10 protein-coding genes (2 of these 10 running past the window's edge) are annotated in these 57671 nt (G+C 74.7%); 1 reads left to right on the top strand and 9 read right to left on the bottom strand.

Annotation, left to right across the window (positions count from 1 at the left end; genetic code table 11):
- The 3 genes from AB0M80_RS25750 to AB0M80_RS25740 form a co-directional block, all read right to left on the bottom strand.
- Positions 1 to 23395 carry the 5' portion of a type I polyketide synthase gene (locus tag AB0M80_RS25750; protein WP_364569714.1) on the bottom strand. Its footprint begins 1895 nt before the window's first position, so only the first 23395 of its 25290 coding nucleotides appear in the window; the start codon lies at positions 23393 to 23395; the stop codon falls past the left edge of the window.
- Between the two features lie 26 nt (positions 23396 to 23421).
- Complete coding sequence (locus tag AB0M80_RS25745) at positions 23422 to 50232, bottom strand: type I polyketide synthase (RefSeq protein WP_364569711.1); 26811 nt, start codon at positions 50230 to 50232, stop codon at positions 23422 to 23424.
- Between the two features lie 138 nt (positions 50233 to 50370).
- Positions 50371 to 51402, bottom strand: coding sequence for a GDP-mannose 4,6-dehydratase (locus AB0M80_RS25740; RefSeq protein ID WP_364569709.1), 1032 nt, complete (start codon positions 51400 to 51402; stop codon positions 50371 to 50373).
- Positions 51403 to 51596: 194 nt separating this feature from the next.
- On the opposite strand from AB0M80_RS25740, the gene AB0M80_RS25735 reads away from it, so the two are divergent.
- A complete protein-coding gene (locus AB0M80_RS25735) occupies positions 51597 to 52652 on the top strand; it encodes a DegT/DnrJ/EryC1/StrS family aminotransferase (protein WP_364569706.1) in 1056 nt (351 codons plus the stop codon).
- A 110-nt stretch (positions 52653 to 52762) separates the two neighbouring features.
- On the opposite strand, the gene AB0M80_RS25730 is transcribed toward AB0M80_RS25735, so the two are convergent.
- The 6 genes in view from AB0M80_RS25730 to AB0M80_RS25705 are tightly spaced (at most 34 nt apart) and all read right to left on the bottom strand, a layout consistent with a single transcriptional unit that may run on beyond the window.
- Positions 52763 to 53047: an HPr family phosphocarrier protein gene (locus AB0M80_RS25730; RefSeq protein ID WP_364569703.1), complete on the bottom strand. Its 285-nt coding sequence runs from the start codon at positions 53045 to 53047 to the stop codon at positions 52763 to 52765.
- A 24-nt stretch (positions 53048 to 53071) separates the two neighbouring features.
- Positions 53072 to 54739 (bottom strand): phosphoenolpyruvate--protein phosphotransferase, encoded by a 1668-nt coding sequence (gene ptsP, locus AB0M80_RS25725; RefSeq protein WP_364569701.1) that lies wholly within the window; start codon positions 54737 to 54739, stop codon positions 53072 to 53074.
- A gap of 34 nt (positions 54740 to 54773) precedes the next feature.
- Complete coding sequence (locus AB0M80_RS25720) at positions 54774 to 55829, bottom strand: zinc-dependent dehydrogenase (protein ID WP_364569698.1); 1056 nt, start codon at positions 55827 to 55829, stop codon at positions 54774 to 54776.
- Complete coding sequence (locus tag AB0M80_RS25715; protein ID WP_364569696.1) at positions 55826 to 56281, bottom strand: PTS sugar transporter subunit IIA; 456 nt, start codon at positions 56279 to 56281, stop codon at positions 55826 to 55828. The genes AB0M80_RS25720 and AB0M80_RS25715 overlap by 4 nt, the downstream gene beginning before the upstream one ends.
- Positions 56271 to 56579 (bottom strand): PTS lactose transporter subunit IIB, encoded by a 309-nt coding sequence (locus AB0M80_RS25710; protein WP_103355917.1) that lies wholly within the window; start codon positions 56577 to 56579, stop codon positions 56271 to 56273. The genes AB0M80_RS25715 and AB0M80_RS25710 overlap by 11 nt, the downstream gene beginning before the upstream one ends.
- A gap of 34 nt (positions 56580 to 56613) precedes the next feature.
- Positions 56614 to 57671, bottom strand: the 3' portion of a protein-coding gene (locus AB0M80_RS25705; protein WP_364569693.1) for a PTS mannitol transporter subunit IICB. It continues 58 nt past the right edge of the window; only the last 1058 of its 1116 coding nucleotides appear in the window; its start codon lies off the right edge, out of view — the gene reads right to left on this strand; the stop codon is at positions 56614 to 56616.

Below are 57671 nucleotides of genomic sequence, written 5' to 3'. Positions count from 1 at the left end.
TCACGGAGTCACCGCCCGCGGGGGTGATCCGGACGCGGGCGCGGCGCGCGCCGGACGCGTGCAGGGTCACGCCGGTCCAGGCGAACGGCAGCCCGGCCGGGGCGCCCTCGCCGAAGCCGATGGCCTGCAGGGCCGCGTCGAGCAGCGCGGGGTGCAAGCCGAACCGGCCGGCTTCCACGCCGTCGGGCAGGGCCAGTTCGGCGTAGACCTCGGCGCCGGAGCGCCAGACGCGGTGCAGGCCCTGGAACGCGGGCCCGTAGGCGAACCCGGCTTCGGCAGCCTGAGCGTAGAAGTCCGCGAGGTCCGCTTCGACGGCCCCTGCCGGCGGCCAGGCTTCGGGCAGTGGCTCGGCGGCCACGGCGCGCGGGGCCAGGGTGCCGGTCGCGTGCCGGGTCCAGGCGTCGTCGGCCCGCGAGGAGATCGTCAGCTCGCGACGGCCGGCCTCGTCCGGCTCCCCCACGGCCAGCTGCAGCACGACGGCGCCGTCCGGGTCGAGGACCAGCGGCACGGCCAGGGTCAGGTCTTCGACCGCGGCGCAGCCGACCTCGTCGGCCGCGCGGACCGCCAGTTCGAGGAAAGCCGCCCCGGGGAACAGGATCGTGCCGCCGACGACGTGGTCGCGCAGCCACGGCTGAGTGGCCGCGGACAGGCGTCCGGAGAAGACCACCCCCGGCGAGTCGGCCAGGGCGAGGGTCGCGCCGAGCAGCGGGTGCCCGGCCGGGGCGAGGCCGAGGCCGGTGGCGTCGCCGCCGGCGGCCGGCAGCGGCCAGAACCACTCGTGCTGGAAGGCGTACGTCGGCAGCGCCACCCGCTGGGCCTTCGGGAAGCGGGCGGCCCAATCGACGGCGACCCCGGCGACGTGCAGCCGGGCGAGGGCTTCGGCGACCGCGGCGGCTTCGTCGCGGTCCTTGCGCTGCACCGGGATCACGTGCGCGGCCGGCTCGTCGACGACCGCGGTGAGCGTGGCGTCCGGGCCCAGTTCGGCGAACACCGTCACGCCGGACGCGGTGAGCCGCCCGATCGCGTCGCCGAAGCGGACGGTGTCGCGGATCTGGCTGACCCAGTACGCCGGGGAGGTGACGTCGCCCGCCGACACGACCGGCACCCGCGGCTCGGCGAAGTCCAGCTTCGCGACGACCTCGCCGAACTCGGCGAGCATCGGTTCCATCAGCACGGAGTGGAAGGCGTGCGAGACGCGCAGGCGCCGCTGCTTGGAGAACTTCGCCGCGACCGCGACGACGGCCTCTTCGTGTCCCGAAAGGACGACCGAGCCCGGTCCGTTCACCGCCGCGACGTCGACCCCCTCACTGATGAACGGAAGAACGTCTTCTTCGGACGCCCGCACCGCGACCATGACGCCGCCGGTGGGCAGCGCACCCATCAGCCGGGCCCGCGCGGACACCAGCGCGCACGCGTCCGGCAGGGACAGCACCCCGGCGACGTGGGCGGCGGCGATCTCGCCGACCGAGTGGCCGGTGACGAAGTCCGGGTGCACGCCCCACGACTCCAGGAGGCGGAACAGCGCGACCTCGAAGGCGAACAGCGCGGGCTGCGCGAACTCGGTGCGGTCGATCCGGTCCTCATCGTCCAGCGCCGCGCGCACAGCCGGGTCCAGCAGGGCGAGGACCTCGTCGAACGCGGCCGCGAACACCGGGTGCGCGGCGGCGAGCCCACGGCCCATGCGAGTGCGTTGCGAACCTTGGCCGGCAAAGAGGAACGCGACCGGCGGAGCGACGCGGGCCTCGCCGCGCACGACCCCGGCCGGGGTGTCCCCGGCGGCGATCCCGCGCAGCCCGGCGACGACCTCGGCGAGGTCACCGGCGACGACGGCCGCGCGGTGGGTGAACGCCGCACGGGTCACCGCGGCCGCGTGGGCCAGGTCGGCCGGCGCCGGGCCGGCCGCCTCGAGGTGGTCGGCCAGGCGGGCGGCCTGGTCCCGCAGAGCTTCCGGCGTCCGGCCGGAGACCACGACCGGCACCGGACCGGGGTCGGCCGCGGCGGGCCGGGACGCGGGCCGGTCGGCCGGCTGTTCGAGGATGACGTGGGCGTTGGTGCCGCTGATCCCGAACGACGAGACCGCCGAGCGGCGGACGCGGCCGGTCTCGGGCCAGGCGGTGGTCTCCGGGACCAGGTCGACCGCGCCTTCGGTCCAGTCCACGTGCGACGACGGCTCGGCCGAGTAGCGGGACTTCGGGACGACGCCGTGGCGCATGGCCTGCACCATCTTGATCACCCCCGCGACCCCCGCGGCGGCCTGGGTGTGCCCGATGTTGGCCTTCACCGATCCCAGCAACAGCGGGGTTTCCCGGTCGCGGCCGTAGGTGGCCAGGAGGCTCTGCGCCTCGATCGGGTCGCCGAGCGGGGTGCCGGTGCCGTGGCCTTCGACGACGTCCACGTCGGACGTCGAGAGGCCCGAGACCGTCAGCGCCTGCCGGATCACCCGCTGCTGCGAGGGACCGTTGGGCGCGGTGAGACCGTTGGACGCGCCGTCCTGGTTGACCGCCGACCCGCGCACCACGGCGAGGATCTCGTGGCCGTTGCGACGGGCGTCGGAAAGCCGTTCGAGCAGGACCACGCCGACACCCTCGGCCCAGCCGACGCCGTCGGCGGAGTCGGAGAACGACTTGCACCGGCCGTCGGCGGCCAGGCCACCCTGCGCCGAGAAGTCCACGAAGGCCCCCGGGGTCGCCATGACGGTGACGCCACCGGCGATCGCGAGTTCGCAGTCGCCGGCGCGCAGGGCCTGGGCGGCCCAGTGCATCGCCACCAGCGACGACGAGCACGCCGTGTCGATCGTGACGGCCGGGCCTTCGAGGCCGAGCGCGTAGGCGACGCGGCCGGACATGACGCTGCCCGCGGTGCCGATGCCGAGGAAGCCGAGGGCCTCCTCCGGGAACTGCACGCCTTGGCCGTAGTCGTGGTACATGACGCCGGCGAAGACGCCGGTCCGGCTGCCGCGCAGGGAAAGCGGGTCGACGCCGGCGCGTTCGACGACCTCCCAGGAGACCTCGAGCAGCAGGCGCTGCTGCGGGTCCATCGCGAGGGCCTCGCGCGGCGAGATCCCGAACAGGCCGGGGTCGAACATCCCGGCCTCGCCGAGAAAACCGCCTTCCCGGACGTAGGAGCGGCCGCGGTCGGCGCCGAAGAGCCCGGCGAGGTCCCAGCCGCGGTCGGCCGGGAACGGCCCGACGCCGTCACCGCCGTCGAGGACCAGCTGCCACAACTGCTCGGGCGAGGTGACCCCGCCGGGGTAGCGGCAGGCCATCGACACGATGGCGACCGGGTCGTCGGACACCGGTGCCTTGACCGTGGTGCGCGCGACCGGGGCGTCCTCCCCGGCCAGCTCGCCGCGCAGGAACCCGGCCAGCACGACCGGGGTCGGGTGGTCGAACACGAGCGTGGCCGGCAGCCGCAGGCCGGTCGCGCCGGCGAGCTGGTTGCGGAACTCGACCGCGGTGAGGGAGTCGAAGCCGAGGCCGCGGAACTCGCGCTCGACGTCGACGCTCGCGGCGTCGAAGCCGAGCACGGCGGCGACCTGGGTGCGGATGACCTCCAGCAGCGCCTTGTGCTGCTCGCCCTCGCGCAGGCCGGAGAGCCGGTCACGCAGGGCGTTCGCGGCCGGGGTGGCGCGGCCCGCGCCGCGGCGGCCCTTGCGGCCGACCGGGCGCAGCAGCCACGGCGGCTCGGCCAGGGCGCGGATCCGCGGCAGGTCCATCAGCGCCGGGACGAGCACGGGTTCGGTGAGCGCGACGGCCCGGTCGAAGAGCGCGCAGCCCTGCTCGACCGGCAGCGGCGGCATGCCCGCGCGGGTCATCCGCTCGCGGTCGGCGTCGGTGAGGGTGCCGACCATGCCGGTCGCCCACGCGCCCCACGCCAGGGACGTCGCGGCGAGGCCGCGGGCGTGCCGGTGGGCGGCGAGCGCGTCGAGGAAGGCGTTGGCGGCGGCGTAGTTCGCCTGGCCCGGCGAGCCGATGGTGCCGGCGACCGAGGAGAACAGCACGAAGGCGGCGACGTCCCCGGCGAGCTCGTGCAGGTTCCAGGCGGCGTCGGCCTTCGGGCGCAGCACGGTTTCGAGGCGGCCGGCGTCGAGCGAGCCGATGACGCCGTCGTCGAGGACGCCGGCGGCGTGCAGGACGGCGGTCAGCGGGCGGTCGGCCGGGATGCTGCCGAGGAGCTTCGCGGCGGCGTCGCGGTCGGCGAGGTCGCAGGCGGCGACGGTGACTTCGGTGCCGTGCGCGGCGAGTTCGGCGACCAGTTCGACGATCCCGTCGGCGTCCCCGCCCCGGCGGCTGGCGAGCAGGACGTGCTTGACGCCGTACTCGGCGGCCAGGTGCCGGGCGAAGACGCGGCCGAGGCCCCCGGTGCCGCCGGTGATGAGGACGGTGCCGTCCGGGTTCCACCGTGGCCGATCGGAAGCCTTCGGAGCGCGGCCGAGCCGGGCGGCGCGGGCGGCGCCGTCGCGCAGGAGCAGCTGCGGTTCCCCGGTGGCGACGGCGGCGGGCAAGCCCGCGAGGGATGCGTCGTCGACGTCGGCGAGCACGAACCGGCCGGGGTTCTCGGTCTGCGCGGAGCGGACCAGTCCCCAGACGGCGGCCGCGGCGAGGTCTTCCCCGGCGACGGCGCCTTCGGTGACGAAGACGATGCGGGTGGTCTCGTTCGGGGTCTGGAGGATGGTGAGGACGTCGGTGGTGACGCGTCGCACGTCGGCGAGCACGTCGGTGCCGCCGTGCACCGGGACCAGCAGCACGTCCGGCTCCGCGGCCAGCGCCGCGGTGAGGTCCGGGTACTCCGTGCCCAGGTCCGCGAGCCGGGAGCCCAGCACCGCGTAGGTCCCCTCCGGTTCGGCGCCGGGCAGGGGCACCCAGTCGAGGCGGAACAGCGTCTCCGGACCGGACTCGACCGGCGTCGCCGCCCGGAGGGTCAGCGAGTCCACCGACAGCACCGGCGCACCCGTCTCATCGGCGAGGTCCAGGGTCACCGAGTCGTCGCCGGCGCGGGTGATCCGCGCGCGGACCCGGCTCGCGCCCGCCGCGTGCAGCTCCGCGCCCGCCCACGAGAAGGGCAGCCCGCCGGGTACTGAGCCAGCGAAAGAGATCGCGTGCAGCACGGAGTCGAGCAGGGCCGGGTGCAGGCCGTATTCTTCGGCGTCGTCGCCCGGGAGCTCGGCTTCGGCGAAGACCTCGCCGTCGCGCAGCCAGACCCGCCGCAGGCCGCGGAACTGCGGGCCGTAGGCGAAACCCGCTTCGGCGAAGTTGTCGTAGAACCCGGTCAGGTCCACTTCGGACGCTCCGGCGGGCGGCCACTCCCCGAAGGGCCCCGGGAGGCCGGTCGGGAGCGTGCCCGGGGCCAGGACGCCGGTGCCGTGCCGGACCCACCCGGCGTCGGCGCGTGAAGACACGCTCACCTCTCGTCGGCCGTCCGCGTCCGGGGCGCCGGCCACGACCTGCACGAGCGTCGTGCCGGACAGCACCAGCGGCGCCGCCACGGTGAAGTCCTCCACCCGGCCGCAGCCGACCTGGTCACCGGCTCGCACCACCAGTTCGAGGAACCCGGCGCCGGGGAACAGCACCTGGCCGCCGATCACGTGCTCGTCGACCCACGACGGCGACAGCCGGCCCGAGAAGACGACCTCGCCGGAGCCGGCCACCTCGGTGATCGCGCCGAGCAGCGGGTGCCCGGCCGCGGTGATGCCGAGCTGGTGCGCGTCCGGGACGAGCCGCGGCCAGTACCGCTGCCGTTGGAACGCGTACGTCGGCAGCGCGACACGCCGGGCGCCGGTGCCTTCGAACAACGCTTCCCAGCCGACCGGCACGCCGTTGACGTGCAGCGCGGCGAGTGCGGTGACGGCGGTGGTCTCCTCGTCGCGTCCGGCGCGCAGCACCGGGGCCAGGACTTCCCCGTCGACGAGCGCGGTGAGCACGGCGTCCGGGCCCAGTTCGGCGAACGCCGTGACACCGGCTTCGAGCAGGCGCGCGGTCGTGTCGGCGAACCGGACGGTGTCGCGGACCTGCCGCACCCAGTACTCGGGCGAGGTGAAGTCGCCGATCACCGGGATCTCCGGCTCGCTGAACGTCAACCCGGAGACGACCACGCGGAACTCGGCCAGCATCGGGTCCATCGCGGCCGAGTGGAACGCGTGGGACACCGTGAGCCGCTTGGTCTGCTCGAAGCCCGCGGCCGCGGTCAGCACCGCGTCCTCGGTGCCGGACAGCACCACCGACGACGGCCCGTTCACCGCGGCGAGGCAGACGTCGTCCGACAGCAGCGGCCGCACGTCGTCCTCGGTGGCGCGCACGGCGACCATCGCGCCGCCGGACGGCAGGGCCTGCATGAGCCGGGCGCGCGCCGCGACGAGCGTGCACGCGTCGGCCAGCGACAGCACTCCGGCGGAGTGCGCGGCGGCGATCTCGCCGACCGAGTGCCCGGCGAGGAACGCCGGCCGCACGCCCCAGGAGCGCAGCAGGCGGAAGAGGGCGACTTCGAGGGCGAAGAGCGCGGGTTGGGCCCAGCCGGTCTCGTCGAGCAACGCGGGGTCGTCGCCGAAGACGACTTCGCGCAGCGGACGCGGCAAGGCGGCGTCGAGGTGCGCGCAGACCGCGTCGAAGGCGTCGGCGAAGACTCCGAACCGCTCGTAGAGCCCGCGGCCCATGCCGAGCCGCTGCGAACCCTGGCCGGTGAACAGGAAGGCGACCGTCCGGTCCCGCGCGACCCCGCGGGCGACCGGTGAGCCGTCGACCAGCACGGCGCGGTGTTCGAACGCCGACCGCGTGGTGGCGAGCGAGAAGCCGGTGTCGACCGGGTCGAGGTCGTGGGGCAGGGTGGCGAGCTGGGCGTCGAGCGCGGCTTCGGACCGGCCGGAGACGACCCACGGCACCACACCCGGTGTGACGACACGCTCCGGCGAGACCGGCGTGGCCGCCGGAGCCTGCTCGATGATCACGTGCGCGTTGGTGCCGGACAGCCCGAACGACGAGACGCCGGCCCGGCGCGGGTGCCCGTTCTCCCGCCAGTCGACGGCTTCGGTGAGCAGCTCGACGCCACCCGAAGTCCAGTCGACGTGGGTGGAGGGCTCGGTCACGTGCAGGGACGCCGGGATCCGGTCCCGTTGCAGGGCCAGGATCATCTTGATCACCCCGGCGACGCCGGCCGCGGCTTGGGTGTGGCCGAGGTTGGACTTCACCGAACCCAGCAGCAGCGGCCGTTCGCGCTCGTGCCCGTAGGCGGCCAGCAGCGCCTGCGCCTCGATCGGGTCGCCGAGGGTCGTGCCGGTGCCGTGGCCTTCGACGACGTCCACTTCGGACGGCCGCAGCCCGGCACTGGCCAGGGCCTGCCGGATCACCCGCTGCTGCGAGGGCCCGTTGGGCGCGGTGAGGCCGTTGGACGCGCCGTCGGAGTTGATGGCCGAACCGGCCACCACCGCGAGGACGTCGTGGCCGTGGCGGCGCGCGTCGGACAGCCGCTCGACGACGAGGACGCCGGCCCCTTCGGACCAGCTCGTGCCGTCGGCCGAGTCGGAGTACGCCTTGCACAGCCCGTCCGGCGCGAGGCCGTTCTGCCGGCTGAAGCCGACGAAGCCGACCGGCGTGGCCATCACCGTGACGCCGCCGGCGAGCGCAAGATCGCACTCTCCCGCGCGCAGCGCCTGCGCCGCGAGGTGCAGGGCGACCAGCGAAGACGAACACGCGGTGTCGATCGTCATCGCCGGGCCTTCGAGCCCCAGGACGTACGACAGACGACCGGAGACGACGCTCGCCGCGACACCGGTGCCCGCGTGGGCCTCGACATCGGTGGCGGAGCGCACGATCACCCCGGCGTAGTCCTGGCCGTTGGTGCCGACGAAGACGCCGGTCCGGCTGCCGCGCAGGCCGGCCGGATCGATGCCGGTGCGCTCCACGGCCTCCCACGACGTCTCGAGCAGCACGCGCTGCTGCGGGTCCATCGCGAGGGCTTCGCGCGGGGAGATCCCGAAGAACTCGGGGTCGAACTCGGCGGCGTCGGACAGGAACCCGCCGCGGTCGACGTAGCTGCTGCCGCGCCCCTCACCGGCCAGCGCCGACATGTCCCAGCCGCGGTCGGCGGGGAATTCCGTGATCGCGTCGCGGCCCTCGGCCAGCAGCGTCCAGAGGTCCTCGGGCGTGCGGACGCCGCCGGGGAAGCGGCAGCTCATGCCGACCACGACGATCGGGTCGCTCGTGTCCCCGGCCGGGCCCGCCACGGCGGACACCGGCGCGTCGCCGCCGAGGACTTCAGCGAGGAGGAACTCGGCCAGTGCGAGGGGGTTCGGGTGGTCGAACACCAGTGTCGCGGGCAGGCCCAGCCCGGTCGCGGCGTCGAGCCGGTTGCGCAGCTCGATCGCGGTGAGCGAGTCGAACCCGAGGTCCGAGAACGCCCGCCTGGCCCCGATTTCCGCGGTGCCCGCGTGCCCGAGCACCGTGGCGACGTGTTCGCGGACCAGGTCCAGCAGCACACTCGCGCGTTCGGTGGCGGGCGTCGCGAGCAACCGCGTCGCCAGCGCCCCGACGGCCGCGGGTGCGGCGGCCAGCTCGGCGACGACCCGGCGGACGACCGGCAGGTCGGCCAGCAGCGGGCTGCGGCGGACGCTCAGCAGCGGCCGCAGGACGTCGGCGTTCTGGATGTCGGCGACCACGAGCTGCGCGGCCGGGCCGCCCGCGTCGGCGAGCACGGTGACGGCGAGGGCGGGGTCCAGCCCGCCGCCGAGGCCGGCGGCCATGCCGTCGCCCGCCCAAGCGCCCCAGGCGATCGCCGTCGCGGCCTGCCCGCGGGCGCGCCGCGCTTCGGCGAGCGCGTCGAGCACGGCGTTGGCGGCGGCGTAGTTGGCTTGGCCGGGGTTGCCGACGGCGCCGGCGACCGAGGAGAACAGGATGAACGCGTCGAGGTCGCCGGCCAGCTCGTCGAGCAACTGCGCCGACTCGACCTTCGCGCGGAAGACGGCGTCGAAGCGGTCCGGGGTGAGGCCGCCGAGGACGCAGTCGTCGAGGACGCCGGCCGCGTGCACCACGGCGTCGGGCCGGTGCGTGCTGAGCAACCCGGTGAGCTGGGCGCGGTCGGCGACGTCGCAGCGGGCGACGACGACCCGCTCGTCGGGGCCGGGTTCGCCGCCGGAGCGGCTCGCCAGCACGACCCGGCCGGCGCCCTGGTCGAGCAGCCACTTCGTGACGTGCCGGCCGAGCGCGCCGGTACCGCCGGTGACGAGGACGGTGCCGCGCGGCCGCCACGGCGTGCTCGCGGCGGTGGCCGGGGTGAGGCGGCGGCCGTAGACGCCCGAGGCCCGGACGGCGATCTGGTCGTCGTCCCCGGCGAGAGCACCGGCGAACCGGGCGAGCAGGCGTGCGTCGAGGTCGGCCGGGAGGTCGGCGAGGCCACCCCACCGGCGCGGGTACTCCAGCGCGGCGACGCGGCCGAGACCCCAGACGGCGGCCTGCGCGGTCGCGGTGAGCGGGTCGGCCGGGCCGGTGGACACGGCGCCGCGGGTGACGCACCACAACGCCGTGTCGGCGCCGAGGTCGTCCAGGGCCTGGATCAGCGCGGTGGTGCCGGTGAGGCCGGTGGTCTCGTCGAGCGCGAGGAGCGACACGACCGTCGGCTCCAGGTGGTCGCGCAGCAATTCGGCCAGTTCGGCGCGATCCACGGTGGACACGGTCAGCGACGTGCCGAGCGCATCGGTGACCTCGCGGGCCCACGGGTCGTCGGCGAGCGAGGCCGGGACGAGGACCAGCCGGCCGGCAGTGGTCGCGGTCGTGGTGGTCAGGGGCCGCCACTCGACGCGGTAGCGCCAGCCGTCCACGACGGACTGCCGCTGTCGCCGGGCGCGCAGGGCGGACAGCGCCGGGACGACCGATGCCAGGGCCGGGGCGTCGACCTGGAGGTCGGCGGCCAGCTCGGCGAGGTCGCCGTGCTCGACCACCGACCAGAAGGAGTCGTCCGCGGCGGTGCGCGCGGCCGGTTCCGGCCAGTAGCGGCGGTGCTGGAAGGCATAGGTGGGCAGGTCCGTGCCGCGGGCGCCGGTGCCGGCGAACCACGCGGCCCAGTCGATCCGGGTACCGGCGGTGTGCAGGGCGGCCACCGCGGCGGCCACGGCGGCGCGGTCGTCGCGGTCGCGGCGCAGCACCGGGACGACGGTCGCGCCCGGGACGTCGACCATTCCGGTGAGCACGGCGTCCGGGCCCACCTCGACGAACGACCGCACCCCGCGCTCGGCGAGCCCGGCGACGGCGTCGGCGAACCGGACGGTCCCGCGCACGTGCTGGACCCAGTACTCCGGGTCGGTGACGTCGCCGGAAGTGACCACCGGGATCTCCGGCTCGGCGAACGCCAGCCCGGTGACGACCGCCCGGAAGCCGTCGAGCATCGGGTCCATCAGGGGCGAGTGGAAGGCGTGGCTCACGGTGAGCCGCTTGGTCTTCCCGAAGTGCGCCGCCACTTCCAGCACGGCGTCCTCGGTGCCCGAGAGCACGACCGAGCGCGGGCCGTTCACCGCCGCGAGGGCGACTTCGCCGGTCAGCAGCGGGCGAACGTCCTCTTCGGACGCTTCGACCGCGACCATCGCGCCACCCGCGGGCAAGGCCTGCATCAAGCGGCCACGAGCCGACACGAGCGCGCACGCGTCGGCCAGGGACAGCACCCCGGCGACGTGGGCGGCCGCGATCTCACCGACGGAGTGCCCGGCGACGAAGTCCGGCCGCACGTCCCACGACTCGAGCAGCCGCACCAGGGCGACCTCGATCGCGAACAACGCGGGCTGCGCGTGGCCGGTCTGCGCCAGGGCGTCGGCGTCCACGCCCCAGATGACCTCTCGCAGCCCGGGTTCGAAGAAGGCGAGCACCTCGTCGAGCGCGGCGGAGAAGGCCGGGTAGGCCTCCGAGAGTTCGCGGCCCATGCCGAGCCGCTGCGCGCCCTGGCCGGTGAACAGGAACGCCTGCACGGGCGGGCGGCCGGCCTCGGTCGACCCGGTCAGCGCCCGCAGCTCACGGATCGCCGCTTCCGGTTCGCCGGCGACGACCGCGGCGCGGTGCGCGAAGCTCGCGCGGGTCGTGGCCGCGGCGAAGGCGACGTCGAGCAGCTCGCCGGACGCCTCCAGCCGGGCGGCGAGGCGGGCGGCCTGGTCGCGCAGCGCCTCGGCGGTCCGGCCGGAGACGACGAGCGGCACCGGCGTCGCGGCGATCTCTTCGCGCGGCTTTTCCGGGCGCGGCTCGGGGGCTTCGAGGATGACGTGGGCGTTGGTGCCGCTGATCCCGAACGACGAAACCCCGGCCCGGCGCGGCCGGTCCACCGCGGGCCACTCGACGGCTTCGGACACGACCTCGACCGCGCCGGCCTCCCAGTCCACATGGGACGACGGTTCGCCGACGTGGAGCGACTGCGGCACGATTCCGTGCCGCATCGCTTCGATCACCTTGATGATCCCGGCGACGCCGGCGGCGGCCTGGGTGTGCCCGATGTTGGACTTGATCGAGCCCAGCAGCAGCGGCTTCACCCGGTCCTGGCCGTAGGTGGCGAGCAGCGCCTGGGCTTCGATCGGGTCACCCAGCGTCGTCCCGGTCCCGTGCGCTTCGACGACGTCGACGTCCGAGGTGGACAGTCCGGCGTTGGCGAGCGCGGCGCGGATGACGCGTTGCTGCGAGGGCCCGTTGGGTGCGGTGAGGCCGTTCGACGCGCCGTCCTGGTTGACCGCGGAACCCCGGACCACGGCGAGGATCCGGTGGCCGTGGCGCAGCGCGTCGGACTGCCGCTCGACGACGAGCAGGCCCGCGCCTTCGGACCAGCCGGTGCCGTCGGCGTCGTCGGAGAAGGCCTTGCAGCGGCCGTCCGGCGCCAGGCCGCTCTGGCCGCTGAACCCGATGAACCCGCCCGGGGTGGCCATCACGGTCACGCCACCGGCCAGGGCGAGGTCGCACTCCCCCGCCCGCAGCGACTGCGCCGCCAGGTGCAGCGCCACCAGCGACGACGAGCACGCCGTGTCGATGGTCATCGCCGGGCCCTCCAGGCCCAGCACGTACGACAGACGGCCCGAGGCGACGCTCGCGGCCAGGCCGGTGCCGGTCTGCCCGCGCAGGTCGGCGTCGGTGGTCATGAGCAGGTCGGAGTAGGTCTGGCCGTTGGTGCCGACGAACACGCCGGTGCGCGAGCCGCGCAGGCCGGTCGCGTCCAGCCCGGCGCGTTCGAAGGCCTCCCAGGACACTTCGAGCAGCAGCCGCTGCTGCGGGTCCATCGCGACCGCCTCGCGCGGGGAGATCCCGAAGAACGCGGCGTCGAACTCGGCCGCGTCGTCCAGGAAGCCGCCCGCCTGCGTGTCGCTGGCGGCCAGCGCGGCGGTGTCCCAGCCGCGGTCGGCCGGGAAGCCGGAGACGGCGTCGCCGCCCGAGGCGACCAGGTCCCACAGCCCGTCGGGTCCGGTGACGCCGCCGGGGAACCGGCAGGCCATGCCGACGACCACGACCGGGTCGTCGGACACCGGGCCGGTCGCCACGACGGCGGGGCCGGTGCCGGCCGAGCCGACGAGCTCGCCGCGCAGGAACTGCGCGACCGCGCCCGGGGTCGGGTAGTCGAACACCAGCGTCGAGGGCAGCCGCAGCCCGGTCACGGCGACGAGCCGGTTGCGGAACTCGACCGCGGTCAGCGAGTCGAAGCCGAGCTCGCGGAACTCCCGCGCGGTCTCGACGTCGTCGGGCGCGTGGCCGAGGACGGTACCGACCTCGGTGGCGATCCGGCCGGCGAGCAGGCGCAGCTGCTCGGCCGGGCGCATCCCGGCCAGCTGCTCGCGCAGCGAGCCGCGCACGTGCTCGGCGTCGCCGCCCGCGCGGCGGCGGCCCGGCCGGGCGACCGGGCGCAGCAGCCACGGCAGCTCGCCCTGGGCGCGCATGGCCGTCATGTCGACGCGCATGGGGACGACCACGGCGCTCGGCGAGCGGGTCGCGCGGTCGAACAGGCGGATGCCCTGCTCGACGGTCAGCGGCGGCACGCCACCGCGGGCCATCCGCTCGCGGTCGGCGTCGGTGAGCGTGCCGACCATGCCGGTTTCCCAGCCACCCCAGGCCAGGGACAGCGCGGCGCGGCCCCCGGCGTGGCGGCGCTGGGCGAAGGCGTCGAGGAAGGCGTTGGCGGCGGCGTAGTTGCCCTGCCCGGCCGAGCCGACGGTGCCGGCGACCGAGGAGAAGACGATGAACGCCGTCAGGTCGAGGTCGCGGGTCAGCTCGTCGAGGTGGACGACGGCGTCGGCCTTGGGCCGCAGCACGGTGTCCAGGCGTGCGGGGTCGAGCGAGGCGACGACGCCGTCGTCGAGGACGCCGGCGGTGTGCACGACGGCTCGCAGCGGGTGCGCGGCCGGGATCCGGGCGAGGACGGCGGCGAGCTGGTCGCGGTCGGCGACGTCGCAGGCCTCGATGGTGACGTCGATACCCAGCTGGTCGCGCAGCTCGACCGCACCCGGGGCGTCGAGCCCGCGACGGCTGGTGAGCACGAGGTGCCGGACGTCGTGGGTGCGCACGAGGTGCCGGGCCAGCTCGCGGCCCAGCCCGCCGGTGCCGCCGGTGATGAGCACGGTGCCGTCGGGTTCCCAGCGCGGCGGCAGGGTCAGCACGATCTTGCCGACGTGCTTCGCGCGGCTCATGTGCCGGAACGCGGCCGGGGCCTGGCGCAGGTCCCAGCTCCGGATGGGCAGCGGCGTCAGGACGCCGTCGGCGAAGAGCCGCAGCAGCTCGCCGAGCAGCTCGGCGGTGCGGTCGGGCCCGGCCTCGCCGAGGTCGAACGCGCGGTAGCGGACCCGCGGCAGCGCGGCGGGGTCACGGATGTCGGTCTTGCCCATCTCGAGGAACCGGCCGCCGTCGGCGAGCAGGTTCAGGGAGGCGTCGGCGAACTCGCCGGCGAGGGCGTTGAGCACGACGTCGACGCCCGCGCCGCCGGTGACGCGGCGGAAGTCGGCTTCGAATTCGAGTGAGCGGGAGGAGGCGATGTGGTCGTCGGCGACACCGAGCTCGCGCAGGACGTGCTGCTTGCCCGCACTCGCCGTGGCGAAGACCTCGGCGCCGAGGTGGTGGGCCAGCTGGATGGCGGCCATGCCGACACCGCCGGCGCCCGCGTGGATCAGGACCTTCCGGCCGGGCTTGAGGTCCGCGAGGTCGACCAGCGCGTAGTAGGCGGTCAGGAACACCAGCGGGACGGACGCGGCGGTGCGCGCGGACCACCCGGCGGGCACCGGCGCGAGGTAGCGCACGTCGGAGACGCTGTGGGTGCCGAAGGAGCCGGGCAGCATCCCGAAGACGCGCTCGCCGACGCGGGCCGGGTCGACGCCCGGGCCGGTCGCCTCGATCACGCCGGCGCCTTCCGCGCCGAGGTCGCCGAGCTTGCCCGGGTACATGCCGAGCACGGACAGCACGTCGCGGAAGTTGAGCCCGGCCGCTTCCAGGCGGACCCGGACGTGCCCGGCGGGCGGGTCGTCGAGGACGTCCGGGCACGCCTCGGCACCCAGGTCGTCGATCCCCGCGGGGCCGGCGGTGAGCCGCCACGCCGGTCCCGCGGGAGGCAGGAGGTCGCCGTTGCCGGCCAGGCGGCCGAGCCGGGCGACGCGGACGCTTTCACCGCGCACGGCGAACTGCGGTTCACCGGAGACGACGAACCCGGTGCCGGGCAGGGCGGCGCCGGCTTCGAGGTCGACGAGGACGAACCGGTCGGGCTGCTCGGACTGGGCGGAGCGGATCAGGCCCCACGCCGCCGCGGCGGCCGGGTCGGCGATCCGGTCGCCGGGTTCGACGGCGACGGCTTCGCGGGTCACGAAGACGACCCGGCGGGCCCGTTCGTCTGCGCTCTGCAGCACGGACAGCGCGCGGGCGGTGACTTCGCGGACCGAAGTGAGCAGGGGGTGCTGGGGCGCGGCGACCGCACCGGCGGAACTGCCGTTCGCGAGATCGGCCGCGCCGGAGGCCTCGCTACCGGAACCGCCGGCCGCCACGGCGGCCGAGCCACCGCTGCCCGGACCACCAGCCGAGAGCGCAGCCGGGCCAGAAGCCGTGAACGGCTCGTCCGGGCCATCGCCGATCGGGACCAGGAGGACATCCGGCTCCAAGGCCAGTGCCTCGTCGAGGTCCGCGCACGGGCGGGCGACCGTCGCCAGCAGGGGGTCGTCGCCCAGCAGCGCCCACGTTCCGGCGGGCGCGTCCTTGGCCAGGGCCGCCGGGACCCACGTCGTCTGGAAGAGGGAGTCGTCGTCCTCGTCGCGCTGGGCCGCTTCGCGCAGCTGCAGCGACTGGACCGTCAGGACCGGCGCGCCCGTCTCGTCGGTGACGGCGATCGCCACCGACTCGCGGTCGACCGGGGTGATCCGGGCGCGGATCCGGGTCGCGCCCGAGGCGTGCAGCGACACCCCCGACCACGCGAACGGCAGACCGCCCGCGATCGTGTCGAGCCGCTGGAGGGCGTGCAGGACCGCGTCGAACAGGGCCGGGTGCAGGCCGTAGTCGCCGTCGGCTTCGCCGGGCAGCTCGGCTTCGGCGAGCAGCGCGTCGCCGTCGAGCCAGGCCCGGGTCAGGCCGCGGAAGACGGGTCCGTAGACCAGGCCGGTCGCGGTCAGCTCGGCGTACACAGTGGACACGTCGACTTCGGTCGCCCCGGCGGGCGGCCACTCGCCCACCGCGGCGGCCGGGTGCTCGCCGACCGCGGCGAAACCGACTGCGTGCTGCACCCACTCCGCGTGCGGGCCGGTGCCGCGGGACGAAATGGTCAGCTCGCGGCGCCCGGCGTCGTCGGGGCCGCCGGCCGCGATCTGCAGCAGCACCGGCTCGTCCGGGCGCAGCCACAGCGGCGCGGCGATGGAGAGGCTCTGCACGGCCGAGCAGCCGACCTGGTCCGCCGCGCGGACGGCCAGGTCGAGGAACCCGGTGCCGGGGAACAGCACGTGCCCGCCGACGACGTGGTCGGCCAGCCACGGCTGCGCCTCCGTCGACAGCAGCCCGGACAGCACGACACCGCCGGAGTCGGCGAGGTCGACGGCGAAGTCCAGCAGCGGGTGCCCGGCCGGGGTGAGCCCGAGGCGCTCGACCGCGCCGCGGCCCGGCACGACCCGCGGCCAGTAGTGCTGCCGCTGGAAGGGGTAGGTGGGCAGGGTGATCCGCCGGGCGCCGGTGAACCACGGGGTCCAGTCGACGTCGGTGCCGGCGACGTGCAGCCGCGCCAGTCCGGTGAGGACGGTCTCCGGTTCCGGGCGGTCCTTGCGCAGCAACGGCGTCACGAGCGCGCCGGGCTCGTCGACCATCGCCGAGAGGACCCCGTCGGGGCCGATCTCGACGTACGCCGTGACGTCCATCTCCGCGAGCACGTCGGCGAAGCGGACGGTGTCGCGGACGTGGCGGACCCAGTACTCGGGGTCGGTGACGTCGCCGGCCGTGCCGACCGGGATCCGCGGCGGCGCGAACGTGAGCCCGGTGACGACCGCGCGGAACTCGTCGAGCATCGGGTCCATCAGGTGCGAGTGGAACGCGTGGCTCACCTTGAGCCGCTTGTCCTTTTCGAACTGCGCCGCTACGCGCAACACGGCGTCCTCGGTGCCGGACAGCACCACCGCGCGCGGGCCGTTCACCGCGGCGATGTCGACGCCGTCCACCAGCCGCGCGCGAACGTCCTCTTCGGACGCTTCGACCGCGACCATCGCCCCGCCGCGCGGCAGGGCCTGCATCAGGCGGCCGCGCGCCGTCACCAGGGTGCCCGCGTCGGCCAGGGAAAGGACACCCGCGAGGTGGGCGGCCGCGATCTCCCCGACCGAGTGCCCGGCGACCCGGGCGGGCCGGACGCCGTGCGCCTCGACCATCCGGGCGAGGGCGACTTCGAGCGCGAACAGCGCGGGCTGCGCCCAGCCGGTCTCGGCGAGCAGGCTCGCGTCGTCGCCCCACAGGACGTCGCGCAAGCCGGGGTCGAGGTGCCCGAGGACCTCGTCGAGCGCGTCGGCGAACGGCTTCGAGGTCGCGTACAGCTCGCGGCCCATGCCGAGCCGCTGGGAACCCTGCCCGGTGAAGAGGAAGCCCACCGAGGGCGCGTCCCCGGCTCCGCGCGCGACCTCGCGGACGCCGTCCGGCGTGGCCAGGAGCACCGCGCGGTGCGGGAAGCCCGCCCGGGCGGTGACCAGGGAGTACCCGGTGTCGAGCGGGTCGAGCCCGGCCTCGGCGATCCGCTCGATCTGGGCCGCGAGGGCGTCCTCGGTCTTGGCCGAGACGACCCACGGCACGACCGGGAGTTGGCGCCGGGGCGTGGCCTCGACCGGACGCGGCTCCGGGGCTTCCAGGATGACGTGGGCGTTGGTGCCGCTGATCCCGAACGACGAAACCCCGGCCCGGCGCGGCCGGTCCACCGCGGGCCACTCAACAGCCTCGGAGACGACCTCGATCGCCCCCGCTGCCCAGTCCACATGGGACGAGGGCTCGCCGACGTGCAACGACTGCGGCACGATCCCGCGCCGCATGGCCTCGATCACCTTGATGACCCCGGCGACGCCGGCGGCGGCCTGGGTGTGCCCGATGTTCGACTTGACCGACCCCAGCAGCAGCGGCCTCGACCGGTCCTGGCCGTAGGTCGCGAGCAGCGCCTGCGCTTCGATCGGGTCACCCAGCGTCGTCCCGGTCCCGTGCGCTTCGACGACGTCGACGTCCGCAGTGGACAGTCCGGCGTCGGCCAGCGCGGCGCGGATGACCCGCTGCTGCGACGGGCCGTTCGGCGCGGTGAGGCCGTTCGACGCACCGTCGGAGTTGACGGCGGACCCGCGCAGGACGGCGAGGATCTCGTGCCCGGCGCGGATCGCCTCGGATTGCCGGGCCAGCACCAGGACGCCGACCCCTTCGGACCAGCCGGTGCCGTCGGCGTCGTCGGAGAAGGCCTTGCAGTTCCCGTCGGGAGCCAAGCCGTTCTGGCCGCTGAAGCCGACGAACCCGCCCGGGGTGGCCATCACGGTGACACCACCGGCCAGGGCGAGGTCGCACTCCCCCGCCCGCAGCGACTGCGCCGCGAGGTGCATCGCGACCAGCGACGACGAACAAGCGGTGTCGATCGTCATCGCCGGGCCCTCGAGACCCAGCACGTAGGACAACCGCCCCGACACGACACTGCCGGCGATGCCGGTGCCGGTCTGCCCGCGCAGTTCGACGTCGCCGGTGAGGAACAGGTCGGAGTAGGTCTGGCCGTTGGTGCCGACGAACACGCCGGTGCGCGAGCCGCGCAGGCCGGTCGCGTCCAGCCCGGCGCGTTCGAGCGCCTCCCAGGAGACTTCGAGCAGCTGACGTTGCTGCGGGTCCATCGCGACGGCTTCGCGCGGTGAGATGCCGAAGAAGCTCGCGTCGAATTCGGCGGCGTCGTAGAGGAAGCCGCCCGCGCGGGTGTCGGACGCGGCGAGCGCGGCCGCGTCCCAGCCGCGATCGGCCGGGAAGCTCGACACCCCGCTGCGGCCCTCGGCGACGAGGTCCCAGAGGTCTTCGGGGCTCTCGACCCCGCCGGGGAACCGGCAGGCGACACCGACCACGACGATCGGGTCGTCGTCCCGCCGGCCGCTGGTCACCGCGGTGGGCGTGGCCGGCCCGCCGAACAGCTCGGCCAGCACGAGCCGCGCGACCGCGACCGGCGTCGGGTGGTCGAACACCAGCGTCGAGGGCAGCCGCAGCCCGGTGACCGCGGCCAGGCGGTTGCGCAGCTCGACCGCCGTCAGCGAGTCGAAACCCAGTTCGGAGAAGGACTTCTCGGCGCCGACGGCGGACGGGCCGGGGTGGCCGAGGATGGTCGCGGCGCGGCCGCGGACGAGGTCGGTGACCTTCGCGAGCCGCTCGTCGTCGCTCAAGACGCGCAGCTGCCCGGCGAGGCCGGCGGCGGCCGCGGACGTCGTCGAGGCCGAGCGGCGGATCCCGCCGGCGAGCCCGCGCAGGAGCGGCGGCAGCTCCTCCAGGAGGCGCAGCGCGGCGAGGTCGACGGCGACCGGCACGACCACCGGCTGCGGCAGGGTCACGGCGGTGTCGAACAGCGCGAGGCCGTGCTCGAGTGCCAGCGGCGGCATGCCCGAGCGGGCCATCCGCGCGCGGTCGGCTTCGGTGAGCGAGCCGGCCATGCCGACCGTCCAGGAGCCCCAGGCCAGGGCCAGCCCGGGCTGGCCGGTGGCGCGGCGGTGGGCCGCGAGGGCGTCGAGGAAGCTGTTGGCGGCGGCGTAGCTGCCCTGCCCGGCGCCGCCCATGATCCCGGCGACCGAGGAGAACAGCACGAACGCGGCCAGGTCATGGGTCAGCTCGTGCAGGTGCCACGCGGCCGCGGCCTTGGCGGCCAGTACCGGGGCGAGCCGTTCGGGGGTGAGGGCGGTGACGACGCCGTCGTCGAGCACGCCGGCCGCATGGACGACCGCGGTCAGCGGGTGCTCGGCTGGGATCGCGGCGAGCGCGGCGGCCAGGTCGGCGCGGTCGGCGACGTCGCAGGCGCGGATCTGCACGTCGACGCCGAGTTCGTCGCGCAGTTCCCGCGCACCGGGCGCGTCGGGGCCGCGGCGGCTGAGCAGCAGCAGGTGCCGGACGCCGTGCTCGCGCACGAGGTGCCGGGCGAATTCGGCCCCGAGGCCGCCGGTGCCGCCGGTGATCAAGACCGTCCCGCCGGGGTCCCACGACCGCGGCTCGGCACCGTCGGTCCGGGCGCGGGCGAGGCGGGCGGCGCGGGCGGTGCCGCCGCGCAGCAGGAGCTGGGGTTCGTCGAGGGCGAGGGCGCGCTTGAGCACGTCGTCCGAGGTCTCGGCGTCGGCGTCGACCAGGACGAAGCGGCCCGGGTTCTCCGTCTGGGCGGTGCGGATCAGGCCCCACACGGCCGCGGCGGCGAGGTCCTCGCCGTCGATCGCGCCTTCGGTCACGAAGACCAGCCGGGAAGCCGCGGACCGCTCGCCGGCCAGCCATTCCTGCGCCAGTTCGAGGGCGCGCGTGGTCAGCGTGGTGAGACCGTCGAGGGTGCCGCCGTCGGTGGTCAGCCGGACGAGGGTGACGTCGGTGGCGCCCTCCGGGGGCAGCACGACCGGCACCCAGCGCGGCTCGAACAGCGAGTCCACCTCGGACTGCGCAGAGACGGCTTCCGAGCGCACCGAGCCGATCGACGCCACCGGCCGGCCCGCGGTGTCGGTGAGGGCCAGCGACAGCCCGTCGCCGGGGCGGATCCGGACCCGGACCCGGGCCGCGCCGGCCGCGTGCAGGGACACCCGGGTCCACCGCGTCGGGTAACCGGATTCCCCGGCCGCTCGCAGAACGTTCTCGAGGAGCCGCGGGTGCAGCCCGAAGCGAGCCGTCTCGGACTCGTCCTCACCGAAGGCGACTTCGATGTCCTCGTCGCCGTCCGCGAAGTCCTCGTGGTGAGCCCCGGTGGCGAGGACGCCTTCGGCGCGCCGGGTCCAGCTGCCGGCACCGGCGGACCGGGTGTGGATGTCGAGGCGACGGCGGCCGGTCGCGTCCGGCTCGCCGACCGAGAGCTGCAGGTCGACGGCCTCGTCGGCGGCCGGCTCCAGCGGCGCGCCGAGGGTGAGTTCTTCGACCAGGTCGCAGCCGAGGTCGAGGCCCGCGCGCAGGGCGAGTTCGACGAACCCGGTGCCGGGGAACGGGCCATCGGTGAGCCACGGGTGGGTGCGCGCGGAGATGCGCCCGGTCAGCAGCAGGCCGTCGGACCCGGCCGGAGCCAGGGACGCGCCGAGCAGCGGGTGTGCGACCGGGTCGAGGCCGAGCCCGGCGGCGTCGGCCGCGACGTCCACTGTGGATGGCCAGAACCGCTCGCTCTGGAACGGGTACGTCGGCAGCGGCACGCTGCGGGCGCCGGTACCGGCGAAGAACGTCGTCCAGTCGACGCGCACGCCGGCGGTGTGCAACCCGGCCAGCGCCGCGGTCAGGGCCGCGGTCTCGTCGGAGTCGCGGCGCACCAGCGGAATCGCGGTGACGTCCGGGGCGGTGAGGCCGATCAGCGGGGTCAGCGCGGCGTCCGGGCCCAGCTCGGCGACCACCGAGACACCGGCCTCGGCGAGCCGGCGCACGGAGTCGGCGAACCGGACCGGCTCCCGGACGTGGCTCACCCAGTACTCGGGCGAGGTGACGTCGCCCGCCGCGATGAACGGCAGCACCGGCTCGGCGAACGTCAGCCCGGACACGACCTGCCGGAAGTCCGCCAGCATCGGGTCCATCCGCGAGGAGTGGAACGCGTGCGACACCGAAAGCCGGCGCGGGCGCTCGAAGTGCGCGGCCGCGGCCAGGACGGCGTCTTCGGCGCCGGACAGCACCACCGAGCGCGGCCCGTTGACCGCGGCGAGGGAAACGTCGTCGCTCAGGTACGGCCGCACGTCTTCTTCGCTCGCGCGGACGGCGACCATCGCACCGCCGGCGGGCAGCGCCTGCATCAGCCGGGCGCGCGCGCCGACCAGCAGGCAGGCGTCGTCGAGCGACAGCACGCCGGAGACGTGCGCGGCGGCGACCTCGCCGACGGAGTGCCCGGCGACGGAGTCGGGGCGGATGCCCCAGGATTCGAGGAGCCGGAACAGGGCGACCTCGACCGCGAACAGCGCGGGCTGCGCGTGCCCGGTCCGGTCGAGCGCGGCCGCGTCACTGCCCCGCAGCACCTCGCGAACGGCCGGGTCGAGCCGGTCCAGGATGGCGGCGAGGGCGTCGGCGAACACGGGGAACCGCTCGGCCAGAGCGCTGCCCATGCCGAGCCATTGGGCGCCCTGCCCCGTGAACACGTAGGCCAGCGCGGGTGGCCGGGCCACCGAACCCGTGACGACGCCGGGAGCGTCTCCGTCGGCCAGCCAGGTGGTCAGCGCGGCCCGGGGGTCGGGTCCGAGGACACTCAGGCGCTCTTCGAACGCCGAACGGGTGGTGGCCAGCGAGAAGGCGACGTCGAGGACCTCGGCGCCCGACGTGGCCTCGACGACCTGGGTGACCTGCGCGCGCAACGCGGCGGGGGTACGCCCCGACAGCAGCCACGGCGCCGGAATCTCAGCCCGTTCGATCGAGGTGGCCGGCGTGGCGGGCGCCTGTTCGATGAGCACGTGGGCGTTGGTGCCGCTGACGCCGAAGGACGAGACACCGGCGCGGCGCGCGCGGTCCACCGCAGGCCACGGCTGGGTTTCGGTGGCGAGCCGGACCGCGCCCGCCGACCAGTCCACATGGGACGACGGGGGGTCCGCGTGCAGCGTCCGCGGCACGACGCCGTGCCGGATCGCCTCGACCACCTTGATGATCCCGGCGACCCCGGCGGCGGCCTGGGTGTGCCCGATGTTGGACTTGATCGAGCCCAGCAACAGCGGGATGTCCCGGTCCTGGCCGTAGGTGGCCAGCAGGGCCTGGGCTTCGATCGGGTCGCCGAGCTTCGTGCCGGTGCCGTGCGCTTCGACGACGTCGACGTCGGACGCAGCCAGTCCGGACGCGGCGAGCGCGGCGCGAATCACCCGCTGTTGCGAAGGACCGTTGGGGGCGGTGAAGCCGTTGGACGCGCCGTCGGAGTTGACCGCGGTGCCGCGGACCACGGCGAGCACCTCGTGCCCGTGGCGCTGCGCGTCCGACAGCTTTTCCAGCACCAGCACGCCGACGCCTTCGGACCAGCCGGTGCCGTCGGCTGCCTCGGAGAAGGCTTTGCAGCGGCCGTCGGCGGAAAGCCCGCCTTGGCGGCTGAACTCCAGCAGCGACCCGGGCGTCGACATCACGTTCACACCGGCGGCCAGCGCCAGGGTGCACTCCCCCGCCCGTAGCGCCTGGGCGGCCAGGTGCACCGCGACCAGCGACGACGAGCACGCCGTGTCGACCGTGACGACCGGGCCTTCGAGCCCGAGCGTGTAGGCCACCCGGCCGGACAGCGCGCTCGCCGCGATGCCGGTGCCGACCGAACCGTCGGCGTCGGCCAGCGAGCGGACCATCAGGTAGGCGTAGTCCTGCCCGTTCGTCCCGGCGAAGACCCCGGTCCGGCTGCCGCGCAGCCGCCGCGGGTCGATACCGGCCCGCTCGATCGCCTCCCAGGACACCTCCAGCAGGAGCCGCTGCTGCGGGTCCAGGGACACCGCCTCGCGCGGCGAGATCCCGAAGAACCCCGCGTCGAAGTCCGTGACGCCGTCGAGGAACCCGCCGGCCTGGCTGACGCCCATGCCCCGCTCGTCGACCCCGGCACCGGTGACCGCCTCGACGTCCCAGCCGCGATCGGCCGGGAACGGCCCGATCGCGTCGCCACCGTCCTCGAGGAACCGCCACAGCGCCTCGGGGCCGCGGACGCCGCCGGGGAACCGGCAGCCCATGGCCACTATGGCGATCGGTTCCGTGGCGGCGGCGCGCAGCTGCTGGTTCTGCCGCTTGAGCCGCTCGGACTCCTTCATCGCGGCACGGAGTGCTTCGACGACCCGGTCGCTCGGGGTGGACATGTGTCAGCTCCGTAGGTTCATCGGGATCAGGTGGCCTCGCCGTCGAGCGCCGCGCGGACCAGGTCGTCGACCGACATGCCGTCGATGTCGGCGGCCTCGTCCCCGGCCGGGTCGGGCCCGGCCAGGCGGCGCAAGGTGTCCAGCACGCCGCTTTCCCGCAGGCGGGCCGGGGGGACGGCCGCGAGCAGGGCCCGCAGCTCGGCGTTCAATGCCTGGGGGTCCACGTCATCGGCGTCCGCTGCCGGGGCGAGCTGCCGCACGAGGTCGGCGGCGAGCACGGCGGGGGACGGCTGGTCGAACACGAGGGTCGCGGGCAGGTCGAGCCCGGTCGCCGCGGCGAGCTGGTTGCGCAGCTCGATCGCGCTGAGGGAGTCGAACCCGAGCCCGGAGAACGGCCGCTCCGGATCGACCGCGTGCGGCCCGGCGAAGCCGAGCACCGCGGCGACCTGGGTGCGGACGACGTCGAGCGCGGCCTTCTCGCGGTCGGCCGGCGGCAGCTTGCCCAGCCGCTCCCGCAGCACCGCACCCGCATCCGCCGCGGCCGGTGCGGCCGCGGTGAGGCGGTGGTACTCCGGCAGGTCGGTCAGCAGCGGCGCCGGCCGGGCCGCGGTGAACGCGCGCAGGAACGTGGCGTGGTCGATGTCGGCGACCACCGGCGCCGCGTCGGCCGCCACCACGACCTGCGCGAATGCCGTGAGCGCGAGCTCCGGCGGCACCGGGCGGGTACCGGTGCGCTGGGCCCGGGCCGCCGCGTCGGCGGTCTCGGCCATGCCCGCTCGCCAGGCACCCCAAGCGATCGAGGTGCCCGGCAGGCCGGCCGCGCGCCGGCTTTCGGCGACGGCGTCGAGCACGGCGTTCGCCGCGGCGTAGTTCGCCTGGCCGGCGTTGCCGACCGAGCTGGACGCCGAGGAGAACAACGCGAAGACGTCGAGGTTCCGGTCGCGGCTCACCTGGTCGAGCACGAGCGCCGAAGCGGCCTTGGCCGCGAACACGGTGTCGAACCGGTCCGGGCCATAACCTTCGAGGACACCGTCGTCGAGGACGCCGGCCGCGTGGATCACCGCGGTCACGTCGGGGGTGAGCAGCGTCCGGACGGCGGCCGGGTCGGTCAGGTCGCAGGCGACGACCGAGGCGCGCGGGCCCAGCTCGGCCAGCAGTGCGACGGCGTCCGGGGTGTCCGGGCCGCGGCGGCCGGTGAGCACGACTCGTTCGGCGCCTTCGTCGAGCACCCAGCGGGCGACGTGCTTGCCGAGCGCGCCGGTGCCACCGGTGACGACGACGGTGCCGCGAGGCTGCCACGCCCGGGCCGCGGGGCCGGCCGGGGCGCGCACGAGCCGCCGGGCGAACCCGCCGGCCGCGCGCACGGCGACCTGGTCCTCGGTCCCGGCGAGCACCGCGCCCAGCCGGGCGAAGGCGTGCTCGTCGACCTCGGCGGGCAGGTCGGCGAGGCCGCCCCAGCGCTGCGGCTGCTCCAGCGCCGCGACGCGGCCCAGGCCCCACAGCGCGGCCTGCGCGACCGAGGTGACCCGATCGGACGGCACGGCGGCGACCGCGCCGCGGGTCAGGCACCACAGCCGGGCCGTGCTCCCGGTGCCGGCCAGGGCCTGCAGCAACGCGGTGGTGGCCGCGGCGCCCGCCGTCGGCGTGGATTTGTCCAGGCCCAGCAGGGAAACGACGCCGGTGACGTCGGCGAAGCCCTCGAGCGCCGCGGTCAGGGTCTCGCGGTCGGTGCCGGCGACGTCCATCCGCCCGGCCCCGAGCGCCTTGACCACCCCGGCGACCCACGGGTCCCCGGCGAAGCCGGCGGGCACGACGACCAGCCACGTGCCGTCCGGCATCGCGCCCGAAGCGCCGCCGAGCGGCTTCCAGGCCACCCGGTACCGCAGGTCGTCCACACTGGACTGACGCGCGCGGCGGTGCTTGAGGTCCAGCAGGGCGGGCAGCACGGCGTCGAGCGCGGCGCGGTCGACGTCGATCTCCTCGGCGAGCGTGTCGGCGTCCCAACCGGTCAGGAAGTCCGGCGTGGCAGTGACAACCGGGGTGTCCGGCCAGAACCGCTCGCGGTGGAACCGGTAGGTGGGCAGGTCGACCGGGCGTGCGCCGGCGAACAGCCCGGCCCACTCGACCGGGGTGCCGCCGACGTCGAGCCGCGCGAGGGCCGAGATCAGCGTCGGTTCGTCCGCGCGGCCGGCGCGCAGGGCGGCGGTCACGGTGGCGGACTCGCCGGTGAGCGTCCGGGTGAGCGCCGCGAGGGTGCTGTCCGGGCCCAGTTCGAGGTACTTCGTGACGCCGAGTTCGTCCAGGGCGGCGACGGCGCCGGCGAACAGCACCGGACGGCGGACGTGGCCGGCCCAGTACTCCGGGGTGCCCAGCTCGCCGGTGACCGGCGAGGCGGTGACGGTGGATACGACCGGGAGCGCCGGCGGGGCGAACTGCACCCCCGCGGCGATCCGCCCGAACTCGTCCACCATCGCGTTCATATGCGATGAGTGAAACGCGTGGCTGACTCGCAAAAGCCTAGACTTTCCGCCGCGGGCCGCGACGAGCCCGGCCACCTCGGTCACGGCGCCGGTGTCGCCGGAGACGACCACCGACCGGGGCCCGTTGACCGCGGCGATCGACAGCGGCCGTCCGCTGATCAGCGCTTCGGCCTCGGTCTCGGTGACCTGCAGCGCGGCCATCGCCCCACCCGGCAGCTCCTGCATGAGCCGGCCGCGGGCGGCGACCAGCCGGGCCGCGTCGGCCAGCGTCAGCACGCCGGCCGCGTGGGCGGCGGCGAACTCGCCGATCGAGTGCCCGGCCAGGTGGTCGGGCCGCACGCCCCACGACTCGACGAGCCGGTAGAGCGCGACTTCCACCGCGAACACGGCCGGCTGCGACCACCGGGTTTGGGCCAGCACGTCGCCGTCGTCGCCGAAGACGACGTCCCGCAGCGAGCCGGGCAGCTCGAGGTCCAGGTGCGCGCAGACCTCGTCGAACGCGTCCGCGAAGACCGGGAAGCGCGCGTAGAGGTCGCGGCCCATGCCCGGGTACTGCGAACCCTGACCGGAGAACAGGAACGCGAGCTTGCCGGGCGCGGGCTTGCCGGTGTGCACCAGCGGCGACGGCGTCCCGGCGGTGAGCGCGCCGAGCCCGGTCAGCAGCTCTTCGCGGTCCCCGGCCACGACGATCGCACGCGACTCGAACCAGGCGCGGGTCGTCGCCGCGGAGAAGGCGACGTCCGGCAGTGCGAGCTCCGGGTGCGCGAGCAGGTGCTCCCGCAGGGCCCGGGCCTGGGCGCGCAGCCCGTCGTCGGTCCGCGCGGACAGCCGCACCGGCACCGTCGCCGGGTCGGCGCCCGGCCGGGGGTCCACCGGCGGTGCCTGCTCCAGCACCAGGTGGGCGTTGGTGCCGCTGGCGCCGAACGCGGAGATCCCGGCCCGGCGCGGGTGCCCGGCCTCCGGCCACGGCGTGCTTTCGGTGAGCAGCGCGACGCTGCCCGCCGCCCAGTCGACGTGCTCGGACGGCTTGTCCACGTGCAGGGTCTTCGGCAGCAGCCCGTGCCGCATGGCCAGCACCATCTTGATCACCGCGGCCGCGCCGGCCGCGGCCTGGGTGTGGCCGAGGTTCGACTTGACCGAGCCGAGCAGCAGCGGCCGTTCGCGCTCCCGGCCGTAGGTGGCCAGCAAGGCTTGCGCCTCGATCGGGTCGCCGAGCTTCGTGCCGGTGCCGTGCGCCTCGACGGCATCCACTTCGGACGGTGCCAGGCCGGACACGGCCAACGCGCGCCTGATCACGCGCTGCTGGGCCGGGCCGCTGGGCGCGGTGAGCCCGTTGGACGCGCCGTCGGAGTTGACCGCCGAACCCCGGACCACGGCGAGGATCTGGTGGCCGTGGCGGCGGGCGTCGGACTCACGCTCCAGCACGATCATGCCGACACCTTCGGACCAGCCGGTGCCGTCGGCGGCGTCGGCGAAGGCCTTGCAGCGCCCGTCCTCCGACAGCGCGCCCATCTCGCCGAATTCGACGAACCCGGTGGGGGTCGACATCACCATCACACCGCCGGCGACGGCGAGCGAGCACTCCCCCGCCCGCAGCGCCTGCGCGGCCAGGTGCAGCGCGACCAGCGACGACGAACACGCCGTGTCGACGCTGACCGACGGGCCTTCCAGCCCGAAGGTGTACGAGACGCGGCCCGACAGCAGGCTGGCCGCCTGCGCGGTCGCCTGGTGGCCCGGGGTGTCGGTGGGCGGGGTGTAGTCGCCCGAGCCGCCGCCGATGTAGACGCCGGTGTCGCTGCCGCGCAGGCCGGTGGCGTCGATGCCGGCGCGTTCGAACGCTTCCCACGCCACTTCGAGGACGAGCCGCTGCTGCGGGTCCATCACGATCGCTTCACGCGGGGCGATCCCGAAGAAGCCGGGGTCGAATTCCGCCGCGTCGTGCAGGAACCCGCCTTCCTTGGCGGCGCTGCTGCCCGGGCCGTCGCCGGTCAGGGTGGCCAGGTCCCAGCCGCGGTCGGCCGGGAAGCCGCCGACGACGTCCCGTTCGTCGACGACCGCGCGCCAGAGGTCCTCGGGCGAGCCGATGCCGCCGGGGTAGCGGCAGCTCATGCCGACGATGACCACCGGGTCGTCGCCGAGGGCCGCCGGGGCGGCTTCGGCGGTGACGACGTCCTCTTCGCCGAACAGTTCGCCGAGGAGGAACGCGGCCAGCTCGCGCGGGGTCGGGTGGTCGAACACCAGCGTCGCCGGCAGCCGCAACCCGGTTTCGGTGCTCAGCGCGGTGCGGAGGTCCATCGCGGTGAGCGAGTCGAAGCCCAGCGCGGAGAACGCCCGGTCGGGCTCGATCCGGTCGGTACCGGTGTGGCGCAGCACGCCCGCGGCGGCCGTCCGGACCAGGTCCAGCAGGAGGTCGGACCGCTCGGCCCGGGACCGGTTCGCGAACCGGTCCCGAGCGACGGTCACCGGGGCCGGGGGGTACAGCGGCGACAGCAGCGGGCTCGGGCGGACCGAAGTGAACGCCGGGCCGAAGCGCTCCCACCGGACGTCGGCGACGACGGTGGTGAGGTCGGCGGACCCCACGGCGGCGGTCAGCGCGGCCGTGGCGGCGGCCGGGTCGAGCACGGGCAGCCCGCTGTCGCGCAGGTGGGCCTCGTCCTCGCCGGTGCCCGCCCAGGCCGAGAAGGCGACGACGGCCGCGGGTTCACCACGGTCCCGCCGCTGCCGGGCGAAGGCCTCCAGCTCCGCCGCTTCCGCCGCTTCGTCGCCGCGACCGCGCACGCCCCACACCCCGGAAACCGAGGTGAGCAGCACGAACGCAGCAAGCGACCAGTCGGCGAACCGCCGGGCGTCTTCGAGACTGCCGCCGTGGACGACCGCGTCCGGCGGGGACGTCAGCGCGGCCGGGTCGCGGACGACGTCGACCCCGTCGAGTCCGGCCAGGCGGTCGGCGAGGAGCGCGGCCGGGCCGTCTCCGGTCACGAGCACGGTGCCCCGCGGCACCCAGCGCTCCCCGCCCGCGGCGGCCCGGGTCAGGCGGCGGCCGTAGACCCCGGCGGCGCGGACGGCGACCTGGTCTTCGCCGCCGCCGAGCACCGCGCGCAGCCGGGCCGCGGCCCGGGCGTCCAGCTCGGCCGGGACGTCGACGAGCCCGCCCCACCGCACCGGGTCGTGCAGCGCCGCGACCCGGCCGAAGCCCCACAGCGCGGCCGGTCCGTCGAGGCGCTCGGCCGGGGTGACCGCGACGGCGCCGCGCGTCACGCACCAGACGGGGGCGTCGACCTCGGCCAAAAGTTCCCTTGTGCCCGCCACGGTTTCCCGCAGCGACACGACCACATCGGCCCCGGCCGGGTCGCCCAGGCTCGCGCCGAGGGCGTCGGCGACGCGGGTGGCCCACCCGGCGTCTTCGCCCGGGACGACCACGATGTTCGCGGCCTTCGGCTCGGCGACGGTGACCGGCTGCCAGGTGATCCGGTAGCGCAGGTCGTCGGCCGCGGCCGCTTCGGCCTGCTTGCGCCGCCACGCGGCGAGCGCGGGCAGGACCGCGTCGAGGGCGGCCGGGTCGACGGCCAGCTGCTCCGCCAGGCCGGCGGTGTCGGCGCGGTCGACCGACGCCCAGAACCCGGCGTCGGCCGGGGCGCTCGTGACCACCTCGGGCCAGTACCGCTCGTGCTCGAAGGGGTAGGTCGGCAGCTCGGCGCGGCGGGCGCCGGTGCCGGCGAACCACGCGGCCCAGTCCGGGTTCACGCCCGCGGTGAACAGCGCGGCCAGCGCGGTGACGACACTGTCCTCTTCGGACCGTCCGCGGCGCAGCAGCGGCACGATCACGCGGTCGCCGGCCGGTTCGACCAGCGGCGCCAGCGTGGCGTCGGGTCCGACCTCGACGAACAGCGATGCATCGGCCAACCGGTCGAGCGCGTCGCCGAAGCGGACGGTCTCGCGGACGTGCTGTACCCAGTACTCGGGATCGGTGACGTCCCCGCCGGTCACGAGCGGGATGACCGGGGCCGCGAATCGCAGCCCGGTCACGACAGCGCGGAACTCGCCGAGCATCGGGTCCATCAGCGGCGAGTGGAAGGCATGGCTCACGGTCAGCCGCCGCCCCCCACCGAACGACTCGGCCACCGCGAGCACGGCGCCCTCGTCGCCGGCGATCACGACGGACTCCGAGCCGTTGACGGCGGCGATCGCGACGCCGTCGGTGAGCCGCGCGCGAACGTCCACCTCGGACACCCGCAGCGCGACCATCGCGCCACCCTCGGGCAGTCCCTGCATCAGCCGGGCGCGGGCCGTGACGAGCGTGGCGGCGTCTTCGAGCGACAGCACCCCGGCCACGTGAGCCGCGGCGACCTCGCCGATCGAGTGCCCGGCCACGAAGTCCGGGCGCACGGCCCACGACTCCAGGAGCCGGAACGCGGCGACCTCGAACGCGAACAGCGCGGGCTGGGCCCAGCCGGTGCGGTCCAGCTCGGCCGCGTCCTCGCCCCACGCGACGTCGCCGAGCGTCATCTCGAGGTGCGCGCAGACCTCGTCCCACGCGTCGGCGAACACCGGGTACCGCGCGTACAGCTCGCGGCCCATGCCCAGGCGCTGGGCACCCTGACCCGGGAACAGGAAGGCGGTGACGCGCTCGCGGGCCACTCCCCTGCGCACGACCTCGCCGTCGAGCAGCACCGCCCGGTGATCGAGCGCGGCCCGGCCGGTGGCGAGGGTGAAGCCGGTGTCGAGCACTTCGGCATCCACAGTGGACAAGCGCGAGACCAGTTCGTCAAGGGCCGCGGCCGAACGGGCCGACACCGGCCACGGCACCACCGCGGGCGCGGTCCCCGGCACGGCGTCCCGCGCGGGCGGGGCCTCCAGGATGACGTGCGCGTTCGTGCCGCTGACCCCGAAGGACGAGACGGCGGCGCGGCGCGGGCGGCCCGTTTCCGGCCAGGCGGTCGCCTCGGTGACCAGGTCGACCGCCCCGGCCGTCCAGTCCACATGGGACGACGGTTCGCCGACGTGCAGCGACTTCGGCACGATCCCGTGCCGCATCGCCTCGATCACCTTGATCACCCCCGCGGCACCCGCGGCCGCCTGGGTGTGCCCGAGGTTGGACTTCACCGACCCCAGCAGCACCGGGGTCTCGCGGTCCTGCCCGTAGGTGGCCAGCAGGGCTTGGGCCTCGATCGGGTCACCCAGGGTCGTGCCGGTGCCGTGCGCCTCGACGACGTCGACCTCCGATGTGGACAGACCGGCGTCGGCCAGCGCCGCGCGGATGACCCGCTGCTGCGACGGGCCGTTCGGCGCGGTCAGGCCATTGGAAGCGCCGTCGGAGTTGATCGCGGACCCGCGCACGACGGCGAGGATTTCGTGGCCGTGGCGGAGCGCGTCGGACTGCCGCTCGACCACCAGCACGCCCGCGCCTTCCGACCACGCCGTGCCGTCGGCGTCGTCGGAGAACGCCTTGCAGCGGCCGTCGGTGGCGAGGCCGCCCTGGGCGTCGAACTCGGTGAAGGAGAACGGGCTGGTCATCACCGTGACGCCACCGACCAGGGCGAGCGAGCACTCACCGTCGGCCAGCGCGCGGGCGGCCCAGTGCAGGGCGACCAGCGACGACGAGCACGCGGTGTCCACGGTGACGGCCGGGCCTTCGAGGCCGAGGGTGTAGGAGAGCCGGCCGGACAGGACGCTCGCCGTCGTGCCGGTGGCCATGTGCCCGGCGACGTCGGCGTCGGAGTTGAGCAGCAGCCCGGTGTAGTCCTGGCCGTTGGTGCCGACGAACACGCCGGTGGCGGTGCCGCGCAGGCTCGCCGGGTCGATCCCGGCGTGCTCCAGCGACTCCCACGCCGTCTCCAGCAGCAGCCGCTGCTGCGGGTCCATCGCCAGCGCCTCGCGCGGGGAGATGCCGAAGAAGCCGGCGTCGAACCCGGCCGCGTCGGGCAGGAACCCGCCGTGGCCGTCGCCGAGCTTCGCGAGGTCCCAGCCGCGGTCGGCCGGGAACGGCCCGATCGCGTCGCCGCCGTCTTCGAGGAGCTGCCAGAACGTGCGCGGTGAGGTGACGCCACCGGGGAAGCGGCAGCCGATGCCGACGATCACGATCGGGTCGTCCGCGGTGGCGCGCGGCGTGACCGCCGTGGTGACCGGCGCGTCGGTGCCGAGCAGCTCACCGAGCAGGAACGTGGTGAGCGCGCGCGGGGTCGGGTGGTCGAACACCAGCGACGACGGCAGCGCGAGCCCGGTCGCCGCGCCGACGCCGTTGCGCAGCTCGACCGCGGTGAGCGAGTCGAACCCGAGGTCGGCGAACGCGGCGTCCGGCGCGACCGCACCGGCGTCGGCGTGCCCGAGCACCAGCGCGACCTGCGTGCGCAACAGGCCCAGCAGGTGCTTTTCGCGGTCGGCGGGCGGCAATCCGGCGAGGGTGCCGCGCAGATCCCCGCGCTCCCCCGCTTCCCGCACCTCGCTGAGCACGGCCTTGGCCCGCGGCAGATCGGCCAGCAACGGGAACGGCCGGCCGAGGGTGAACGCGGGCACGAACCGCGCGAAGTCGATGTCCGCGACCAGGATCTCGGTGTCCCCGGCGCCGACCGCGCGTCGCAGGGCCGCGACGGCCCGGTCCGGCGGCAGCAGCGCGAGCCCGCCCCGGCCGACGCGGTCCTGCACGGCGGCGTCCCCGCCGAGCATCCCGGCGCCCGCCCACGGGCCCCACGCGATCGACGTCGCGACCCGGCCGGCCGCCCGGCGACGGGCGGCGAGCGCGTCGAGGTGGGCGTTGGCGGCCGCGTAGTTGCCCTGCCCGGCCGCGCCGAACGTGCCGGCGGTCGAAGAGAACAGCACGAACGCGTCGAGGTCGAGGTCCGCGGTCAGCTCGTCGAGGTGTTCCGCGCCGAGGCACTTCGGGCCGAAGACGGTCGCGAACTGCTCGGCGGTCAGGGAGTCGGTGGTGCCGTCGTCGACCACGCCGGCCGTGTGCACCACGGCGGTCAGGTCCGGGATGGCCTCGACGACCCGGGCCAGTGCGTCACGGTCGGCGACGTCGCAGGCCTCGACGGTGACGCCGATCGTCAGCTCGTCGACCAGCTCGGCCGCGCCCGGAGCGTCCATGCCTCGGCGGCTGAGCAGCACGAGGTGCTCGGCGCCCGCGCCGGCCAGCCGTCGCGCGACCTCTGCGCCGAGTCCGCCCGTGCCGCCGGTGATCAGCACCGTACCCCGCGGGGTGTAGTCCGTTATACGGCCGGCCGGCGCGGCGGTGAGCCGCCGCGCGAAGACTCCCGAGGGGCGGATGGCGACCTGGTCCTCGTCGCCGATCCCGCGCAGGACGGCGAAGAGGCGGCCGACCGCGCGGGCGTCGAGGACCTCGGGCAGGTCGACGAGCCCGCCCCAGCGGTGCGGCTGTTCCAGGCCGAGCACGCGGCCGAGACCCCAGAGCGCGGCCGCGCGCGGGTCGGGCGCCGGGTCGGCCGCGCCGGTGCTGACGGCGCCGCGGGTGGCCCACCACAGCGGGGCTTTGTCCCCGACCGCCTGGGCGAGGAGCAAGGACTCGGCGGGGTCGGTCAGCAACGAGAGGACGTGGTCGAATTCGCTCGCTTCGGCCAGGTCGCCACCCGGTTCGAAGCGGGTGCCGCCGACGGCTTCGGTGACCGACTCGGCCCACGGCGTCGGCGGAGCCACGACCAGCACCCGGCTCGGGGCGGCGGGCTCGGCGCGGACCGGGCTCCAGACCACGCGGTAGCGCCACTCGTCCACTTCGGACTCTTCGCGCACGCGGTGGCGCCACGCGGTGAGCGCGGGCAGCACGGTACCGAGCGCGTCACGGTCGACGTCCAATGTGGTCGACAGCGATTCGACGTCCGAGGCTTCCAGTGCGGTCCAGAAGCCCGTGTCGGCTTCCGGAGCCGCGGGTGCGGGTTCCGGCCAGTAGCGGGATCGCTGGAACGCGTACGTGGGCAGGGCGATCCGGCGGGCGCCGCTGCCGGCGAAGTACGCGGCCCAGTCGGGCCGGTAGCCGCGGGCGTGCAGGTCGCTGAGCACGGCGGCGACGGTCTCGTGCTCCGGGCGGCCCTTGCGCAGCATCGGCCGCGCGCCGGTCATCGCCGACAGCACCGCGTCGGGCCCGAGTTCGACGTAGGCGGTGACCCCGGCTTCGTCCAGGGTCGTGAGCGCGTCGCCGAAGCGGACGGCGTCACGGGCGTGGCGCACCCAGTAGTCCGGGCCGTCGGCGAGGTCCGCACCGGCGACCGTGGAGACGAACGACACCTCCGGTGCCGAGAAGGTGAGCCCGGCGACGGCGGCGCGGAACTCGTCCAGCATCGGCTCCATCAACGCGGAGTGGAACGCGTGGGACACGGTCAGCCGCCGGGTCTTCTCGAACCGTTCGGCGAAGGCGAGCACCGCGTCCTCCGGTCCGGAGACCACCACGGACTCCGGCCCGTTGACCGCGGCGATGTCGACGCCGTCCGGCAGCTGCGCGCGGACGTCGGCCTCGGTCGCGCGGATGGCCATCATCGCGCCGCCCGCCGGAAGGGCCTGCATGAGCCGGCCGCGCGCCTGCACCAGCGTGGCCGCATCGCCCAGGGACAGCACCCCGGCGACGTGCGCGGCGGCGACCTCGCCGACGGAGTGCCCGGCGACGAAGTCGGGCCGGATGCCCCACGATTCGAGGAGCCGGAACAGCGCGACCTCGATCGCGAACAGCGCCGGCTGGGCGTATCGGGTTTCGGTGAGCAGGGCGGCTTCCGGCGTGCCCGGCTCGGCGAAGAGCAGGCTCCGGAGCGGGTGGTCCAGCCCGGCGTCGAGGTGCGCGACGACCTCGTCGAGGGCCTCGGCGAACACCGGGAACCGCTCGGACAGCTCCCGGCCCGCGCCGGGGCGCTGGCTGCCCTGACCGGTGAAGAGGAACGCGGTCGTGGGCCGGGTGGTCGAAGTGCCCCGCAGGACGTGCGCGGCGGGCTCGTCTTCGGCGATCGCGGCGAGTCCGGTTCGGACGTCGCCGGGCGTGGCGGCCAGGATCACCGCGCGGTGGCTCAGGTCGGCGCGGGCGGTGGCCAGGGTGAAAGCGAGGTCGGCCGGCTCGCCCGGCCACTCCTGCAGCCGGGCGGCCTGGGCGCGCAGGGCTTCCGGCGTCCGGGCCGAGACGACCAGCGGCACGGTCCCGAGCACCACCGGCTCGGTCTCCTCGGCGGGAACCGGCTCGGGCGCCTGCTCCAGCACGGTGTGGACGTTGGTGCCGCTCAAGCCGAACGACGACACCGCGGCCCGCCGGGGCGCACCCGTCTCCGGCCAGCCGGTGACTTCGTCGAGCAGCCGGATCGCGCCACCGGACCAGTCGATGTGCGACGACGGCGTGTCCGCGTGCAGGGTCTGCGGGAGCACGCCGTGGCGCATGGCCATGACGAGCTTGAGCACCCCGGCGATGCCGGAGGCCATCTGCGTGTGGCCGAGGTTGGACTTGACCGAGCCGAGCAGCAGCGGCCGCTCGCGGTCCCGGCCGTAGGTCGCCTGCAGGGCCTGGACCTCGATCGGGTCGCCGAGCGGCGTGCCGGTGCCGTGGCCCTCGACCGCGTCGATGTCCGCAGCGGACAGCCCGGCGTTCGCCAAGGCCTGGCGGATCACGCGTTGCTGCGACGGCCCGTTCGGGGCGGTCATGCCGTTGGACGCGCCGTCGGAGTTCATCGCCGAGCCGCGGACGACGGCGAGGATCTCGTGGCCGTTGCGCTGGGCGTCGGAAAGGCGTTCGACGAGCACGAGCCCGACGCCCTCGGCGAGGCTCATGCCGTCGGCGTCGTCGGAGTAGGCCTTGCAGCGGCCGTCGGGGGCCATCGCGCGCTGACGGCTGAACCCGATCCACGGCGCCGGCGTCGCCATCACCGTGACGCCGCCCGCGAGCGCGAGCGAGCTTTCGCCGGAGCGCAGCGACTGGCACGCCAGGTGCAGCGCGACCAGCGACGACGAGCACGCCGTGTCGAGGGTGACGGCCGGGCCCTCCAGGCCGAACAGGTAGGCGATCCGGCCGGAGAGGACACTCGACACCGCGCCGGTGATCATGTGCCCTTCGGAGCCCTCGGCCGCGTTGAGCACGGTCGAGCCGTAGTCCTGGTAGCCGGCGCCGACGAACACGCCGGTCCGGCTCCCCCGCGCCGCCGCCGGGTCGAGGCCCGCGCGTTCGAAGGCTTCCCAGGCGACTTCCAGCAGCAGCCGCTGCTGCGGATCCATCGACAATGCCTCGCGCGGCGAGATGCCGAAGAACCCGGCGTCGAAGTCGGCGACGCCGTCGAGGAACCCGCCGAGCGTCGAGTAGGTCTTGCCGCTGCGGTCGGGGTCGGCGTCGAACAGGCCGGCGGCGTCCCAGCCGCGGTCGGGCGGGAACGACGAAATCGCGTCGCCACCCCCGAGGACCAGGTCCCACAGCGCTTCCGGCGAGGTGACCCCACCCGGGAAGCGGCAGCTCATCCCGACGATGGCGATCGGCTCGTCGACGGCGGTGGCCGCGACGACGGTCTCGCCCGGCACCGGTCCGTCCAAGGTGGACAGGATGAACCCGGCGAGGGTGCCGGCGTTCGGGTAGTCGAACACGACGGTGCTGGGCAGGCTGAGGCCGGTCACGACCTCCAGGCGGTTGCGCAGGTCGACCGCGGTGAGCGAGTCGAAGCCCAGCTCGCGGAAGGCGCGGTCGGCTTCGACGGCGTCCCCACCGGAGTGACCGAGCACGGCGGCCGCTTCGGCGCGGACGAGGTCGACGACGAGCCGGCGCCCGGCGTTCGCGGGCAGCGCCCGGACCCGGCCCGCGAACGCCGAAGCGTCCGCGGTGTCGTCGGCCGCTTCGGCGAGCCGGCGGACGGCCGGCAGCTCCGAGAACAGCGGGCTGGGCCGCACCGACGTGAACACCGGGTGGTAGCGGTCCCAGTCGAGGTCGGCGATGAGCAGCGACGTCTCGTCGTCGGCCAGGGCGCGCTTGAGCCCGGCGAGTGCCAGGCGCGGCTCCATGAACCGCAGGCCGCTGCGCAGGATGCGGCCGGGGTCGACCCGGCCCAGCTCGCGGTCGTCGGCCCAGATGCCCCAGGCGACGGTGGTGGCCGGGACCCCGCGGGCGCGCCGCTGCTCGGCGAGCGCGACGAGGTGGGCGTTGGCCGCGGAGTAGGCGCCGTGGTCGCCGCTGCCCCAGAGGCCGGCGGTCGAGGAGTACAGGACGAAGTGTTCGAGCTCGCCCTCGTCGAGCAGTTCGTCGAGGACGGCGTCGAGGTTGGCGGCGCCGGTCACCTTGGCGTCGAGGACCTCGGCGAAGGCGGTCGCGTCGGTGCCGGTGAGCGGGGCCAGCGCGATGTGCGCGGCGGTGTGCACGACGGTGGTGATCCGCCGTTCTTCGCCCTTGAGCCTGGTGATCAGTTCGGCGACGGCTTCCCGGTCGGTGACGTCGAGCGAGACCACCTCGGCGGACGTGCCGAGTTCGCGCAGTTCGCCCAGGAGGGCCGGGGCGTTGGGGGCGTCCGGCCCGCGGCGGCCGGTGAGGACGATGTGCTCGGCGCCTTCGGCCGCGAGCCAGCGGGCCAGGTGCGGGCCGAGGGTGCCGGTACCGCCGGTGATGATCGCGGTGCCGTGGGCTTGCCAAGGGCGGGCGGGCCTGGTGTTCGCGACGGGCGCGGGCACGAGCCGGCGGGCGAAGACACCTCCGGCGCGGACGGCGAGCTGGTCTTCGTCTCCCGCGCCGGCGAGCACCGCGACGAGCCGCCGGGCGGCCGCCGCGTCGAGGGTCTCGGGCAGGTCGACGAGCCCGGCCCAGTGCGCGGGGTGTTCGAGGGCGGCGGACCAGCCGAGGCCGTGCACCTGGGCTTGGGCGGGATCGCGGACGGGGTCGGCGGGTCCGGTGGAGACGGCCCCGCGGGTCAGCGCCCACACGCGCGGCGCCGGCTCCGTCCCGGCGACGGCCTGGACGAGCGAAAGCGTGCGGAGGAGGCCACGGTCGAGGCCTGGGTGGTCGGTCGTGGCGTGGTCGGCGGCCAGCAGGGAGACGATCCCGGTGACGCCGTCGAGGTCACCCAACGCCGAGGCAACGGACTGATCCTCGTCGAGCACGATTTCGCGCACCTCGGCGCCGTGACCGCGCAGGACATCGGCGACTTCGTCGTCGTGGGTGCCGACCACCAGCCAGGTGCCCGGCAGGGCGGCCCCCGACGGGCGGACCGGCCGCCAAGCGATCCGGTACCGCCACGAGTCCACCGTGGACTCCTCGTCGCGGCGGGCGTGCCACGCCGACAACGCGGGCAGCAGGTCGTCGAGCGCGGTCTGCTGGCGGTCGTCCAGCTCCAGCAGGCTCGTCAGCCCCGCCCGGTCGTCGCGGGTGATGGCCTGCCACAGCTCGTCGCCGGCCGGGGCCGCCGCCGCAGCCTCGGACTCGTCGATGGCCCAGTAGTGCTCGTGCTGGAACGCGTAGGTGGGCAGGTCGACCCGCCGGCCGCCGGTCAGCGTGTCCGCCCAGTCGACCGGCACCCCACGGGTGTGGGCCTCGGCGAGGGACTTGAGGAACCGGTCGACCCCGCCGTCGTCACGGCGCAGCGTGCCCAGCGCGGTCACCGGGACGCCGGCGGCCTCGGCCAGCTCGCCGATCGCCATGCCGAACACCGGGTGCGGGCTCGCCTCGACGAACACCGAGTGACCGTCGCCGACCGCGGCCGACAGGGCCGCGGCGAACTCGACCGTGCCGCGCAGGTTGCGGCACCAGTAGTCCCCCGTCAGCTCGGTGGGCTCGACGAGCCCGCCGGTCACCGTCGAGTAGAAGCGGACACCCGTGTCGCGCGGCGAAACCGGGGCCAGCAGCTCGGCCAGTTCCGCGGCGATGCCGTCGACCTGGGGTGAGTGCGCGGCGAAGTCGACCCCGTCGAGCCGCCAGCGCATCAGCCCGGCCTTGGCCAGCCGGACCTCCAGCGCGGCCAGCGCCTCGGGCTCGCCGGACACCGTGACCGAGCGCGGCCCGTTCACCGCGGCGACGGCGATCCGGTCGGCCAGGTCGCCGATCAGCTCGCGCACCTGTTCGCCACCCGCGACGACCGACAGCATGGCGCCGCACCCGGACAGGCGCTCGGCGATCAGCTTCGACCGCAGCGCCACCACGCGCGCACCGTCCTCGAGGGACAGGGCACCCGCGACGCAGGCAGCCGCGATCTCACCCTGCGAATGCCCGATCACCGCGACCGGCTCGACGCCGTGCGCGCGCCACAGCCCGGCCAGCGACACCAGTACCGCCCACAGCACGGGCTGGACGACGTCGACGCGGGCCAGCGCGGCGTCGTCGTGGAGCACGTCCGCCGGCGACCAGTCGGTGAAGGCCTCGAGCGCGGCGGCGCACTCGGCCAGCCGGCCGGCGAACTCCGGTGACGTCGTCAGCAGCTCGCGGGCCATCCCCGGCCACTGCGAATCCTGGCCGGGGAAGACGAACACCGGCGCACCGGACCGCTTGCCCACGCCTTGCACCAGCGCGGGGTCGGCGGTGCCGCCGGCGAGCGCGGTCAGACCGCGGCGCAGGTCGGCGACGTCCTCGCCGACGACCACGGCCCGCTGCTCGAACACCGAGCGGTGGTGCGCGAGCGTCCAGCCGACGTCGACCGGGCGCTGCTCGTCGAGGGAATCCAGCAATCGCAGCGCTTGTGCCTTCAGCGCCGGTGCGCTCCTCGCCGACAGCGGCCACACGACCGGGCCGGTGCGCTCGGGCTTCGGGGCTTCTTCAGGTGCGGGAGCGGCTTCGATGATCGCGTGGGCGTTGGTGCCGCTGATGCCGAACGACGAAACGCCGGCGCGGCGCGGGTGCCCGGTCTCCGGCCAGGCCGTCGGCTCGCTCAGCAGCTCGACCGCCCCGGCCGGCCAGTCGATCTTCGTGGACGGCTTGGCGACGTGCAGGGTGCGCGGCAGCACGCCGTGGCGCATGGCGTGCACCATCTTGATCAGGCTGGCGATCCCGGCGGCGGACTGGGTGTGCCCGATGTTGGACTTCACCGAGCCGATCAGCAGCGGGCGTTCGCGGTCGCGGCCGTAGGTGGCCTGCAGCGCCTGGACTTCGATGGGGTCGCCGAGGGCGGTGCCGGTGCCGTGCGCGTCGAGCGCGTCGACCTCGGCCGCGTCGAGCCCGGCGTTGGCCAGCGCCTGGCGGATGACGCGCTGCTGCGACGGGCCGTTGGGCGCGGTGAGGCCGTTGGACGCGCCGTCGGAGTTGACCGCGGTGCCGCGCACGACGGCGAGGATCGGGTGGCCGTGCCGCCGGGCTTCGGAAAGCCGTTCCAGCACGAGCATCCCGGCGCCCTCGGCCAGCGACATGCCGTCGCCTTCGTCGGAGAACGCCTTGCAGCGGCCGTCGAAGGCCAGCGCGCGCTGGCGGCTGAACGCGATGAACGGGTCGGGCGAGGCCATCACCGTGACACCGCCCGCGATGGCCAGCTCCGACTCGCCGGAGCGCAGCGACTGGCAGGCCAGGTGCAGCGCGACCAGCGACGACGAGCACGCCGTGTCGACGGTGACCGACGGCCCTTCGAAGCCGAACAGGTACGACAGCCGTCCGGAAAGGACACTCGGGATGGTGCCGGTGACGAGGTGGCCTTCGGTGCCGTCGCCGGTGGCGACGCCGTAGTCCTGGAAGCTGGAGCCGACGAACACGCCCGTCCGGCTCCCCCGCACGGCCGCCGGGTCGACACCCGCGCGTTCGAAGGCCTCCCAGGACACTTCCAGCAGCAGCCGCTGCTGCGGATCCATCGACAGCGCTTCACGCGGCGAAATGCCGAAGAAGCCGGCGTCGAACTCGGCGGCGTTCTCGAGGAACCCACCCAGCGTCGAGTAGGTCTTGCCGCCGCGTTCGGGGTCGGGGTCGAACAAACCGGCGGCGTCCCAGCCGCGGTCGCCGGGGAACGACGAGATCGCGTCCACTCCCCCGGCGACCAGGGTCCACAGGTCCTCGGGCGTGGTGACGCCGCCGGGGAAGCGGCAGCCCATGCCGACGATGGCGATCGGCTCGTCGGTGGCGCCGGTCGCGGCGACGACGGCGTCAGCGGTGCCGGAGCCGTCGATCTCCGCGCGCAGGAACGCGACCAGGCCGAGCGGGGTCGGGTGGTCGAAGACGAGCGTCGCGGGCAGGGCGAGGCCGGTCGCTTCGGCGAGGCGGCGGCGGAACTCGACGGCGGTGAGCGAGTCGAAGCCGAGGTCGCGGAAGGCGCGTTCTTCGGCGACGGCGTCCGCGGTGACGTGCCCCAGCACGGCGGCGGCTTCGGTGCGGACGAGGTCGAGCAGCGCGCGGTCGCGTTCGTCCTCGGACATCCCGGCGAAGCGGGCGGCGAAGGCGCTGACCACGGCGCTGACCGGCTCGGGCCGCGCCTCGGCGAACTCGTCGAAGAGCCGGGTGGCACGGGTGGCGGTGAAGACGGGCAGGAAGGTGTCCCAGACGACGTCGGCGACGACGACGGTCGTGTCGTCGCGCACCAGGGCGCGTTCCAGCTCGGCGAGGGCCCCGGCGGTCGGCAGGAACCCGAGCCCGCGGCGGCTCAGCTGGCCGGCGACGTGCTCGTCGGTGGCCATGCCTTCCCCGGCCCAGGCACCCCAGGCGATGGACGTCGCCCGGGAGCCCCGGGCCCGGCGCGCCTCGGCGAGGGCGTCGAGGTAGGCGTTCCCGGCGGCGTAGGCGGCCTGGCCCCCGCCGCCCCAGACACCGGCGACGGAGCCGAAGAGCAGGAAGAAGTCGAGGTCGTGCCCGGCGAGGAGGGCGTCGAGGTGCGCGGCGCCGTCGGTCTTGGCCGCCGTGACGCGGGTGATTTCGGCGAAGTCCGTGGTGTGCACGGGGTCCATGGCCTGTGCCACGCCGGCGGTGTGCACGACACCGGTGAGGCCCGGGTGCTCCGCCAGCAGCGCTTCGACGGCTTTTCGGTCCCCGACGTCCGCTGCGGCGATGGTGACGCGCGCGCCGGCGGCGGTGAGTTCTTCTTCGAGTTCGGCGGCGCCTTCCGCGGTCGGGCCCCGGCGGCTGACGAGCACCAGGTGGTCGGCCCCGGCGGCCGCGAGCCACCGGGCGACGGACGCCCCGAGGGCGCCGGTGCCGCCGGTGATCAGGACGGTACCGCGGGCCTGGAAGCGGCCCGGGGCTCCGGTGGGCCGGTAGCGCGCGATCCGGCGGCCGAAGGCGCCTTGCGGCCGGAGGGCGATCTGGTCTTCCCCGGTGCCGGCCAGCACGGCGGCCAGGCGGCGGGTGGCGGGAAGGTCGAGGGTGGCGGGCAGGTCGACCAGGCCGCCCCAGACAGCGGGCTGTTCGAGCGCGACGGTCCGGCCGAAGCCCCAGATGCGGGCGGTGGCGGGGTCGGGCGCGTGATCGCCTGGGGTGGCGACGGCGCCGGAAGTGAGGCACCAGAGGCGCAGGCCGAGGTCGGCGTCGCCGAGGGCTTGGACGAGGGTGAGGAGGTCGCGCAGGCCCTGGTCACCGGGGGCGGGCAGGTGGAGGACACCTTCGGCCGGACCGGCGGCGGTCAGCGCGGCGGCGAGGGCAGTGCGGTGGGGGTGCGGTGCGGCGACGGCACCCTCGCCAGTCGCGGGCGCAGCGGTGGCGTGCTCGCCACCCGCCGGAGCTGCACCGAGGCCGGCCGTCGCGATGCGGGTCACCGTGGCGCCGTGGGCCGCCAAAGCCGCCTCGACCTCCGCGCCTTCCTCCGCGCCCGAGGTCACCAGCAGCCAGCGGCCGGTCAACGCCGGGGTCTCCGCCGTCCGGAACGGGGTCCACTGCACCCGGTACCGCCAAGACTTCGCGGTCTCCTCGGCCGCGCGGCGGTCGCGCCAGCCCGTCAACGCCGGAAGCAGCGTCTCCAGCGACGACCGCTGCTCGTCGCCCAGGTCCAGCAGCCCTGCCAGCTCCGACGCGTCCCCACGGCCGATCGCCTCCCACAGCGGACCGTCCGGCTGCTCCGGCGCCCGCGGAGGCACCTGAGCCGCCCAGTAGTGCTCGCGCTGGAACGGGTACGTCGGCAGGTCCACCGTCCGGCCGCCGCCCAGGTACGCGCGCCAGTCCACTGCGCACCCGCGCGTGTGCAGCGTCGCCAGCGCCGCGATCGCGGACTCGGCCTCCGGCCGGTCCTTGCGCAGCAGCGGCACCGTCCCGGGCCGGTCGAGCAAGGCCGACAGCGTGCCGTCCGGGCCCAGCTCCAGGTACGTCGACGCCGCGTCCGTCACCGTCTCGGTGAAGCGGACCGTCGCGCGCACGTGCTCGACCCAGTACTCCGGCGAGCACACGTCGCCGTGGGACACGAAGGCGAGAGACGGCGCGGCGAAGGAAAGCGAAGAGACCACCGCGCGGAACGCGTCCAGCATCGGATCCATCAGGTGCGAGTGGAAGGCGTGGGACACCGCAAGCCGCGTCGTCTTGCCGAAGCGGGACGCGACCGCCAGCACCGCTTCTTCGACGCCCGACAGCACCACCGACTCCGGCCCGTTCACCGCCGCCAGGTCGACACCGTCCACAAGGGCCGCGCGAACGTCCTCTTCGGACGCTCGCACCGCGACCATCGCCCCACCGGAGGGCAACGCCTCCATCAAGCGGGCGCGGGCCGACACCAGCGTGCACGCGTCGTCGAGCGACAGCACCCCCGAGACGTGCGCGGCCGCGATCTCGCCGACCGAGTGACCGGCCACGACGTCCGGGCGCACGCCCCACGATGCCAGCAGCCGGAACGCCGCCACGCCGAACGCGAACAGCGCCGGCTGCGCGTTCCCGGTCCGCTCCAGCGCGGCCGGGTCGTCGCCCCACACGACGTCGCGCAGGCCCGGGTCGCACCGGTCGAGCACGTCGCCGAACACGGACGCGAACAGCGGGAACCGCTCGGCCAGCCCACGCCCCATGCCGAGCCGCTGCGCGCCCTGGCCGGGGAAGACGAAGGCGAGGCCGTTTTCGGTGACGACGCCGCTCACCACGCCGGGCGCCGGAGCCCCGGCCGCCAGCGCCCTGAGCGCCAGGGAAGCGTCCGGGCCGACGACGACTGCCCGGTGCTCGAACGCCGTCCGCGTCGTCGCCAGCGACCACGCGAGGTCTCCGCGCGGAACGTCGAGGCCGGCCAGGTTCGCGGCCTGGGCGCGCAACCCTTCGGCGGTCCGCGCCGACAGCACCAGCGGAGCGTCCTCGGCCGCGGAGGAAGTGACCGGCGCGACCGCCGGACCCGCTTCGAGCACCACGTGCGCGTTCGTCCCGCTGATGCCGAACGAAGACACACCCGCACGCCGTGGCCGGTCAAGAGCGGGCCACGGCGTCGAAGAGGAAGCCAGCGACACCGCACCCGCCGTCCAGTCCACGTGGGACGACGGCGTGCCGGCGTGCGGCGAACCGGGCACGGTGCCGTGCTGCATCGCGAGGACCATCTTGATGATCCCCGCGACCCCGGCGGCCGCCTGCGTGTGCCCGATGTTCGACTTCACCGAGCCCAGCAGCAGCGGCGTCTCCCGGTCCTGCCCGTAGGTCGCGAGCAGCGCCTGGGCTTCGATCGGGTCACCCAGAGTCGTTCCGGTGCCGTGCCCTTCGACGACGTCGACGTCCGCGGTGGACAGACCGGAGGTGGCCAGCGCGGCGCGGATCACCCGCTGCTGCGAGGGCCCGTTCGGCGCGGTCAGGCCGTTCGACGCGCCGTCGGAGTTCACCGCCGAGCCGCGCACCACGGCGAGCACGCGGTGCCCGTGCCGGCGTGCGTCGGACAGCCGCTCCAGCACCAGCACGCCGACCCCTTCGGACCAGCCGACCCCGTCGGCGTCGTCCGAGTAGGACCGGCACCGGCCGTCCGGGGAAAGGCCGCGCTGGCGCGAAAACTCGACGAACGAGTTCGGCGTGGACATCACCGTCACGCCGCCGGCCAACGCGAGCGAGCACTCCCCCGACCGCAGGGCGTGCGCCGCCCAGTGCAGGGCCACCAGCGACGACGAGCACGCCGTGTCCACGGTGACCGCGGGTCCTTCGAGGCCGAGCGCGTAGGCCACCCGGCCGGACACGACGCTGGACGCCGTGCCGCTGCCCTGGAAACCTTCGAAGTCGCCACCGGCCAGGACCAGGCCGTAGTCGTTGTACATCACGCCGGCGAACACGCCGGTCGCGCTGCCGCGCAGGGTCCGCGGGTCGATCCCGGCGCGCTCGATCGCCGTCCAGGACGCCTCCAGCAGCAGGCGCTGCTGGGGGTCGGTGGCCTCGGCTTCGCGCGGGCTCATGCCGAAGAACGCGGCGTCGAACTCGCCCGCGTCGTGCAGGAAGCCGCCTTCACGGGTGTAGGACGTGCCGGTGTGGTCGGGGTCCGGGTGGTACAGCGCGCCGAGGTCCCAGCCGCGGTTGACCGGGAACGGCGACGTCGTGTCGCGGCCTTCGGCGACCGCCGCCCAGAGGTCCTCCGGCGACGCGATGCCGCCGGGAAAGCGGCAGCTCATGCCGACGATGACGATCGGGTCGTCGTCGGCGGCGGCGACCGCGGTCCGGGTGACGGCCGGTCCGGCGCCGGCGCCGAGCAGCCGGTCGCGAAGGTGCTCGGCGAGCGCGGCCGGGGTCGGGTAGTCGAACGCCGTCGTGGCGGACAACCGCAGGCCCGTCGCGGTGTCGAGCCGGTTGCGCAGCTCCACCGCGGTCAGCGAATCGAAGCCCAGCTCGGCGAAGGAACGCGACGGGTCGATGGCCGCGGCGCCGGCGTGCCCGAGCACGGCGGCGACCTCGCGGCGCACCAGGTCGGCCACGCGCGCGACGCGCCCGGCGTCGTCCAAGGTGGACAGCTGCTGGGCCAGCCGCCCGGCACCCCCGGCGGCGCGCACCGCCCGGCGGCCACCGACCAGCGACCGCAGCAGGGCCGGCGGGTCCGGCTGCGCGGCGAGCACCGGCAGGTCGAACCGGACCGGCACGACGGCCGGTTCGCCGGCCGCCAGCGCGGCGTCGAACAGGGCCAGGCCCTCGGCTTCGGTCAGCGCCGGGATGCCCATCCGGGCGAACCGGCTGCCGGCGCCGCCCGCCATGCCGTCGCCGCCCCACGGGCCCCAGGCCAGCGAAACCGCGGGCAGCCCGGCGTCCCGGCGCTCGTGGGCGAGGGTGTCGAGGAACGCGTTGGCGGCGGCGTAGTTGGCCTGCCCGGCCGCGCCGAGCGTGCCGGCCAGCGAGGAGAACAGCACGAACGCGTCGAGCTCGAGGTCGCGGGTGAGCTCGTGCAGGTGCCACGCGGCATCGGCCTTCGGCGCCAGCACCTTGGCGAGACGGCCGGCGTCGAGGGTGTCGAGGAGGCCGTCGTCGAGGACCCCGGCGGCGTGCACGACGGCGGTGAGCGGGTGCGCGGCCGGGATGCCGGCCAGCAGCGTCGCCAGTGCGTCGCGGTCGCTCGCGTCGCACGCGGCGACCGTGACGGCCGCGCCGAGCCCGGCCAGCTCGGTGACCAGGCCTTCGGGCGCGGAGCCACGGCGGCTCACCAGCAGCAGGTGCCGGACGCCGTGTTCGCGCACGAGGTGCGCGGCGAGCGCGCGGCCCAGCTCGCCGGTGCCGCCGGTGATCAGGACGGTCCCGTCCGGGTTCCAGCCGGGCGCCTCGCCGGTCGTGGTGCGCACCAGCCGCGGCGCCAGGATCCGCCCGTCGCGGACCAGGATCCGGGGCTCGCCGGTCGACAGGGCCGCCTCCAGGACGTCCGCGGCCACCGGCCCGGCGGACTCGACCAGGACGAACCGGCCGGGGTGTTCCTGCTGCGCGGCAAGCACGAGCCCGCGCACGGCGGCCGCGGGCAGCCCGGCCGGGACGACCAGCGCCAACCGGCGCGCGTCCTCGGTCAGCCGTTCGCGCAGCAAGGCCAGTGCCTCGCTCGCGAGCGCACGGGCCGCCTGCGGCGGCGGCCCGCCGGGCACGGCGAGGGTGACGACGTCGGTATCGGCGTCGGTGACGCCGGTGACCGGCTCGGTCCAGTCCACCCGGTGGACGCCGCCACCGGTGACCGGGGCCTCGGCCGCGATCGGGCGCACGGTGAGGGATCCGGCGGTCGCGACGATGTCGCCTTCGGGGGTGGCCAGGGACAACGCCAGGGTGTCCTCGCCGGTCTTGCGCAGCACGACGCGCAGCGCGGTCGCGCCGACCGCGCGCACGGCGACGTCCTGCCACGAGAACGGCACGCCACCCGGACCGGCGAAGAGAGCCGCGGCGTGCAGGGCCGCGTCGAACAGCGCGGGGTGCAGGTCGAAGGACTCGGCCTCGACGTCGTCGGGCAGCGCGACCTCGGCGAAGACGTCGTCGCCGTGCTGCCAGGCCGCCCGCAGGCCCTGGAACGCCGGGCCGTACTCGCGTTCGTCGTAGAAGCCGGTGAGGTCGACGGCGGTGGCGTCCGCCGGCGGCCAGCTGGCGGGAAAGCCGGTGGCGGTCTCGATCCGTTCGGCCAGCCGGCCGACGGCGTGCGAGGTCCAGTTCCCGCTGACCTCGCCGTCGGGGCGGGAGTGCACGGCCACCGGGCGGCGGCCCCGCTCGTCGGGGGCGCCGACCCAGACCTGCACGACCACGCGCTCCCCCGCCGCGCCGAGCACCAGCGGGCGGGTCAGCGTCAGGTCCTCGACGTCCGGGCAGCCGGTCTCGGCGCCGGCGCGCACCGCGAGCTCCAGCAGCGCGGTGCCGGGCACGACGACGGCGCCGCCGACGCGGTGGTCGGCGAGCCAGGCGTGGGTGCCCGCGTCGAGCCGGCCGGTCAGCAGCAGGCCGCGGGCGTCGGCGACCTCGACCGCCGTGCCCAGCAGCGGGTGGTCGACACTGCGCAGCCCGGCCGAGCGCAGGTCGCCGCGGCCGCGGCCGGTGTCGCGCGGCCAGAACCGCTGCCGTTGGAAGGCGTACGTGGGCAGGTCGACCCGGGTACCGGCGCCGGCGAAGAAGGCGGGCCAATCCACGGCGACGCCGTCACCGTGGAGCCGGCCCAGCGCCTCGGCGACCGATGTGGTCTCGTCGCGGTCCTTGCGCAGCAGCGGCACGGCGAGCGCGCCGGGCACGTCGACCATCGGGGTCAGCGCGGCTTCCGGCCCCACCTCGACGAACCGGTGCACGCCCGCTTCCGCGAGCCGGGCGAGGGTGTCGCCGAACCGGACGGTGCCGCGGACGTGCCGCACCCAGAATTCCGGGTCGGTGACCTCACCCGCGGCCTCCAGCGGCACCGACGGCTCGGCGAAGGTCAGCCCCGAGACGACCTCGCGGAAGGCGGGCAGCATCGGGTCCATCAGGAGCGAGTGGAACGCGTGGGATGTGCGCAGCCGGGTCGTGCGCTCGAACCGGCCGGCCACCTCGAGGACGGCGTCCTCCACACCGGACACGACCACGGCGGCAGGTCCGTTGACGGCGGCGATGTCCACGCCGGTCACGAGGGCCGCCCGGACGTCCTCTTCGGACGCGCGGATGGCGACCATGGCGCCACCGGCGGGCAGCGCGCCCATCAGGCGGGCGCGGGCCGAGACCAGCGCGCAAGCGTCGTCGAGGGACAGCACCCCGGCGCCGTGGGCGGCGGCGATCTCGCCGGCCGAGTGGCCGGCGAGCACGGCGGGCCGGACACCCCAGGACTCCAGGAGCCGGAAGAGCGCGACCTCGACGGCGAAGATGGCCGGCTGGGCCTGAGCGGTGTCGGCGAGCCGCTCGGCGTCCTCGCCCCACACGACGTCCCGCAGACCCGGGTCGAGCCGGTCGAGGACCTCGTCGAACGCGGCCGCGAACACCGGGTACGCGGCGTGCAGCGCCCGGCCCATCCCGAGGTGCTGGGCACCCTGGCCGGTGAAGAGGAACGCCGTCTTCACCTTCGCCCGCGGAGAGCTGAACGCGGACAGGTCCCGCAGGGCTTCCGCGACCACGGCGGGGTCCGCCCCGGCCACCGCGGACCGGACGTCGAACGCCGTCCGCGCGGTGGCCGCGGAGAACGCGATGTCCGCGAGCGGGACGCCCTGCTCGACGAGGTCGGCCAGCCGCGCGGCCTGCGCGCGCACGGCGTCCTCGGACTTGCCCGAGACCAGGACCGGCAGTGGGCGCGCGGCGTACTCCCGGACCGGCTCCTCGACGGCCGGCGCCTGCTCGACGATCACGTGCGCGTTCGTGCCGCTCAGCCCGAACGACGAAACGCCGGCGCGGCGCGGCTGTCCGGTTTCCGGCCACGGCGTGGCCGCGGTCGCCAGCTCGACGCGCCCGGCCGTCCAGTCCACGTGGGACGACGGCGCGTCGACGTGCAGCGTCGGCGGGACGACGCCGTGGCGCATCCCGAGCACGACCTTGATCACCCCGGCCACGCCCGCGGCGGCCTGGGTGTGCCCGAAGTTCGACTTCACCGAACCCAGCAGCAACGGCGCCGGACGGTCCTGCCCGTAGGTGGCCAGCAGCGCCTGCGCTTCGACCGGGTCGCCGAGCGTCGTGCCGGTCCCGTGCGCCTCGACGACGTCCACCTGCCCGGGCGCGAGCCCCGACGTCTTCAGCGCTTCCCGGATGACGCGCTGCTGCGACGGCCCGTTCGGGGCGGTGAGCCCGTTGGTGGCCCCGTCGGAGTTGACCGCGCTGCCGCGGACCACGGCCAGCACCGGGTGCCCGTGGCGGCGCGCGTCCGACAGCCGCTCCAGCACCAGCACGCCCGCGCCCTCGGCCCAGCCGGTGCCGGCGGCGGAGTCGGCGAACGAGCGGCAGCGGCCGTCCGGGGACAGCCCGCCCTGGCGGCTGAACTCGACGAACGTCGTCGGCGCGGACATCACCGTGACCCCGCCGGCCAGCGCCAGCTCCGACTCCCCCGAGCGCAGCGACTGCGCGGCCAGGTGGATCGCGACCAGTGACGACGAGCACGCGGTGTCCACGGTGACCGCCGGGCCGACCAGGCCGAGGACGTAGGCGAGCCGGCCGGACAGCACGCTGTTCGTGTTGCCGGTCAGCAGGAAGCCTTCGGACGGGCCCGCGGCGCCGGTCAGGTACTCCTGCGCCATCGCGCCGACGAACACGCCGGTGCGGGTGCCCTTCAGCGCCGAAGGCACGATGCCGGCGCGTTCGAGCGCCTCCCACGCCGTCTCGAGCAGGATCCGCTGCTGCGGGTCCATTTCGGCCGCCTCCCGCGGGGAGATGCCGAAGAAGCCCGCGTCGAACTCGGCGGCGTCGAGCAGGAAGCCGCCGGACATCGCCGCCTCGCCGCCGTCCGCGGCGAGCGCGCCGAGGTCCCAGCCGCGGTCGGCGGGCAGCCCGGTGACGCCGTCCCGCCCGGCGCTCAGCAGCTCCCAGAACTCCTCGGGGCCGGTCACCCCGCCGGGGTAGCGGCAGCCGAGCCCGACGATCGCGATCGGCTCGGCCGCGCGGCTCTCCAGCTCGGCCAGCTTCTGCTGGGTGCGCACGAGGTCCGCGCTCGCCCGCTTGAGGTAGCTCCGCAGCTTCTGTTCGTTGTCCATGAATCAGCAACCCATCCCGACACGACGGCGAGCGGTGCGCCCCGGTGACGGCTGCTGCTCCGGCAACCCGGCGCCCGGCGGCGTGGCCACCCGGGGCGCGAATGTCTTTTGGTTTCCCTCGCGGGAGGAAGCGCCCGGCTACCAGACGGCGGCCGTCAGCGCCTCGCCCAGGTCCAGCTCACGGCTGGACTGGGTCAGGTCGGACTCGACCATCATCCGCATCAGTTCTTCGAACGACACGGTCGGTTTCCAGCCCAGGCCGGTGCGGGCGAGCGTCGCGTCGGCGCAGAGCACCTCGACCTCGGCCGGGCGCACCAGGCTCGGGTCGACGACGACGTGGTCGCGCCAGTCGAGCCCGACCGAGGCGAACGCGATCTCGGCCGCCTCGCGGACGGTGTGCATCCGGCCGGTGCCGATGACGTAGTCGATGGGTTCGTCCTGCTGGAGCATGAGGTGCATCGCGCGCACGTAGTCGCCGGCGAACCCCCAGTCGCGGACCGCGTCGAGGTTGCCCAGCCGCAGCTCGTCCTGCACCCCGAGCTTGATCCGCGCGACCGCGCTGGAGATCTTGCGGGTGACGAACTCCATCCCCCGCCGCGGCGACTCGTGGTTGAACAGGATGCCCGAGACGCCGAACATCCCGTACGACTCGCGGTAGTTGCGGGTGATGTAGTGCCCGTAGGCCTTCGCCACGCCGTAGGGGCTGCGCGGGTGCAGGAACGTCCGCTCGTTCTGCGGGGTTTCCGCGGCCTTGCCGAACATCTCCGACGAGGACGCCTGGTAGAAGCGGATCTGGCCGCCCGGCGCCGGGCGGGACTTGTCGAGCCCGCAGACCATCCGGATCGCCTCGAGCACCCGCAGCGCGCCCATGCCGTTGACGTCCGAGGTCAGCTCGGCCTGCTGCCACGACATCGGCACGAACGAGATCGCGCCCAGGTTGTAGATCTCGTCGGGCTGCACCAGGTCCACCGCCGCGACCAGGCTCGCCTGGTCGAGCAGGTCGCCGTGCACGAAGCTCAGCTCCGTGGCCAGCCTGCTGACGCGCAGCTTGCGCGGATTGGCCTGGCCGCGCACCAGGCCCCACACCTGGTAACCCAGCTTCAGCAGGTACTCGGCCAGGTAGGAGCCGTCCTGCCCCGTGATGCCCGTGATCAAAGCTCGTTTCGTCATGGTTCTCCCACATCCACCGGCCGGCTGTGCCCACGGCTAACCGAGATTGCCGCTGATCGGGTCCATTGGACGCCCCGCCGACTCGGGAAATCATTGGACAATCCCGGTGTTCCGCAGCGATCACTGGTGTTTTCCCGTCGCGGGTGGGCCCATCCTGGGGCTTTCCTCCCATCCCCGAAGCGAGCGAGGAACCGATGGCCTTTGCCTACCCCGTGTCCCAGCCGTACCTGACCGGCCGGGAGCGCGAATACGTGACCGAAGCGGTCGGCACGGGCTGGATCTCCGCGCAGGGTCCGTTCGTCCCGCGGTTCGAAGCCGCGTTCGCCGCGTGGAACGGCCAGGCGCACGGCGTCGCGTGCTCGTCCGGCACGGCGGCGCTGACGCTCGCGCTGCGCGCACTGGGCATCGGCCCGGGCGACGAGGTCCTGGTGCCCGAGTGCACCTTCGTCGCTTCGGCGTGGGCGGTCACCTACACCGGCGCGACACCGGTGTTCGTGGACTGCCGCGACGACCTCACGATCGACCCGGTTCCGGCCGAGGCGGCGATCACGCCCCGCACCAAGGCGATCATGCCGGTCCACGTGCACGGCCGCCGCTGCGACATGGACGCCGTCATGGAGCTGGCCTTCGAGTACAACCTGCGGGTGGTCGAGGACACCGCGGAGGCGCACGGGGTCCGCCCGGTCGGGGACATCGCCTGCTTTTCGCTCTACGCCAACAAGATCGTGACGGCCGGCGAGGGCGGGATCTGCCTGACCGACGACCCGCGGCTGGCCGCCCAGATGGCCCACCTGCGCGGGTTCGCGACCGGCAAGGCCCACGACTTCGTGCACAAGAACCTGGCCTACAACTTCCGGATGACCAACCTGCAGGCCGCCGTGGCGCTCGCGCAGGTCGAGAAGCTCGACGAGATCCTGGAGCTGCGCGCCCAGGTCGAGAAGCGCTACGACGAGCGCCTGGACTTCCCCGGGATCACGCGCATGCCCGGCCGCGACGTCCTGTGGATGTACGACGTGCTGGCCGAGGACCGCGACGAGCTGAAGGCCCACCTGGCCGCGGCGGGCATCGAGACGCGGGTGTTCTTCCCCCCGATGAGCCGCCAGCCGATGTACCTCGATCCGTCGTGGCCGGAGCTGAACGCGGCGAAGTTCTCGGCCGCCGGCCTGTGCCTGCCGACGCACACCGGACTGTCCGAAGCGGACCAGGACTTCATCGCGGCCCGCGTCGCGGAGTTCTACGGAGTGCGCTGAACCCGCGAAGAAGCGCCCACCGGGGTGGTGGGCGCTTCTCGGGTGGGGCTCCGGCGAGCCGCCCGTACAGTGAACGGACGGCCCGCCGGAAGTCGAAGGGTCCGGCTGCGTCAGCCGGCCGGCTGCTCCGCCGAGTCGAGGTCGCGGGCCAGCAGCTCCGCCACCTCCGCCAGCGCCTCCTCGGCGCCTTCGCCTTCCGCGGTCAGCAGCACCTCTTCGCCGCCGCGGACGCCGAGGGCCATCACCCCGAGGATGCTGCCCGCGTCGACCAGCTGGTTCTCGTCGCGGCCGATCTTCACCGGGACCGGCAGGCGGCCCGCCAGCTCGACGAGCAGCTTCGCCGGCCGCGCGTGCAGCCCGACGGGCGAGCCGATCACCACTTTCCTACTGGACATCAGGAACTTCCCATCTCGTGATCGCTAGTCGACCGACCGGGCCGAGAACTCTTCGACGACCTTGCGCGCCGACGGCACGTCCGGTGCCGTCAGCACCTCCCCGGCCAGGATTTCGCACTGCTCCAACGTGTAGTCCTTCAACGCGGCCCGCACCGCCGGGACCGCGGACACCGACATCGACAGGCTGGTGATGCCGAGCCCGGCGAACACCGGCGCCAGGCCGGGGTCGCTCGCCGCCTCGCCGCAGATACCGGCGCTCTTGCCGGCCTCCTTCGCCGCCGCGGCGACGGTGGCCACCAGGGCCAGCAGCGCCGGCTGCCACGGGTCCAGCAGCTCCCCCAGTTCGCCGAGCATGCGGTCGGCGGCGTAGGTGTACTGCGAGAGGTCGTTGGTGCCGATGCTGACGAAGTCGACTTCCGCGAGGATGTCCCGCGCCCGGATCGCCGCGGCCGGCACCTCGATCATCACGCCGGTCTTGGTGATCCCGTGTTCCCGGGCCAGGTCGCGGAACGCCGCCGCCTCCGCGGGAGTGGCGATCATCGGCGCCATCACCCGCACGTCCGCGTCGTGATCGCCCGCCGCGAGGCTGATCGCCTCCAGCTGCGCGGTGAGCAGACCCGGGTTGCGGACGCCGACGCGGTACCCGCGCACCCCCAGAGCCGGGTTCGGCTCGTCTTCGGTGTTGGCGAACGGGATGTACTTGTCGGCCCCGGCGTCGAGCGTGCGGATGACGACCGGCCGGCCGCCGAACCCGCGCAGCACCTCGCCGTACGCCGCCCGCTGCTCCTCGACCGTCGGGGCCTCCGTGCGGTCCAGGAACAGGAACTCGGTGCGGAACAGCCCGACCCCTTCGGCGTCGGCCGCGGCGTCCGACTCCGCCCCGCCGGCGCTGCCGACGTTGAGCAGGAGCTTGACCGGGTGACCGTCCGCCGTGGCACCGGGACCGCTGTGCGCCGCGAGCTTTTCCTTCAGTGAAGCCGATTCCGCTTCGATCCGGCGGACGTACTCGTCGTCCGGGTCGACGGCGACGGTGCCGCGCGTGCCGTCGACCGCGATCCTCGTGCCGTCCGCCAGGCCCGCGGCGCCGGCGCAGCCGACCACCGCGGGGATCCCCAGCGCCCGGGCGACGATCGCCGTGTGGCTGGTCGGCCCGCCCTTCTCGGTGACGATGCCGAGCACCTTCGCCGGGTCGAGCAGGACCGTGTCGGCCGGCGCGATGTCCTGGCCGACGAGGACGAACGCCCCGTCGACCGCCGGGATGCCCGGCTGGGCCAGGCCCAGCGCGGCGGCGATCGCGCGGTCGCGGATGTCGATCAGGTCCGCCGCCCGCTCGCCGAGGTAACCACCGATGGCCTCGAGCGCGGCCACGTGCTTGCCGAACGCGTCGCGGATCGCCCAGGCCGCGGGGCGGCCGCCGGCCACCCCGTCGGCGACGCCGGTCCGCAGCGACGGGTCCTGCGCCATCATGATCTGGGTGTCCATGATGGACTTCGACTCGCCCGACACCGAAGCCGCGCGCTTCTCCAGGTCCGCCACCGCCGCGTCGAGCGCTTCGGTCGCCGCCGCCAGCTCCGCTTCGGGAGCCGCCGGGGCGTCCCAGTGCTCCGGCAGCACCGGGGGCGGCGTCAGCCGCACCACCGGGCCGGCGGCCGCGCCCGGGCTCGCCGGGTTGCCGCGCAGTTCGTCAACCACCGTTGGTCGCCTCCTCAAATCCGCGCCGCACCGCCTACGCGGAGACGGTGCCCGGCTCGATCGTCACCTTGATCGCCTCGCCGCTGCTGACGATGTCGATCGCCTTCAGCACGTCCGACAGCGGCAGGTGGTGGGTGATCAGGTCGTCGACCGGGACCTTGCCCGACGAGATCAGCTCCAGCGCCTGGCGGTTGTGGTCGGGGCTGGACCCGTTGGCGCCGTAGATGGTCAGCTCCCGGTAGTGCACCAGGTTCGAGTCGCACGCGATGATCGGGTTGTCCTTCGGCAGGCCGCCGAAGAAGCTGATCCGGCCGCGGCGCGCGGTCATCTTCAGCGCGTCCTCCTGCGCCTTGCCCGCCGCCGCGGCCGTGATGACCACGTCGGCGCCGTCGCCGCCGGTGAGCTCGAGGACCTTCTCGACCACGTCGACCTCGCTGCCGCAGATCGCGGCGTCCGGCTTGACGAGCTCGGCCGCGAGGTCCAGCCGGTTGCGGTTGAGCTCGACCAGGTAGACCGCGGCCGCGCCCTTGGCGCGGGCCAGCCGCACGTGCAGGCAGCCGATCGGGCCGGCGCCGACGACCACGACGACGTCACCCTCGCCGACCTGCGCGAAGTTCTGTCCGTTGAGGACGCACGCGAGCGGCTCGGCCACCGAGGCCTCGGCGTAGCTGACGCCGTCGGGGATCCGGTTGACGCCGTCGACCTTGAGGACCTGCTTCGGCACGATCATGTACTCGGCGAACCCGCCGTCGAAGTGGTAGCCCATCGACAGCTGGTTCGGGCAGACCTGCTGCAGCCCCTTGCGGCACTGCTTGCACTCGCCGCACGGGATGGCCGCGATGACCTGGACCCGGTCGCCGGGCGCCCAGCCGGACACGCCGGCCCCGGTTTCCACGACTTCGCCGGCGATCTCGTGCCCGATCACGCGCGGCGGGTCGATGTGGTGGTGCCCGTGCCGGAAGATCTTCAGGTCCGTGCCGCACGTCGACGTGTTGTGCACCCGGATCTTGATCTCGTCCGGGCCGGGGTTCGGCTCGTCCGCGTCCTCGACCCGCAGGTCGCCCGGCGCGTAGAAACGTGCCACCTTCATCGGGAAAACTCCTCGTCCACTTCGTTCAACAGTCGCAGGATCGTTTCGGCGTCCGGTGCCTCGCGCAGTTGCTTGACCTGTTCGGAATCCATCAGGATCCGGGCCAGCGAGGACAGGATCCCGACCTGCTCCGAACCCTTGGCCGCGATGCCGACGCAGAGCCGGACGTCGTTGCCGTCCCAGTCGACCCCGGCGGGGAACTGGAGGATCGCCAGCGCGGTGCGCTTGACGAACTTGCGGGACTCGTCGGTGCCGTGCGGGATCGCGACGCCCTCGCCGAGGTAGGTCGACACGGACTTTTCGCGTTCGTGCATCGCGTCGAGGTACCCCGGCTCCACCGCCCCCAGTTCGAGGAGCTTCCGCCCGACCTGGGTGATCGCGTCCGCCTGGTCGGGGGCGGTGCAGCCGATGAGCACGGACTCGGCGCCGAGGATGGTCGCGTCAGTCGGCAAGGGAACCGCCGTCCCGGATCGCCTGCTCGACGCGGTCGAAGACCGGGTCGCCGAGGAAGCTCTGGAAGCCCAGGATCACCGCGGTGCCGTTGGCCTTGCGCGCCCGGCTGACCAGGGTGGACTGGCACAGCACGACCTGCGCGTCCCCCGGGATCTCGTTGACCGGCGTGTGCTCGACCTTCACCGAGTACGGCTTCAGCCGCTTGGCCAGCTGGGAGGCGACCATCACGCTGCTGCCCATGCCGGCGTCGCAGGCGATGATGACCTTCTTGACTTCCTTGCCTTCGATGCTGCTCATTCCCGTGCTTCCTTCCTTCGATCGACGGTGATCGTCACGCCGCCACGGTTCCCCCGGAGGCGATGGCCGCCTCGCGCTCTTCCCTGCGCGCGTCCCGGCCGAACTTCAGCAGTGCGGCGGCGACGATGAACGAGACGACCGCGGCGACCAGCACCCCGGCGACGACGCCCAGGTAGCCGCCCTTCGGCGTCACGGCGAGCACCGCGATGATGCTGCCCGGCGACGGCGTGGCGGTCAGGCCCGCGCCGAAGATGCTGAACGTCGCGACCCCCGCCGCGCCACCGGCGATCGCGGCCAGGATCAGCCGCGGGGTCGCCAGGATGTACGGGAAGTAGATCTCGTGGATGCCGCCGAGGAACTGGATGACGATCGCGCCCGGCGCGGTGGCCCTGGCGCTGCGGGCGCCGAACAAGGTGAGGGCCAGCAGGATGCCGAGACCGGGGCCGGGGTTCGGCTCGATCAGGAACTCGATCGCCTTGCCGTCCTTCAGCGCGTCGGCCACGCCCAGCGGGCTCAGCACGCCGTGGTTGATCGCGTTGTTGAGGAAGAGCACCTTGGCCGGTTCGACGATGAGCGAGACCAGCGGCAGCAGGTGGGCGTCGATCAGGCCCTGGACGCCGTTGCCGAGTGCCTTGGTGATGCCCTGCACGACCGGGCCGATGCCCAGCATGCCCAGCACCGCCAGCGTGCCGCCGATGATGCCGGCGCTGAAGTTGTCGACCAGCATCTTGAAGCCCGGCGCGGTCTTGCTGCCGACCTTCTCGTCCCACAGCTTGATCAGGAAGCCGCCCAGCGGGCCCACGATCATCGCGCCGAGGAACATGGGGATCGACGCGCCGACCGCGATGCCGACCGTGGCAACCGCACCGACGACGGCGCCGCGCTGGCCGTGCACCATCCGGCCGCCGGTGTAGCCGATCAGCACCGGCAGCAGGAAGTTGATCATCGGGTCGACGAGCTCGGCGATGTGCGCGTTGGGCGTCCAGCCGCTCGGGATGAACAGCGCGGTGATCAGCCCCCAGGCGATGAACGCGCCGATGTTCGGCATGACCATGCCGGCGAGGTGCCCGCCGAACCGCTGGATGGTGACCC

Source organism: Amycolatopsis sp. NPDC051045 (assembly GCF_040682955.1).
GTDB lineage: Bacteria > Actinomycetota > Actinomycetes > Mycobacteriales > Pseudonocardiaceae > Amycolatopsis.
The sequence above is the reverse complement of the archived record's forward strand: the minus strand, read 5'-3'. Positions and strand labels throughout refer to the sequence as shown.

What these genes read in the sequence shown, in the direction of transcription:
- AB0M80_RS25745 (WP_364569711.1), bottom strand. Translation starts at nt 50,232, where the DNA reads ATGGACAACGAACAGAAGCTGCGGAGCTACCTCAAGCGGGCGAGCGCG.
- AB0M80_RS25740 (WP_364569709.1), bottom strand. Translation starts at nt 51,402, where the DNA reads ATGACGAAACGAGCTTTGATCACGGGCATCACGGGGCAGGACGGCTCC.
- AB0M80_RS25735 (WP_364569706.1), top strand. Translation starts at nt 51,597, where the DNA reads ATGGCCTTTGCCTACCCCGTGTCCCAGCCGTACCTGACCGGCCGGGAG.
- AB0M80_RS25730 (WP_364569703.1), bottom strand. Translation starts at nt 53,047, where the DNA reads ATGTCCAGTAGGAAAGTGGTGATCGGCTCGCCCGTCGGGCTGCACGCG.
- AB0M80_RS25720 (WP_364569698.1), bottom strand. Translation starts at nt 55,829, where the DNA reads ATGAAGGTGGCACGTTTCTACGCGCCGGGCGACCTGCGGGTCGAGGAC.
- AB0M80_RS25710 (WP_103355917.1), bottom strand. Translation starts at nt 56,579, where the DNA reads ATGAGCAGCATCGAAGGCAAGGAAGTCAAGAAGGTCATCATCGCCTGC.